The 57046-nt window shown below is 48.6% G+C and carries 61 protein-coding genes and 1 tRNA gene (2 of these 62 cut by a window edge); 21 read left to right on the top strand and 41 right to left on the bottom strand.

All coding sequences use genetic code 11. The features are described 5' to 3' along the window. Together AN963_RS03730 and AN963_RS03725 are read right to left on the bottom strand one after the other, a co-directional pair. Window positions 1-394: the 5' portion of a gamma-glutamyl-gamma-aminobutyrate hydrolase family protein gene (locus AN963_RS03730; RefSeq protein ID WP_055743207.1), read on the bottom strand. It extends 341 nt beyond the left edge of the window; the window shows 394 of its 735 coding nt (coding positions 1-394); it begins with the start codon at window positions 392-394; its stop codon lies beyond the left edge, outside the window. Between the two features lie 18 nt (window positions 395-412). Next, a complete protein-coding gene (locus AN963_RS03725) occupies window positions 413-2038 on the bottom strand; it encodes a peptide ABC transporter substrate-binding protein (RefSeq protein WP_055743206.1) in 1626 nt (541 codons plus the stop codon). Window positions 2039-2144: 106 nt separating this feature from the next. On the opposite strand from AN963_RS03725, the gene AN963_RS03720 reads away from it, so the two are divergent. Next, complete coding sequence (locus tag AN963_RS03720; protein WP_055743205.1) at window positions 2145-2954, top strand: serine hydrolase; 810 nt, start codon at window positions 2145-2147, stop codon at window positions 2952-2954. A gap of 123 nt (window positions 2955-3077) precedes the next feature. Here the strand turns inward: AN963_RS03720 and AN963_RS03715 are convergent, their stop codons facing one another. Next, entirely contained in the window at window positions 3078-4370 is a 1293-nt protein-coding gene (locus AN963_RS03715) for a phytoene desaturase family protein (RefSeq protein ID WP_055743204.1), read from the bottom strand. Window positions 4371-4555: 185 nt separating this feature from the next. On the opposite strand from AN963_RS03715, the gene AN963_RS03710 reads away from it, so the two are divergent. Beyond that, window positions 4556-5257 (top strand): M15 family metallopeptidase, encoded by a 702-nt coding sequence (locus AN963_RS03710; protein ID WP_169791903.1) that lies wholly within the window; start codon window positions 4556-4558, stop codon window positions 5255-5257. A gap of 46 nt (window positions 5258-5303) precedes the next feature. On the opposite strand, the gene AN963_RS03705 is transcribed toward AN963_RS03710, so the two are convergent. From AN963_RS03705 to AN963_RS03695, 3 genes are all read right to left on the bottom strand, one after another. Then, window positions 5304-6440, bottom strand: a complete 1137-nt coding sequence (locus AN963_RS03705; protein WP_055743203.1) for a virulence factor — start codon at window positions 6438-6440, stop codon at window positions 5304-5306. Between the two features lie 105 nt (window positions 6441-6545). Then, a complete protein-coding gene (locus tag AN963_RS03700; protein ID WP_055743202.1) occupies window positions 6546-7406 on the bottom strand; it encodes a GNAT family N-acetyltransferase in 861 nt (286 codons plus the stop codon). Window positions 7407-7420: 14 nt separating this feature from the next. After that, window positions 7421-8179 (bottom strand): DUF4931 domain-containing protein, encoded by a 759-nt coding sequence (locus AN963_RS03695; RefSeq protein WP_055743201.1) that lies wholly within the window; start codon window positions 8177-8179, stop codon window positions 7421-7423. 162 nt (window positions 8180-8341) lie between these two features. Between AN963_RS03695 and AN963_RS03690 the strand changes: the two genes are divergently transcribed. The 3 genes from AN963_RS03690 to AN963_RS03680 all read left to right on the top strand — a co-directional run bounded on the left by AN963_RS03690 (window position 8342) and on the right by AN963_RS03680 (window position 9867). Continuing rightward, entirely contained in the window at window positions 8342-9043 is a 702-nt protein-coding gene (locus AN963_RS03690) for a pirin family protein (RefSeq protein WP_055743200.1), read from the top strand. A gap of 132 nt (window positions 9044-9175) precedes the next feature. Beyond that, window positions 9176-9421, top strand: a complete 246-nt coding sequence (locus AN963_RS03685; RefSeq protein WP_055744434.1) for a hypothetical protein — start codon at window positions 9176-9178, stop codon at window positions 9419-9421. Between the two features lie 83 nt (window positions 9422-9504). After that, the gene (locus tag AN963_RS03680; RefSeq protein WP_055743199.1) at window positions 9505-9867 is read left to right on the top strand and encodes a L,D-transpeptidase; all 363 of its coding nucleotides are present in this window, start codon (window positions 9505-9507) and stop codon (window positions 9865-9867) included. Between the two features lie 90 nt (window positions 9868-9957). Here the strand turns inward: AN963_RS03680 and AN963_RS03675 are convergent, their stop codons facing one another. Continuing rightward, window positions 9958-10185 carry a hypothetical protein gene (locus tag AN963_RS03675; RefSeq protein WP_055743198.1) on the bottom strand — a complete coding sequence of 76 codons (228 nt, stop codon included), beginning with the start codon at window positions 10183-10185 and terminating at the stop codon, window positions 9958-9960. Between the two features lie 349 nt (window positions 10186-10534). Next, window positions 10535-12448, bottom strand: coding sequence for an ABC-F family ATP-binding cassette domain-containing protein (locus tag AN963_RS03670; RefSeq protein WP_055743197.1), 1914 nt, complete (start codon window positions 12446-12448; stop codon window positions 10535-10537). A 93-nt stretch (window positions 12449-12541) separates the two neighbouring features. Between AN963_RS03670 and AN963_RS03665 the strand changes: the two genes are divergently transcribed. Beyond that, on the top strand, window positions 12542-14149 hold the full coding sequence (locus AN963_RS03665; RefSeq protein ID WP_055743196.1) for a hypothetical protein: 1608 nt from the start codon (window positions 12542-12544) through the stop codon (window positions 14147-14149). 56 nt (window positions 14150-14205) lie between these two features. On the opposite strand, the gene AN963_RS03660 is transcribed toward AN963_RS03665, so the two are convergent. Both AN963_RS03660 and AN963_RS03655 read right to left on the bottom strand, forming a co-directional pair. Next, window positions 14206-14280: transfer RNA gene (locus AN963_RS03660), tRNA-Thr, on the bottom strand. A gap of 56 nt (window positions 14281-14336) precedes the next feature. Next, complete coding sequence (locus AN963_RS03655; RefSeq protein WP_055743195.1) at window positions 14337-15068, bottom strand: NAD-dependent deacylase; 732 nt, start codon at window positions 15066-15068, stop codon at window positions 14337-14339. A gap of 86 nt (window positions 15069-15154) precedes the next feature. Between AN963_RS03655 and AN963_RS03650 the strand changes: the two genes are divergently transcribed. From AN963_RS03650 to AN963_RS03625, 6 genes are all read left to right on the top strand, one after another. Next, window positions 15155-15943 (top strand): metallophosphoesterase family protein, encoded by a 789-nt coding sequence (locus tag AN963_RS03650; RefSeq protein ID WP_055743194.1) that lies wholly within the window; start codon window positions 15155-15157, stop codon window positions 15941-15943. Window positions 15944-16104: 161 nt separating this feature from the next. Continuing rightward, window positions 16105-16533: a disulfide oxidoreductase gene (locus tag AN963_RS03645; protein ID WP_055743193.1), complete on the top strand. Its 429-nt coding sequence runs from the start codon at window positions 16105-16107 to the stop codon at window positions 16531-16533. Between the two features lie 3 nt (window positions 16534-16536). Then, on the top strand, window positions 16537-17007 hold the full coding sequence (locus tag AN963_RS03640) for a thioredoxin family protein (protein WP_055743192.1): 471 nt from the start codon (window positions 16537-16539) through the stop codon (window positions 17005-17007). 175 nt (window positions 17008-17182) lie between these two features. Continuing rightward, complete coding sequence (gene ctaG, locus AN963_RS03635) at window positions 17183-18052, top strand: cytochrome c oxidase assembly factor CtaG (protein WP_055743191.1); 870 nt, start codon at window positions 17183-17185, stop codon at window positions 18050-18052. 25 nt (window positions 18053-18077) lie between these two features. Beyond that, the gene (locus AN963_RS03630) at window positions 18078-18692 is read left to right on the top strand and encodes an SCO family protein (RefSeq protein ID WP_055743190.1); all 615 of its coding nucleotides are present in this window, start codon (window positions 18078-18080) and stop codon (window positions 18690-18692) included. A gap of 2 nt (window positions 18693-18694) precedes the next feature. After that, a complete protein-coding gene (locus AN963_RS03625) occupies window positions 18695-19492 on the top strand; it encodes a FixH family protein (protein ID WP_055743189.1) in 798 nt (265 codons plus the stop codon). Window positions 19493-20084: 592 nt separating this feature from the next. On the opposite strand, the gene AN963_RS03620 is transcribed toward AN963_RS03625, so the two are convergent. Continuing rightward, window positions 20085-21068, bottom strand: coding sequence for a C40 family peptidase (locus AN963_RS03620; RefSeq protein ID WP_055743188.1), 984 nt, complete (start codon window positions 21066-21068; stop codon window positions 20085-20087). Window positions 21069-21292: 224 nt separating this feature from the next. Then, the gene (locus AN963_RS03615; protein WP_083496778.1) at window positions 21293-22474 is read right to left on the bottom strand and encodes a UDP-N-acetylmuramoyl-tripeptide--D-alanyl-D-alanine ligase; all 1182 of its coding nucleotides are present in this window, start codon (window positions 22472-22474) and stop codon (window positions 21293-21295) included. Window positions 22475-22632: 158 nt separating this feature from the next. Here AN963_RS03615 and AN963_RS03610 point away from each other — a divergent pair, with 158 nt between their 5' ends. Then, window positions 22633-23688: a CapA family protein gene (locus AN963_RS03610; RefSeq protein WP_055743187.1), complete on the top strand. Its 1056-nt coding sequence runs from the start codon at window positions 22633-22635 to the stop codon at window positions 23686-23688. Window positions 23689-23883: 195 nt separating this feature from the next. Here the strand turns inward: AN963_RS03610 and ybaK are convergent, their stop codons facing one another. Together ybaK and AN963_RS03600 are read right to left on the bottom strand one after the other, a co-directional pair. After that, window positions 23884-24360, bottom strand: coding sequence for a Cys-tRNA(Pro) deacylase (gene ybaK, locus AN963_RS03605; protein ID WP_055744432.1), 477 nt, complete (start codon window positions 24358-24360; stop codon window positions 23884-23886). Window positions 24361-24639: 279 nt separating this feature from the next. Further along, window positions 24640-25647, bottom strand: coding sequence for an NADP-dependent oxidoreductase (locus AN963_RS03600; RefSeq protein ID WP_055744431.1), 1008 nt, complete (start codon window positions 25645-25647; stop codon window positions 24640-24642). A gap of 208 nt (window positions 25648-25855) precedes the next feature. Here AN963_RS03600 and AN963_RS03595 point away from each other — a divergent pair, with 208 nt between their 5' ends. Then, window positions 25856-26821 (top strand): GNAT family N-acetyltransferase, encoded by a 966-nt coding sequence (locus AN963_RS03595; protein WP_055743186.1) that lies wholly within the window; start codon window positions 25856-25858, stop codon window positions 26819-26821. A gap of 97 nt (window positions 26822-26918) precedes the next feature. Here AN963_RS03595 and AN963_RS03590 read toward each other — a convergent pair whose 3' ends face one another. Next, window positions 26919-27419, bottom strand: a complete 501-nt coding sequence (locus AN963_RS03590; RefSeq protein WP_055743185.1) for a CarD family transcriptional regulator — start codon at window positions 27417-27419, stop codon at window positions 26919-26921. A 224-nt stretch (window positions 27420-27643) separates the two neighbouring features. Further along, window positions 27644-28408 (bottom strand): SDR family oxidoreductase, encoded by a 765-nt coding sequence (locus tag AN963_RS03585; protein ID WP_055743184.1) that lies wholly within the window; start codon window positions 28406-28408, stop codon window positions 27644-27646. 167 nt (window positions 28409-28575) lie between these two features. On the opposite strand from AN963_RS03585, the gene AN963_RS03580 reads away from it, so the two are divergent. Further along, window positions 28576-29253, top strand: a complete 678-nt coding sequence (locus AN963_RS03580; RefSeq protein ID WP_055743183.1) for an MBL fold metallo-hydrolase — start codon at window positions 28576-28578, stop codon at window positions 29251-29253. A gap of 65 nt (window positions 29254-29318) precedes the next feature. Here the strand turns inward: AN963_RS03580 and AN963_RS03575 are convergent, their stop codons facing one another. From AN963_RS03575 to sigK, 4 genes are all read right to left on the bottom strand, one after another. After that, entirely contained in the window at window positions 29319-29777 is a 459-nt protein-coding gene (locus AN963_RS03575; protein WP_055743182.1) for a DMT family transporter, read from the bottom strand. 29 nt (window positions 29778-29806) lie between these two features. Next, window positions 29807-30517, bottom strand: a complete 711-nt coding sequence (locus tag AN963_RS03570) for a Crp/Fnr family transcriptional regulator (RefSeq protein ID WP_055743181.1) — start codon at window positions 30515-30517, stop codon at window positions 29807-29809. Between the two features lie 50 nt (window positions 30518-30567). Further along, window positions 30568-30993 carry a DMT family transporter gene (locus tag AN963_RS03565; RefSeq protein ID WP_055743180.1) on the bottom strand — a complete coding sequence of 142 codons (426 nt, stop codon included), beginning with the start codon at window positions 30991-30993 and terminating at the stop codon, window positions 30568-30570. Window positions 30994-31147: 154 nt separating this feature from the next. Next, window positions 31148-31858: an RNA polymerase sporulation sigma factor SigK gene (gene sigK / locus AN963_RS03560; RefSeq protein WP_055743179.1), complete on the bottom strand. Its 711-nt coding sequence runs from the start codon at window positions 31856-31858 to the stop codon at window positions 31148-31150. Between the two features lie 248 nt (window positions 31859-32106). On the opposite strand from sigK, the gene AN963_RS03555 reads away from it, so the two are divergent. From AN963_RS03555 to AN963_RS03545, 3 genes are all read left to right on the top strand, one after another. Continuing rightward, window positions 32107-33273, top strand: a complete 1167-nt coding sequence (locus tag AN963_RS03555; RefSeq protein ID WP_055743178.1) for a hypothetical protein — start codon at window positions 32107-32109, stop codon at window positions 33271-33273. A 12-nt stretch (window positions 33274-33285) separates the two neighbouring features. Beyond that, the gene (locus tag AN963_RS03550) at window positions 33286-34029 is read left to right on the top strand and encodes a PRC-barrel domain-containing protein (protein ID WP_055743177.1); all 744 of its coding nucleotides are present in this window, start codon (window positions 33286-33288) and stop codon (window positions 34027-34029) included. 124 nt (window positions 34030-34153) lie between these two features. After that, window positions 34154-34372, top strand: coding sequence for a hypothetical protein (locus AN963_RS03545; RefSeq protein WP_055743176.1), 219 nt, complete (start codon window positions 34154-34156; stop codon window positions 34370-34372). A gap of 52 nt (window positions 34373-34424) precedes the next feature. On the opposite strand, the gene AN963_RS03540 is transcribed toward AN963_RS03545, so the two are convergent. Both AN963_RS03540 and AN963_RS03535 read right to left on the bottom strand, forming a co-directional pair. Continuing rightward, a complete protein-coding gene (locus AN963_RS03540; protein WP_055743175.1) occupies window positions 34425-34991 on the bottom strand; it encodes a GNAT family N-acetyltransferase in 567 nt (188 codons plus the stop codon). A 158-nt stretch (window positions 34992-35149) separates the two neighbouring features. After that, window positions 35150-36214 (bottom strand): HD-GYP domain-containing protein, encoded by a 1065-nt coding sequence (locus AN963_RS03535; RefSeq protein WP_055743174.1) that lies wholly within the window; start codon window positions 36212-36214, stop codon window positions 35150-35152. 169 nt (window positions 36215-36383) lie between these two features. On the opposite strand from AN963_RS03535, the gene AN963_RS30050 reads away from it, so the two are divergent. Beyond that, window positions 36384-36875 carry a Mov34/MPN/PAD-1 family protein gene (locus AN963_RS30050; protein ID WP_083496777.1) on the top strand — a complete coding sequence of 164 codons (492 nt, stop codon included), beginning with the start codon at window positions 36384-36386 and terminating at the stop codon, window positions 36873-36875. Here AN963_RS30050 and AN963_RS03530 read toward each other — a convergent pair. The 9 genes from AN963_RS03530 to AN963_RS03485 all read right to left on the bottom strand — a co-directional run bounded on the left by AN963_RS03530 (window position 36787) and on the right by AN963_RS03485 (window position 46526). Continuing rightward, on the bottom strand, window positions 36787-38616 hold the full coding sequence (locus AN963_RS03530) for a peptidoglycan D,D-transpeptidase FtsI family protein (protein WP_055743173.1): 1830 nt from the start codon (window positions 38614-38616) through the stop codon (window positions 36787-36789). The genes AN963_RS30050 and AN963_RS03530 overlap by 89 nt on opposite strands. 108 nt (window positions 38617-38724) lie before the next feature. Next, window positions 38725-39366, bottom strand: a complete 642-nt coding sequence (udk, locus tag AN963_RS03525; protein ID WP_055743172.1) for a uridine kinase — start codon at window positions 39364-39366, stop codon at window positions 38725-38727. A gap of 37 nt (window positions 39367-39403) precedes the next feature. Then, window positions 39404-40069 (bottom strand): O-methyltransferase, encoded by a 666-nt coding sequence (locus tag AN963_RS03520; protein ID WP_055743171.1) that lies wholly within the window; start codon window positions 40067-40069, stop codon window positions 39404-39406. A gap of 71 nt (window positions 40070-40140) precedes the next feature. Next, the gene (gene mltG, locus AN963_RS03515) at window positions 40141-41241 is read right to left on the bottom strand and encodes an endolytic transglycosylase MltG (RefSeq protein ID WP_055743170.1); all 1101 of its coding nucleotides are present in this window, start codon (window positions 41239-41241) and stop codon (window positions 40141-40143) included. Window positions 41242-41397: 156 nt separating this feature from the next. Next, window positions 41398-41688 (bottom strand): DUF1292 domain-containing protein, encoded by a 291-nt coding sequence (locus AN963_RS03510; RefSeq protein ID WP_055743169.1) that lies wholly within the window; start codon window positions 41686-41688, stop codon window positions 41398-41400. Window positions 41689-41693: 5 nt separating this feature from the next. Next, a complete protein-coding gene (gene ruvX, locus AN963_RS03505; RefSeq protein WP_055743168.1) occupies window positions 41694-42110 on the bottom strand; it encodes a Holliday junction resolvase RuvX in 417 nt (138 codons plus the stop codon). 10 nt (window positions 42111-42120) lie between these two features. Continuing rightward, window positions 42121-42381, bottom strand: coding sequence for an IreB family regulatory phosphoprotein (locus AN963_RS03500; protein WP_007727936.1), 261 nt, complete (start codon window positions 42379-42381; stop codon window positions 42121-42123). A gap of 113 nt (window positions 42382-42494) precedes the next feature. Next, a complete protein-coding gene (alaS, locus tag AN963_RS03495; protein WP_055743167.1) occupies window positions 42495-45143 on the bottom strand; it encodes an alanine--tRNA ligase in 2649 nt (882 codons plus the stop codon). Window positions 45144-45461: 318 nt separating this feature from the next. After that, window positions 45462-46526 carry an AI-2E family transporter gene (locus AN963_RS03485; RefSeq protein WP_055743165.1) on the bottom strand — a complete coding sequence of 355 codons (1065 nt, stop codon included), beginning with the start codon at window positions 46524-46526 and terminating at the stop codon, window positions 45462-45464. Window positions 46527-46893: 367 nt separating this feature from the next. On the opposite strand from AN963_RS03485, the gene AN963_RS03480 reads away from it, so the two are divergent. Next, window positions 46894-47580, top strand: a complete 687-nt coding sequence (locus AN963_RS03480; protein ID WP_055743164.1) for a TerC family protein — start codon at window positions 46894-46896, stop codon at window positions 47578-47580. Between the two features lie 133 nt (window positions 47581-47713). On the opposite strand, the gene AN963_RS03475 is transcribed toward AN963_RS03480, so the two are convergent. The 9 genes from AN963_RS03475 to cymR form a co-directional block, all read right to left on the bottom strand. Beyond that, window positions 47714-47908, bottom strand: coding sequence for a hypothetical protein (locus AN963_RS03475; RefSeq protein ID WP_236707866.1), 195 nt, complete (start codon window positions 47906-47908; stop codon window positions 47714-47716). 28 nt (window positions 47909-47936) lie between these two features. After that, window positions 47937-48143, bottom strand: a complete 207-nt coding sequence (locus tag AN963_RS03470) for a hypothetical protein (protein WP_055743162.1) — start codon at window positions 48141-48143, stop codon at window positions 47937-47939. Window positions 48144-48178: 35 nt separating this feature from the next. Beyond that, window positions 48179-48658, bottom strand: a complete 480-nt coding sequence (locus tag AN963_RS03465; RefSeq protein WP_055743161.1) for a PRC-barrel domain-containing protein — start codon at window positions 48656-48658, stop codon at window positions 48179-48181. A 74-nt stretch (window positions 48659-48732) separates the two neighbouring features. After that, a complete protein-coding gene (gene recD2, locus AN963_RS03460) occupies window positions 48733-50994 on the bottom strand; it encodes an SF1B family DNA helicase RecD2 (protein WP_055743160.1) in 2262 nt (753 codons plus the stop codon). A gap of 98 nt (window positions 50995-51092) precedes the next feature. After that, a complete protein-coding gene (locus tag AN963_RS03455) occupies window positions 51093-52757 on the bottom strand; it encodes a methyl-accepting chemotaxis protein (protein WP_055743159.1) in 1665 nt (554 codons plus the stop codon). A gap of 157 nt (window positions 52758-52914) precedes the next feature. Next, entirely contained in the window at window positions 52915-53295 is a 381-nt protein-coding gene (locus AN963_RS03450) for a DUF4183 domain-containing protein (protein ID WP_055743158.1), read from the bottom strand. Window positions 53296-53412: 117 nt separating this feature from the next. Beyond that, a complete protein-coding gene (locus AN963_RS03445; RefSeq protein ID WP_055743157.1) occupies window positions 53413-53778 on the bottom strand; it encodes a DUF4183 domain-containing protein in 366 nt (121 codons plus the stop codon). Between the two features lie 157 nt (window positions 53779-53935). Beyond that, window positions 53936-55084 carry a cysteine desulfurase family protein gene (locus tag AN963_RS03440; RefSeq protein ID WP_055743156.1) on the bottom strand — a complete coding sequence of 383 codons (1149 nt, stop codon included), beginning with the start codon at window positions 55082-55084 and terminating at the stop codon, window positions 53936-53938. 40 nt (window positions 55085-55124) lie between these two features. Beyond that, window positions 55125-55544: a cysteine metabolism transcriptional regulator CymR gene (gene cymR, locus AN963_RS03435; RefSeq protein ID WP_055743155.1), complete on the bottom strand. Its 420-nt coding sequence runs from the start codon at window positions 55542-55544 to the stop codon at window positions 55125-55127. 97 nt (window positions 55545-55641) lie between these two features. On the opposite strand from cymR, the gene AN963_RS31415 reads away from it, so the two are divergent. Further along, window positions 55642-55815, top strand: a complete 174-nt coding sequence (locus AN963_RS31415) for a hypothetical protein (protein WP_169791902.1) — start codon at window positions 55642-55644, stop codon at window positions 55813-55815. Window positions 55816-55829: 14 nt separating this feature from the next. Here the strand turns inward: AN963_RS31415 and AN963_RS03430 are convergent, their stop codons facing one another. Next, on the bottom strand, window positions 55830-57046 hold the 3' portion of the coding sequence (locus AN963_RS03430) for an AAA family ATPase (protein ID WP_055743154.1). 145 nt of this gene lie beyond the right edge of the window; 1217 of the gene's 1362 nt are visible here — the last part of the coding sequence; its start codon lies beyond the right edge, outside the window; its stop codon occupies window positions 55830-55832.

Genomic DNA, 57046 nt, shown 5'->3' with positions numbered 1-57046 from the left:
GAATATCCTGAATCAGCGTACCTCCGCAAGCTACATTCAGAATTTGCATCCCCCGGCAAATGCCGAGAATGGGCTTTTTCAACTCGAGCGCCAGCTTGATGACCTCAAGCTCTGCCACATCCCGCTCATACTCTATATTCCCCAGCCCTTGCAAAGGCTCCTCCCCGTATAAATGCGGTGCAGGGTCATCGCCACCCGTCAAAATCAAACCGTCGAGCGACTCGATCATGGCTCGAAATGGTGCATCCGGGTTCGTCAGCAACGGCAGGATGAGTGGGATGCCGCCGCAGCGAGCGATCCCTTCTACATAGCCTGATCCAACGTAAAAGTACTGGTCGAGATTGTTATCCGGGAAATACATCTTCGTACACGCCACACCGATTATCGGACGCACACACGTCACTCCCTATTTTTATTTCTTTTCATTGGATGCGTATTTGAAGTCAATGAATCCGAGCGCGTCGACTACAACATCTTTTACGCTGTCTTGCTTCACCCATGCATAGGTGTAGTAGTAGATTGGCAAAGCAGGCATCTCATCCATAACGATGGCGTCCGCTTTTGTGAGGATCTCATTGCGCTTCGCTACGTCGCCTTCTTTAGCAGATTGGGCCAAGAGGTCGAGGAACTCTTTGTTTTCCCATTTTGAGGTGTTCAGACCGCCTTTGAACACTTCCAGGAAGTTGATCGGATCGTTGAAGTCACCGATCCAGCTACCGCGACCAATCATGAAGTTGCCTTCTTTCATTTGTTCACGGTGTACTTTATTTTCTTTATTCACCAGTTTGACTTCGATGCCGAAAGCTTTTCTCCATTGATCCTGGATGACCGTCGCGATACGTTGGTTCGCTTCAGTCGTATTGTAGGCAATGGTGAGCTCAGGCAGCTTGGTCAAGCCTTCTTCCTTCATACCTTCTGCGAGCAATTTCTTCGCCGCTTCTACATCACCATCTTTGATGTAGCCATTCGGGTTCAGCGTCATCGTCGGAGGCAAAATTCCCAACGCTGCCGTACTCTTGAACGGAACGACACTCTCGGTAATTTCCTTACGATTGACCGCAGTGGCGAAAGCCTGGCGAATTTTCTTGTTGTCGAAAGGTTTTTGTGTCGTGTTAAAAATGTACCAGTAGGTTCCTGCTGTCGCCTGCGAGTGCATTTTTCCCGAATCTTTCAAGGCATCGAGTGCGTCGAGCGGTAGATCACCCAATGGGGAGCCCGCCCAGTCCAAATCCCCGTTATCGAACATCGCCAATTCGGTGTTGGCATCTTCAATCATATTCACGGTGAGTTTGGACAGCTTAACGGAATCTTTGTCCCAATACGTGTCGTTTTTCGCAAATTCGATCTTGGACTTGTGCTCCCAAGTCTTCAGAACGAATGGACCGTTTCCTACATAGGTCTCAGGCTTGGATGCCCAATCCTTGCTCGCTTCCACTGCTTTTTGATTCACTGGGAAGTACGTGACAGAAGCGACTAGCTCTGGGAAAAATGGTGCTGGGTTTTCCAGTGTTACGACCAGTGTTTTGTCATCCGTCGCCTTGACGCCGACATCTTCTGCTTTTGCTTTCTTCGAGTTGTACGCTTCCCCGTTTTTCAGGTAGTACATTTGATACGCGTAGGAAGATGCTGTTTCCGGGTTCAGCACTCGTTTCCAAGCGTATTCAAAGTCATGCGCAGTGACCGCGTCTCCATTCGACCACTTCGCATCACGCAGATGGAAGGTATACGTGAGTCCATCTGGTGCTACTTCGTACTTCTCTGCGACCGCCTCTTTCAGCTCGCCCTTTTCATTCAGGCGCAATAGGCCATCAAATGCTGCACGGGCAACAGACATCGAAGGGATATCTTCTGCCAGTCCAGGGTCGATCGTGTTAGGCTCACCTGTGCTCAGGTTGACCTGCATCGTTTGCGGGGTGGCTTGTCCGGACGCTGCTGAAGGCGTCTCCCCCGGCGTACTTCCTTGAGGTGTGCCACAGCCGGCAAAAGCCAAGCTCGTCAGTAGCACCGCACAAAATGATAGTCTTTTAAATCTTTTCATGAAAAAAACCCCCGTCTCTGGAATATTCCTTCTTGATTGTTAGGAGCATGACTAAATAATATTATCTTGAGAAAATTTTGTCTACACGAAAAAGGAGATGGAGCAAATGCTCTCTAATCTATCCACCCAAATCTCGCAGCTCGTCGAAAATGCAGGCGGCGAATGGGGCATCTATCTGGAAGATTTACACACAGGTGAAAAACTGACGTTTCAAGAGCATCAACGCTTTTATGCAGCGAGCGTTATCAAAGTACCGATCATGACCGCCGTGTTCGCTGAAGCTTACGCGGGCAACATCGCATTGGAGCAGACAATCAAGCTGCGTCGCGAAGACTTGGTGGGCGGTGCTGGCGTACTGCAGCACATGACTCCGGGTACAGAATTGACGGTTCAGGATCTGGTCACACTGATGATCATCCAAAGCGATAACACAGCTACCAACATCATGATCGATCTGGTCGGTACAGAGAGCATTCGCAACGCCATGAAGAAAACGGAAATGGTCAACAGCCAGTTCTACAACAAGCTGATGGTCGTGCCTGCTGAGCTGGAAGGCTACAACGAGATCACTGCCGCAGATATGGGGGCGCATTTCCGCTATTTGGCTACTGGGAAGGTCCTCTCGTATGACAGCTGTCTGAAAATGATGGCGATCTTAAAGCAACAGCAGCACAGAGACCGCATTCCTAAGCATTTCCCAGATCCGGACGGCGATTTCATCGGTATGGTTCCCAAATGGGAATTCGCCAATAAAACAGGCTCTGTGACAAAGATTACCCATGATACAGGCATTCTTTTCATGGGCTCCCACGCCGTCACGATCTGCCTGCTCAACAAAGGGCTTGAGCAGAAGCCAGCTGCCGATGTGATGGCCGAAATCGGACGCCTCGTTTACGATTTGTATCAGCAAGCATAGTCTTTTTTGGACCCGCCATCGCTCTTTGGCGGGTCTTGTTTTTCGAGTCGTTTTCGATGGGCGAAAAAGCGGGCGCCCCTCTCTGAGATCCGATTGAGAGAAACACCCGCTTTCCTTATTGGATTATTTTTCCAAAATCAACTTAGAAACATTCCATGCACTCGAGAAAGAGAGCTCAGACAATTGTCCCTGACCCTCACACCAGTCACCTGCAAAGAACAGGTTGCGGTAATCTGGCAAGCTCGTGGGCATTGGCTTTTGGTTCATGGTCCACTTGATCTCCTGCACGATTGCACGAGTGGAGACACGTGGAACAACCAACTGCTCACGCCAGCCGGCAAAGTGTTTGTCGTACACAGCTTCGATCTCCAGCTTACGTTGTTCGGCCATTTCTTTGTTCCCCACTTCCGACTGACGCATGTAAGCAGTCGCCTGCAGCAGCTGTCCGCCTTCTGGAACACAAGTCTGGTCATAGTAGGAGATGTCCGTGATAAAGATGTTGTTTTGCTTGTCGTAAATATAAGAATATGGAACATCGATCCGTTCTTTCAGACCGATATCATACACGACTACGACAGTAGGCTCATACTCGGCGTGTTGGGCAATCGCATGCTCCAGGCGCGTTTCTGCAAACACCTTGACCATCTCTTTCGGCGGAATACAGCTGATGAATTCGTCTGCCGTAAACTCGCCCTCCGGCGTTACCACTCCCACTACGTGATCCTCTTCTACGTGGAACTTCTCTACCTTTGTTTTCGTCAAAATAACGCCATTGTTCGCCTCGATGACGCGGACAAATTCGTTGATCAGAGCTTGCCAGCCTCCGCCGATATACGCTACTGGCTTGTTCGTCTTAAACAGACGGCTGTAGTACGAAAAGAATACGTCTGAAGGGATTTTTTCCGGTTCACGTGTGAAGAAGTTGGAGGATGCCAGTGTCAGCATCATTTCTTGGACTTCCTCGTTCACATTTTTCTTTTCCATCCATTTTTGAATGGACATATGTGGATGCCCGGTTTCCATTCTCAGCATCGTTTTCAAGATTTCAAACGTAAACAATACTTTGTCCAAGCCTTTCAACAGCTTTGTCTGAAACAGCCCTTGTACGTTGGCTGGAACCGCTGTCAGATCGTTCCCGATATCGTACTTAGCTTTGGTCGGATTAAAGTCTTGCCAATCAATGTGAAGGTCCAATTCTTTTTCAAACGTTCTCAAAACGGAGCTGTCCCGGGCATAGATCGCATGGGCACCAAAGTTGAAGTTGAATCCTTTGATCTTCAACGTTACGGCACGACCACCTAATTGTCCGCGCTCCAATACTGCTACTTTTTTGCCTTTCGACGAAAGATAGGCGGCACTGGAGAGACCAGCAAGTCCTCCGCCTACAATAACAACGTCATAGTGATTGGTTGTCATACACAATCTCCCCTACGCTACTCTCAATGTTGTAACCTGGTTCAAACCCTCTCCTAGAATAAGGGATGTATCACATGGAAGTCAACTATTATTGAACTGTGTCTATTTTTATACTGGTCGATACCAATAATTTCCTTATGCATCACATGCTATAATGGGGTCAAATCTGTAGAAGGGTGTTTTCGATGATGACTATCGCTTCTCCCATTCCCGCCCAGCCCACTCTGCCAGCGTCGTTACCCGGTATTCGGGAGACCAACGAGCCGCTCATCCCTCTCAAGCAGTATGCCCCTGTGATTCACGTATATCCAGCTTATTATCATGAAGGCTTACCTGGTTCGATGTCTGATTGTCTCGTACGACAATCCGTCGTTGAGCGATTATTACGTGCGGCCAGCGTATTACCTGTGGACCATCGTCTGGTTGTTTTGGATGGTTGGCGGCCATTAGAAGTGCAGCAATCCTTGTATGATCGTTTAAAAAACCAGCTTCTCGAACAAGGCTGGACGGAGAGTGATGCTTTCTATGAGGAGCTGCATCGCTATGTCGCCCGTCCCACCAATAATCCAGCACGGCCGCCCCGCCATTTGACCGGTGGCGCTGTCGACCTTACGATTACAGGACCTGACGGGTGGCTCGACATGGGTACACTTTTTGATGATTTCAGCGAACGTGCCAGTACCCGTTTTTTTGAGTTATATGAGCCTGCAGAGAATTATGAGCTGCGAATCCGAGACAATAGGCGAATGCTCTATCATGCCATGATTCATGCCGGGTTTACGAACTATTCGGATGAATGGTGGCATTTTGATTTTGGAAACCAGGCCTGGGCTGTCGTGACGGGAGCACCTATCGCTGATTACGGTGGCATTTTACACGGGACGTGAGGACGCAAAAAAGCAGGGGTTACATTCCCCTGCCAATCCTGTTCTTCTAGTTCTGTTCGTTTCTTCGTGTCATTTGCTGCCAGACTGTCCCACTGGCAGCTTCTCCGCTCTCGATTCGCTCCACAGCCATCTGCACCTGCAGACTTACTTCGAATTCCAGATCATGCTGGGCTGCACGCAGAGCAGGGAGCGCGGTCTCATCCCCGACTTCAAATAGGAAGCGTGCCGCACGCCAGCGCACCAGCTTGTTGCGATCATGCAGCGCCTCACACATGGATGCCGTCGCCCGAGGGTCGCCCAGATCGGATAGGGTGTCTCCAGCCGTACGTCTGACGGAAACGGAGTCGTCCTTTAGTGCTTGGAAAAGCAGCGGGAAGACTGCGTCTCCTCCTACCATCCCCAAATAGACAACCGCCAGTCTGCGGATTGACGATTTTGAATCACCGAGCGCTTTTTCCAACACTGGAAGATCTTCCTCTGTAGGCTCCATACGATCCAATGCAGCATACCGATTTTGCCAGTCTGGATCATCCAGCATGTCCAGGGTAACGATTTTCTTTTCGCGGACAACCGGAGCAGGAGCTTCACCTTCGCCGAGCTGCAAGGCACGCTCGACCAGTTCTTCCACACGCTCATCTGGATAGGAAGCCACGATTTCCTGTGCGACTTCTTCCCCGATCTCTCTCAGGTCACCATAGCGTACTCCATGCTCCAACCACTTGCGCTCCATGATCAGATTCGGTGATGCTGAGCCTGCTCGCATCGCTGCCTGCCCGAATCTCTCTGGCAGGGCTGCCCGGATTTGCTCCGTCCCCATCGTGACTTTCACCTGCATGGGTACTTCCCGAAACATTTGAATGAATACTTGCGCCTCGCCAAATGCCGCTCCTTCCGTCGCAGCCAAGATCGGTACAGCCGTCCCCTCACCTGCCTGGAGAATCTCACGGGACTGAGTCAAGATGCGTTGCCAATCTGCATTTGATTTGCGCTCCAGAGCTAAGAAATCGGCGGTATGAAAGATCGAGGTGACGCCTTCAATTGCCAGTAGCTTCCCCATGATTTCTGGGAATTTCGCTACATTCTCTTTTGTATAGACATGTTGGACACCATCTGGTAGACGCTCGTCAACGTTGAGTTTCATCACGTTTGGACTCGGCGTAGGTTCGATGGACAACAGTTTCATGATTCGTCACTCCTTTTTCCGCACTCCTGTGTAGATCTTCTTTATCGTAGCACGGATTCGAACCTCATATCCAATCTGACGTGCACCTGTGAACAGTTTGCAAGCTTACAGTGGCAGCTTGTAATAATCGTTTGCCGACTTGACGACAAAGCCACACGATTCATATAGACCCAATGCGCTACTATTTTCGCTTGCGACCTCTAGCGACATTTCCTCGTAGCCTTTTTCCCTGATAAAGTGAATGGCTCGCGCCAACGCTCGGCGGCCGTATCCTTTCCCTTGATGATCAGGATGAACGCAGAATCCAAAAATGAACCCTTTCCCTTCCGAGATGTTGGTACTGAGCTTTCCGACTGGTTGATCGTCTACCAATATCAAATAAGTCGTCGAGCTAGACTCCACTTCAATTCTTTTGCTCATCTCACGTGCTCGGTCTTCCTCCATCTGAAAGCCATGGACATTCAACCAAATCAAGGTCTCTGAATCTTCCTTACCAGCAATGCGCATCTCGATATAAGCAGGTGCAGTGGTAGTCTTTTGCCCATCGAAATCCATCCAATACTCTGAAAAATCGTACGTTGCCCCGAATTTCTCCATACACGCTTTACCTGACAGCGACTCCCTTTGGACGATGAACAACTGATTCGGTATGCTTCTCTTCTCGCATTCTTCGGCGGCACGAGTCTGCAAGGCACGGAAAATTCCTTTTCGACGATAGTCCGGATGCACCATACTACTTACTTCTGCTTCTTGGCCATGAAACACGAAGAGCCCCAAAAAGCCAACCAGTTGCCCATCCTCATAGCACAGAAAATCTTCGGTATGCTCGCCGGAACGATTGCCCAGCATATCCGGATTTACTTTGAGATCGATTCCATCATGATCGTTGCACACATTCACCAATTGTTTCACTTCAGCCAGCTCTTCTACTGACAGCTTGCTCGTTCCAAGTAACTCATATCCCATTCCTTCAAATCCCCCTAGAAATAATGTCGTTTCATTTCAGCAACCATTTCCTCCAAATTGTTCGCGACCTGCGGAATCGAGTATCCTATGTAAAGGGGTGAAGTGACAAAGCGTGGAACCACTTTTGCGACGAGCTTTTCTCCCCACCGGTAAAAGAAGAAATTGTAGCTCAGGCAACGGCGATTGACATGGTGGAGAATCCAGTGCGCCAAGATTTGCAGGTACTCCGCCATCCTTGGCAACCCTTCCCAATCGGATAGAATCACATTGTACTCAAAGAAGCCTGCGCGTGGATGCGTCGACAGTGTGCACTCCACTCCCCGTCCACGGTCGATGAGAATTCCAGCAAAATCACTTTCCTTTACTTGACTGCGATAATCGTATTCATTCAAGCCAACAATTTGCATATGCGGATGGCGGATGCTCCCGCCTGAATACGGGCCGTGATTCTTAAAAAAGAGCACGGATTGAAACTCTCCACTCTTTTCCAGCTCCATCCATTTTTCTACACCAAATGCGAGCAGATCGTGCACATGTTCCTTCGAATAGAGGGACCAATCCCCTTCACAATCATCCGACTCAATCAAAACGGTCTGATAGGTATCTTGCAAAACCGGATATTTGTTCATCAGCCAGATCATGGACCCACGCTGCTCCAGCACATTGGTGAGGCTGTTCGTGTCGCAAAAAGGACAAGCGGTTTCTCGGTTAATTACGCTCTCCGGTTTTTTTCTGCCAATGTGCATGTTAAAGTGCAAATGAGTCTGCGTCATCCAAGTGTCCCTCCTAATTGCCACCTCCTTCCACTTTACACGGAAATCAGGTGAAAATCATTTCGTTTTTTCTCTTCACTATTTTTATGTAATTATCTTCACAAAAGTAAGTATAAACGTTACGATATGCTTATTGAAACAAGTTTCACGAGGAGGTCTCTCATGATTGACGTACGAAAAGCAGGATCGCGTTATACTGCTGATCACGGCTGGTTAAAAAGCAACTTCAGTTTTTCCTTTGCTGATTATTATGATCCCGACAATATGGGATTTGGACCCTTGCGTGTATTCAATGACGACAGGGTAGCGCCCCAAACCGGTTTTGGCTCTCACCCGCACCGGGAAATGGAGATCGTCTCTATCGTCCTCCAAGGACAGCTCGGCCATCGAGACAGCACGGGACGTCAAGAGGTCGTTCGCCCTGGTGAGGTACAACGAATGAGTGCGGGCACAGGCGTCGTCCACTCAGAGATGAATCCGTCTGCTACAGAAGAAGTAAAGTTTTTGCAGCTCTGGTTTGAACCGGCGCAATATGGATTGACACCTTCCTACGAGCAAAAAGCGTACGAACCTGCGAAACTGCTCAACCAGCTTCTTCCTGTCGTATCGACGGAAGGTGGCGAAGAGATTGCCAAAATCCATCAAGACCTGACGCTGTACCTCTCTCGCCTGGAGGCTGGACAGACGATTTCTTTTGAACAAAATACCCAGAGACGCACGTACCTTTTCGTCATGGAAGGTGAACTACTACTCAATTCGGACACTTCCCTCGCAACACGGGATTCCGCACGAATCACTTCGACGACTAGCCTGGAGATCAACGCGAAGAGCAACGCCTATTTCATGCTAATTGATTTACCATAAGCTCCCGTTCCGCGAACATTTTTTCTGATAGAGACGTAGCCTATTTTTATTTCAATGGGCTGCGTTTTCTTTTTTTATCTCAAAGGGATCGCATACAATGGTAGTAGTGAAGCTGGAAAGGTGTTGGATGAAATGGAAAGATCTTTTTATTATCCGGTCAGCTGGAGCGAAGCCCACAAATATAAATTACTGCTCGACCAGGAAGGTGTCCCGTACGAAATTCAATCCCCGTTAGATTTACCTATTTTGGAAAAAGGCCATCTGGCGATCGTCTTTCCCTCGATCCCCCTTCGCATGTACGCATGGGTGAGAACCTTGTTTTATCGGGACGGCCTGCGCTATCCAGACAAGTACTCAGTCGATTTCGGAGCACGCTAAATCCTTCGCACAGGTACGGCTTTTGGCCACTCACATAGGATAGGGTAGAACCATATCCCGATCATCCTTGGGAGGTGACGATAATGCCGGCATATAACATTCGCATATCGATCGCAAACCTGCGTCTGGATCTGTTTGATGGTCCTCAGTTGGTCCGTTCCTTTCCAGTCGCATTGGGTAAAATAGCAACGTCAACTCCACACGGCGACTTTACCATTGTAAATAAAGTACCTTATCCCGATTCCTACCCCGGCGGTCCCTTGAGTGTTTTCGGTACCTATTGGCTCGGATTAAGCAAGCCTCACTATGGCATACACGGCACCAACAATCCTTCCTCCATCGGCAAGTACGTATCCCACGGCTGCATCCGCATGTTCAATCAAGATGTGAATACGTTGGCCAGCCTTGTCCCTATCGGCACACCTGTCAGAATAAGAGCACAGTAGGCGAACCCCCGGTTTAGCTGGCACCTTCATTCTAAACTCACACCCGAATGAACAGCAAAAGACCCGCCTACTACCCGAGGCGGGCCTTTTTCACATGAGTCGCGAGTTCTTTTCATCCGTTGTTTCTGCTTCTTCTTCACTAGAATCAAAATACACTAGATATCTTCTGGCTTGCTTGTACATGATAGACAACGTCAGTTCCCTTATCTTGTTCATTACTACATCTCTTTGATCTGGTTGAAGCTCTACGGCGAGCTTCTCTTCTTGCTGGGCTAAATAAGCCATTACCCATTCAGGGTCCAACTTGTAGGCAGGCAAACGACAGCGACTCCTCTACTAAGTAATCTACTTAAGTCTACAGAAGCCGGCAGTCATTTCACAGCCACAATTACTGGCTACATACACAGAGATTGGCACAACAGTAGGGACTTATTGGGGCTCCCAACACACAAATTCACTAGGGTGGCTGCGAATGTACATGCGAGCATCGTCAGACGCTGATTACGAGAACTCCTGACGAGTGTACGCGATCCAACCAGCTCTGTTTGCATCCCATCAAACCGCTCTTGATTCATCTCTATTACCATCAGATCACGCTCCCCTGAAAGAAGTATACATGAAAAACCCCCAAACGAGATTCTCTCACTCATTCGGGGGTGGAAAAAACTCACTTTCCTTGTTCCAGTTCTTCGATCATCGCGGAGAGCTCTGCCCAGCGCTCAATTGCAGCTTCCAGTGCAGATGCTACTTGTTGTTCTTCGGCGTACAGCTTCTCCACTTTTCCGTAGTCGCTTCCTGAAGCTGCGATCTCTTCCTTCAGCTTGACGCTGCGATCTTCTAGTGATGCGATCTTTCCTTCGATCTCATCCCATTCCTTTTGATCTTTGTAGGAGAGCTTTTTCGTGCGGTTGTTCCCGCGGTTGGCACTACTGCTCTCACTCTTGTCGTTTGTCTCCGAGACTGCCTGTGTGGGAACTGCCTTTTCTTCTCGTTGCTCATCCAAATACTCAGAGTAATTGCCCGTAAAGTGGCGAATTTTCCCCTGGCCTTCAAAGGCAAACAAGTGGTCAACTGTTCGATCCAGGAAGTAGCGGTCATGGGAAACCGTAATGACTGCCCCTGGGAATTGCTCCAGATAGTCTTCCAGAATACTGAGCGTCTGTATATCCAGATCATTTGTCGGCTCATCCAGAAACAGCACATTCGGCTCGCCCATCAACGTACGAAGCAAATAAAGTCGGCGGCGCTCTCCACCGGAAAGTCTGGATATCGGGGTATACTGCATGTGCGGTGAAAAGAGAAATCGCTCCAGCATTTGCGAAGCTGTAATCGCTTCTCCGTCGTTGGTATGAATGACTTCTGCCGCTTCTTTTACATACTCAATCACGCGCAGCTTTTCATTCATTTCTACGCTGTCTTGCGTGTAGTAGGCGATCTTGACGGTCTGCCCCACATCGATCGTTCCCTCATCCGGCTCCAATCTTCCTGCCAGCATATTGAGAAGAGTGGATTTTCCGCTGCCGTTTGGACCGATAATACCGACACGGTCTCCTGGCAGAACAATATAGCTGAAGTCTTGAATGAGCTTGCGGTCGCCATAAGCCTTGCTGATGTTTTCCAGTTCGATGACCTTTTTGCCTAATCGACTAGCCCCCAACGCCATATCCATTTTGGCTGCCGGGCCTTCCACGACACGATCGCGCAACTCCTCTGCCCGCCCTACACGCGCTTTTTGCTTGGTCGTCCGAGCCTTCGCTCCACGCCGCAGCCAAGCTAACTCCCTGCGCAACAGGTTTTGACGTTTGCTCTCTGCCGCCGCTTCGTTTTCTTCCCGCTCTGCTTTTTTCTCCAAAAACGTCGCGTAGTTGCCTTCGTAGCTGTAGAGCTTGCCCCCGTCCAATTCAAACGTCCGGTTTGTCACACGGTCCAGGAAATAACGGTCATGCGTCACGAGCAGTAATGCCCCTTTATATCGGGACAAATACTCCTCCAGCCACTCTACCGTTTCATTGTCAATGTGGTTTGTCGGCTCATCCAAAATCAACAGATCTGCCGGTTGAATCAGAGCACGCGCCATAGCGACCCGTTTTCTTTGCCCTCCAGACAGTTCCCTTACCTTTTGGGTAAAATCGTTCAAGCCCAGCTGCGTCAAAATCATTTTTGCCTGCGTATTGCTCTCCCAAGCATCTGCTGCGTCCATCTTGGTCTGCAACGAAAAGACGCGCGATTGCTTTTTCTCGTCGTCTGGAGAAGTCTGCAGATCAGCTAATGCTTCTTCGTATTCACGCAAAAGCTGGATCAAGGGGGAGTCTCCGTAAAATACTTGGTCCAAAATGGAGGAATCCTCATCGAAGCTCGGATTTTGTGGCAAATACTCGACGTGGAACCGATTGGCGTGCACAAGCTTTCCGCTATCTGATGTGTCGAGCCCCGCGATGATTTTCAACAGGGAGGACTTCCCGGTGCCATTTACACCGATCAAACCAATCCGCTGTTGTTCGGCGATATGAAAAGAAATGTTATCGAACAGTACTTTCTCTCCATAGCTCTTGGAGAGGTTCTCAACAGATAATATTTGCATGGTAGTCACCTGTACTTTTCTATTTGCCTGGATGCAAATGAATGCTATATCCGATGGTAACATGTTTTTCGAGGAAGCTCTAGGGAGGAACACATGAAATTGTGTGCACGAGATATTTCGTCGGACAGATTATTTGGAAACAAATGGATCATTCTTAATTTTATGGTAAAATCAGGATATCGCGTCGTGTCCTATTTTTCGATTTTCCGTAAAGGAAAGCTATATGTGAAACCATTACGCACTGTCATAGGCGTCGTGCTCTGCACTTGCTTATTTGCTACCCTCCCTGTGGCTTCACTGCCCAAAGCTACTGCCCTCACTACCAACAGCTATGAGGAAGCGATCAAGACTGCCCCACCCGGTGTCAAGCGTACCGTAAAGCTGACAGCTGAATACTTTGGAATGACTGACTTTACCGTGAATCTGCAGGACTCCCGGCAGGTCACACTGAACAATAACTCTTTCGACTCCAGCCAGACAAATCGAGTTCCCTCATCCGTCAGTCTGTTCTTTTCAGAAAAGGATACTAAACTGACTCAGTTGACAACTACTTGGGGGAAAGGACAAAAAAGCAAATCTGCCGATCTCGAACATGCTGTAAGCTCAGACGCAGACTTCGTCGAATCAGTCATTGGAGAAAATTTCACCGTTGCCAACCATGCCACTGCTATTTTCGAATCGATGGCAGAAGTGTCCGTCTATCCGATTGTGAAAGATATTCCTGTCCAAAAGTCTGTCGGCCGTATCCTCGTCGATTCTGCTGGCAACATTTCTTCCTATCATCGACTGAATTCAACCATTGACGAGCGTTCTCTTCCTTCAAAAGCAGACATTCTTTCGTCGGAGCAGGATAAGCAGGCCTTTGCCAAACAGATCAAGCTGGAACTCGCTTACGACGATGAGCAGGGATTGTATCATTATGTTGCGCTACCATATGCCTCTATCGATGCAAAAACAGGTGAAGCAATCGTATCTGACATTCCATTTGTAGACTCCAGCTTCACCGTCGGATCTGCCACGAAAGAACAGACTATTTCGTCCGATACCGTAAAAATCATGGCCCAGTCCTTTTTTGGCTTGAATCCAGATGGGTTGACAGCATCCAACAGGCGAGAAAGCCATCCGAATGAGACGCCACTTTCCATACATACTGTAAGCGCGGGCAAACAGACGTTAGTCGTTCGATTCAATGAAAAAACCGGAGAGATGCTCACCGTCGAATCGGAAAACTTGAGTAGCGAACGCGATTCCACTCTTGCAACACCAGCAGACGCAAAGAAAAAGGCACTCCGCTTCATAGAGCAATATATCCCTCTGAAGAAAGGCGATTACTTCCTTCGAGAGACTTACGTCGAACCTGGCCAAATGAAACAGAGTTCCAACAAATACACTATGGAGCTCTACCCAAGCATAAATGGCGTGCGAACAACCAAACCGATCGTTGCTCTCTCATTAGACCTGAATGGCAATGTCATGACTTCCGTTACTACTAGGGCGCATACTACCTCGACCGCAGCTACTCCAAACGTTCTTTCTGCTGATGAAGCAAAAAAACAATGGCTGAAAGCACTTAAGCTGGAGCTAAACTACGTATTCAAGGATCCTCAATCTGAAGAGCCGATATTGGCCTACGTTGCGTCTATTACCGCCCATGCTCGCTATGTAAATGCCATTTCAGGGATCGTCTCTGCCTATCAATAAGGAGATGCAAAAGAAAAAACCAGGGGTATTGGTCCCCTGGTTTTGTTTGTTCACGATGGTGCTAGCGAAGGGATTTGAACCCCCGACCTGCTGATTACGAATCAGCTGCACTACCCCTGTGCTACGCTAGCATGGCGATTACAAAAAATATTTTAGTAAACTCATCGCCAAATTTCAAGGGGCACCGTCACAGGTTTAGAATTTTATCCGTTTCCTGGAGCAAAGATCCGATCAGCATGTCTTGAATAACCATATCTGCCCATCCATCCAATGGGGTAGGCTCACGATTTACGATCACCAGTTTCGCTCCATTTTCCTTTGCCTGTTGCGGAAAAAAGTTGGCAGGACTAACCACCAGGGAAGATCCGAAAACGATAAACAAATCAGCCTCGTTCGTCCATTCCTCCGCCTGCTCCAGTGCTGTCTGAGGTAGAGACTCGCCGAACAAAACAACAGAAGGGCGCATAAACCCTCCACATTGGCAGTGAGTCCCCTCGGCTGCCAAATACGTTTCACTAGGGCGCTCATTTTGACAGAGCGAGCATCGGACCGTGGCAAGGGTACCATGTAGTTCTGCTACGGATTCGCTCCCTGCTCGTTGATGGAATCCATCTACGTTTTGAGTAATGATCCCACGAATCAATCCACGTGTTTCCCAGCCCGCCAACAGCTCGTGTCCTGCATGCGGCAAACAGGAAAGCAAGCCTTCGATACGCATCCGATAAAACTCGATAAACGCCTGCCTGTTGTGATGCATCGAATGGGTGCTAGCCAGCTTGGTCGGATCTTGCCCGCTCCACAATCCGCGCTGCGAACGAAAATCTGGCAATCCGCTCTCTGTTGACATCCCTGCCCCCGTAAAGACTACACAAGTGGACGCTGCTTTGATCCACTCTGCCAACTCAGCCGACTGATCCATGCTCTTCCCACCTTCACCCGTTTCCATGTTTCTCATATTGTAGTAGATAGAGATGTATTTTGTACACTGAGGAGGGTGGCTTGTCGATGACGACGTATTTCGTTTCCGATATCCACGGCCAGTACGAAGCGTTTCAAAAAACGCTTCAGGATGCTTCCTTTTCACCCAATCAGGGAGATAAATTGTACGTAATCGGAGATATGATCGATCGTGGCCCACAGTCGAAAGAAGTGCTGCTAGGGTTGCTCGAACTTCGCCAACCCTATCCGCAGCAGGTCTTCCTCATCAAAGGCAATCACGAGCAAATGTTTGAAGATTGGCTCACTGGGCGAGGAAACGCCGAGAATTATCTCCGCTTTAATGGTGGCGACGCAACGCTTCGTTCTCTGTTGGGCAATCACCCCCTGCGTCGAGCTTTTGTCGGAGGACTTCCTACCCCCGGAATCCAAGAAGAAGCGCGACAAATCATTCTAACCAAGTACCCGTTTTTGCTACCTGCCCTGAATTCACTTCCCCTGTATATCGAACTTCCTACAGACGAACGCACGGGTGCTCCCGCCGTTCTATTGGTTCATGCAGGCGTCAGACCCGGCATTCCGCTGGCAGAACAGAATCCAGAAGATCTCTTGTGGATCAGGGAGCCCTTTTACGATTATTATCAGGGAGAAATGCCAATCGTGTTCGGTCATACACCCGTTCCCAAACTGCCTGGTTATCGTGGGACAGGACCGTGGAGACGGGATAACATCATCGGGATCGACGGAGGCGCTGCCTACCGCCGCGGAGTGATGCTCGTGAAGTGGCCTTCCTTGCAATCCATCTTTGTACCGATTCAAGATGTTCACCCCTATCCAATCGTGCAAGTCAACGGGTAAATCGGCAGTTTGACCAAATGATATATTGTCTCCTGTCCGTTTTTACACTACAATGGGTAGTGGAATCGGGCGACCCTTTGCTGGACAAGCCCGTACTCTCACCCTGTTTTTATAATCAACTTCCCAATCGCACTATGCTAAGATGAGGACGAGGTGTTTTTATGAAGCGTGCACAAGCCATGGAACAAGCCATGTTTGCTTCCTGGGGAATCGCCCTGATTGCCACAGCAGGCAGTCTGTTTTTTTCAGAAGTGCTGAAATACATACCGTGTGACCTGTGCTGGTATCAACGGATTCTGATGTACCCACTGGTCATTTTACTGGGAGTAGCCTCCGCGAAAAAAGATTACAAGATGTCCTTGTACACCTTGATTCTTTCTGTGATTGGCGGCTTGATCTCCCTCTACCACTATTTGATTCAGAAGGTACCCGCCTTGCATGAGCTCGGCAATGCGTGCGGCATCGTACCTTGCAATTCTGACTACATCAACTGGTTAGGCTTTATCACCATTCCGTTTCTCGCTTTGATCGCGTTTGCGTTGATCATTGTGCTGCAAATTATTGTTTTGAAAAATGGAAAGGAGCAATAATCCATGAAAAAAATTATTTTTTTCTCTATCCTTGTGGCGGCCCTGTTGATCGGCGCTATCGTCTACTCAGACATTTCCAACCGCCAGCAAGCCGCAGGAAACCCTTATGGAAAGACCACTCTCAACCCTGCTACTCTCGCGCAACTGAGCGACCCGCTGTATGACAACCTGATCATGCCTGACGAACTAAAATCGCGTCTGACCAACAAGGAAGACATGTTTGTCTATTACTACAGCCCGTTGTGCGAACACTGCCAAGCCACCACTCCGGTCTTGGTACCCATCGTAAAAGACATGAAGATCGACATGAAAAAACACAACCTCTTGGAATTCAATGCCAGCTGGGATGACTTCCAAATCGAGTACACCCCAACCTTGATCCACTATAAAGGTGGACAAGAAGTAGCTCGTCTGGTCGGAGGACACGAAGCCAACGAGTGGAAGAAGTGGCTCGAAGAACAGACAAAATCATAATGCTGTCTCCAGCCTCCCGCTATCCAGTCGGGAGGCTGTTCTTGTATGAACGGTGACATTTATGTGAACACTCCGGTTATCTTTGGAAGAAATAGCCCGAATGAGTCATTAGGCTTTTCCTTACCTTTGCCTATAATGATGAATGGGGAAGATCTTGGATATCGGAGGTTTGTTCATGATGATTACCTATTTGACAACAACCTTTGGCTTTCGGGCGACATGGAACCCGGAGCTGATCGTCCTTACTGCTTTGCTGGGGATTGCTTACTTTTCATTCATTGGCCCTCTTCGCCATACCTTTGCCCATGCTACACCAGTACCTTTGGGCAAAAAATGCCTGTTTGCAGCTGGCCTGTTGCTTTTTTACTTTGGAATGGGAAGTCCGCTAAACGTCGCCGGACACTTTCTTTTTAGTGCCCATATGCTCCAGCAATCCATGCTGTATCTGGTCATGCCCCTACTCATGCTGGCCGGAACACCCGCGTGGCTGTTGCGTCCATTGATAGAACGAAAATGGTCCAGGAAGCTCTTGAGCGTATTCAGTCATCCCATCCCTGCGGTTCTCTTGTTTAACGCCTTGTTTTCGTTTTATCACATGCCTGTTATTCTAGACATGGCCATGAATCAGTTGGCCATGCACAATCTGATCCACCTGCTTTTGCTCTTGAGTGCCTTGCTGATGTGGATGCCCGTTATTGCACCATTGCCCGAGATTCATCGTTTGACCGAGCTGCAAAAGCTGGCGTATATCTTTGCGAATGGGGTCCTGATAACCCCAGCCTGCGCCTTGATCATTTTCTCTGCAACCCCTTTGTACGATACCTATGTGAGTGGCCCAACCATGCTCTGTGCCCCATTTTTCTCCGCTCCCATCGACAAATCGATGTTTGCCGTTCCGTTGCAAGCTCTTGACGATCAGCGGTTAGGTGGTATTATCATGAAGCTGATGCAGGAATTGACTTACGGTTCGGTACTAGCTTATGTGTTTGCCTCGTGGTATCGGAAAGAAAAGGATCAGCCTGACGATCAACTCCTTCCTCATTAAACAAGCAATAAGGAGGCTTGCAATCATGCCCGTAACACCTGTCGCCGCGATTCGGCTAAGACGGTTGCTATTGTTTTTACCAGTCCTCGTACTCGTGGCACTGGTTGCCTCCTGGTTTTGGGGCGGTTCGAAAAACGTCACGGCCACATTGCCTTCCATATCATTAGAAACGCTGGATGGAGATGCTTATTCTCTCTCTCCCAAACCAGGAAGCCTCCGCTTAGTCGAGCTGATTTACACGCGCTGTCCGGATGTATGTCCGACGACGACCGTGAAAATGGTGCAGTTACAGAAACGGCTGAAAGAGGTCCATTTGATGGGCAACGGTATCGAGTTTTTGACCGTGAGTATCGATCCACAAAACGATACGCCTGACGTATTGCGAAAGTACGCCAATCAGCTAGGGATCGATGCGCATGGTTGGTCCATTCTGCGCGGAGATGATCGTTCCATCCAAACCGTAACCAGCTCGCTAGGCTTCATTGCCAGCAAGACAGAAGATGGATTTATCACTCATACCACCAGCACTTATTTAGTCAATGAAAGCAACGAAGTAATTCGCAAATTTGGCATGGGAGATGATTTTGATCCCGAGCAAATTTATCAGCAGCTGATGAACTTGAAAAAGGAAGGAATGTAAAGATGAAACGGTATTATTTCTCCCTACTCTGTATGCTCGCATTGATGGTGTCCGCCTGTGGCAAGGACGACCAGGAAACAGCACTCCCCTCTTCCGAACCGATCGATGCAGCCTTCTCTATGCAACCAGCAGAACCGGCGAAAGGTGAAACCATCACGTTTTCGGTCAAGGTCACACAGAATGGCACTTCCATCGATGATGCCAAAGAAGTCAAATTTGAATGGTGGAAAGATGGCCAGGAACAGCACGTGACGATTCCCGCCACGCTCCAGGCGGACGGTGTCTACACTGCACAGCAAACGATTGATGAACCTGGCTCTTACTTTGTTTACTATCACGTGACGGCACGCGATTTTCATAACATGCAGAAAGTAGCCTTTTCTGTAGGAGATAGTAAGCATGCAAGCGGAACAGATAATGGCCATTCAGGACATGCCCAGCCTACTGCGACTCCATCTAAGCATGAGCATGGGAATGGCAGTGACACAGCCAGTCCAGAGCACCCAGCAAGTGGTGTCGACTTTCACTTCATGCCACCTGAGACGATGAAAGCGGCAGAATCCGCTTCCTTCACTGTTCATTTAATGAAAGAGAATCAAAGTTTTGCCCAAGCGGCCGTGAAATTTGAAATTTGGCAGGGAAATGAGGAGAAGCACAACTTCATCGATGCAACCGAGACGCAGCCAGGCCAGTACAGCGCAAATGCTGTTCTCCCTACAGCCGGCAGCTATACCGTCAACGTGCACGTGGAAAAAGGCGAAGTCCATGACCACAAGAGCTTTCCCCTATCCGTCCAATAAGTGTTGAGGAAACGAAAAGGCGCATCCCCACAAGTTCTTGGGAGATACGCCTTTTTCCGTTAGCATGTAAAATAAGCAATCCTGTCTATATCTGTGCCGTAATATTCCCAGTGGTTACGTCTCCAACGATAGCCTGCAACGGAATTACGGCTGACGTGAATAGGATAAAACCAGAACGAGTTCCCATTTCTCAGCCACACATAGGTATAGCGATATAAGCACGGATAGAAGCTGCCGGCGTCAATGCGGCGTGTGCCACCGTATCCACGCGATCCTGGTGAACTCGGCGTCCTGCTTGGCGGCGGTCCCGAGGGCGGTGGTGGAAAACCTCCAGGTGCCCCTGGTGACCCTGGATAATCTCCGGGGGGCGGCGGGGGCGGATAACGATGTGACATGACGTTTCACCTCCTACAAGTCTCCCTATAGGAAATGCAGCAAACGCGGATATGGCATGTGCGTTTGCCATCGGTCATTCACCTATTTTTTCCGCTCCTGTCTTCTATGCCTTTATCCCGCTAGCTTGCAACCGCGCCAAATAGAAAAAGGACAACGCTCTGGCGTCATCCTTTCCTTGGTAACGGCTACTTGTCTATTAGTAAGGGCGTCCACCCATGATAAAACGGTATTCCCAATGTGTACCTGTGAAATCCGTTATTTTGACGCCACCCGACTCTTTGGAGAATGTTTGAAGCAGTTTGTTATCCCCCATGTAGATGCCAACGTGGGTGATGCTTTGCTTCGGCACGTTAATATTTTTATAATCTGACTCTTTCCAGCCTTTGTAGCTCATAAAGAAGACCAAATCGCCTTTTTTCAGCTTACTGATGTCAGTAGTGTAAGTCCCGTGACTCTTTACATAGTTAGCCTGGGATCTTGCTCCTCCATTGCCCATGTTAATGTTGGCACCATCTTTGTAAGCCCACATAGTGAATTCAGAGCAGTCCATCGTCTTTTTGTTCGATCGAGTCGATCCGTATTCGTACGGTGTCCCCAAGTATTTCTTCCCTGCTTCAATGACTTTATCCCCGATTTTCGATGTCTCAGGAGTCGTAGTTCCAGGATCCGGGGTAGGGCTAGTGCCAGAATCTGCTGGGAGTACACGACGTACCCCTACCAATTTTGTCGAGTAGTCACTTACTTTTTTGAGAACAACAGCATCTTCGCCTTCGGAAGAATAAATATATTGGTTATTTCCAATGTAGATGCCCATAAAGCTCGGCGCCCCTTTGCCAGTTGAAGAAAAGAACAGCAGGTCGCCCTCTTGCATATTGGATTCCGTGACCTTCTCCCCAGCCTTGTAGAGCTCTGCTATCGTGTCATCTACTTTGATTCCTACTTGTTTGAATATGTACGTCGCCAAGCCAGCAGATCCAAAAGAACTAGGCCCTGTTGCGCCATATTTGTAGTCCTTTCCGATCAAGGTATTGGCAATTTTGACTACCTCTACTGATTTAGCAGAAGATTGCGAATCCACAGTCTGCGCTGCTGCAGCATGTCCACCTTCTGTGAGCATGAGCAAGGATGTACTCAGCATGACGGCGACAGTCGATCTTTGTAACCAATCTCGTTTCGTCATTCGTTCTCCTCCTGGCTGTGTCTACCCCAACGGATTGGGTACGGAACCAGTTTACTGAAAAAATGGTAGTCCTAATAGGCTGAAAATCTTTCCAATCGAGGATTTGATTACATAGACGGATGACCAAAGAACTACCTTCATTCTAAGTCGTTACCCTTTTCAGTATCGTAAAAAAAGCCCTTGTCCTTCAAACAGACAAGCGCTTCTTTATCGAAACGAATGGGTTATTTTTTGTGCTGTCGGACTTTCGCTGTTTCCTTACTCAAAAAGAGGACGGTTTCACCCATCTTCAAACGGTGAGAGCCTTTTACGAGAAAGGTGGTATCCGGCCCGATCCGTTTGGACAGCAAACGATGCAGCCTCTCCTTCGTCTGGCAGTGAACCACCCGATTCGCAGGAAATCCGGATCGTATGGCTGCGCGTGCGATATGACGAGCGCTCGTCCCCAGCGTATACAGATAATCCACATTCTTTTGGCTCAAATATTGTCCGACATCTTCATGCCCTTTCACGTCGTAATTACCCATCTCCAGCATCGTTGCCAAAACAGCTACCTTCTTCCCACTTCCAACCTGACAGAGCACATCAATCGCAGCTTTGGCAGCATCCGGATTGGAGCTGTAGGTATCGTCGAAGATTTGCACATTATTTGCGAACCGATAGTGAGTGAGCCTTTTTCGCTGAGGACGGAATGTGAGCAAACCTTCTCGAATTGTCCCTGCCGAAAACCCCAACGAATGACTCACAGCGATGGCAAACAAGGCATTGTAAATATTGTGCTCCCCTAGTGTCGGCAGGTAAAAATCCTCTTGTGTCCCGTCTACCAAACAGGAGAACCGAATTCCCTGATCATCGATTTGGATATTCGTTGCGCGATAATCCGCCTCTTGCTCGATCCCCACGGTAGTGAAAGTACCCACAAAATCCCCTACATACGGTTGCTTGGTCATCTCACGCGAATAAGGGCAATCCTGGTTCAGAAATACCCTCCCAGTCGCGTTCATGTAACGAATAAGCTCTGATTTTGCCATGGCAATTCCGCTTATCTTCCCGCCAAATTTGCCGATATGTGCTGTACCAATATTCGTAATGACGCCAATGGATGGTTGAATCATTTCACAATGCCTCTTGATGTGACCACTGCCCAAGATCCCATATTCGAGTACAACGGCTTTATGCTCGTCTGTAATACGCCTGGCGTGCGCGCGGGTATTTCCTAAAAAGTTTTTGTTATACATCGATTTATAGATGTTCCATCGCCTACTCAGAATGGAGGAAATCATTTCTTTCGTCGTCGTCTTACCCGCACTTCCCGTCACAGATATCACGGGCTTTTGGAGAATGAGTGTCTTCCTAGGTGGTACTTTCGCTTTTGTCTTGGCGTTCCTTTTACCAGTACCTTTCAATCGTAATTTCCCCCTCTACTCTGTCCTCACCATCGACTTGAATATTGTATGAGAAAGAGAGACAGCCTGTATGGACCTTTATCTATGAAAACGTTCCGCTCTCATCCAAAACAAGCAAAGCGTTCCCTGAATAGAGTAGAAAAAGAGGGGGGAAGCCTATGAATCACAGAGCTACGATTGCCGCGGTAGGCGATATTCTGATGTGGAGGGAACAGGTCGATTCTGCGAAAATACCCGGAACGGAACACTATTCCTTTGCAGACATGTTCGCTCCTGTCGCTTCTTTCTTACAGGGTGCAGATTTGACAATCGGCAATTTGGAAACGACCTTTTCCGGTAGGACACAACCCTATCAAATTGGGTCGGCTCGCACAGGCTTTCCCCGGTTTAATTGTCCAGATGAGCTGGCGAGTGATTTGCGACAGGCAGGATTTGACGTACTGACGACTGTCAATAATCACTGTCTAGATGGAGGACCCTCTGGTCTGCTCCGTACACTCGATCTACTCGATCAACACCAGATCGCTCATACGGGGACATACCGTAATCAACAAGAAGCATCGTCCTTTCTCATCCGGGAGGTAAAAGGTATACGAATTGGCATACTGGCGTACACCTATGGAACCAATAAGCAGCAAGTTCCTCAAGACTCACCATGGCTCGTCAATCTGCTCGATCAAGCTGTAATCGAACAGGAAATCTTCCGGTTGCGCCCACAAGTCGACTTACTGATCGTCTGCCTTCATTTTGGCGTAGAGTTTCGCTTTGCTCCCACGCAAAAACAACGCATTCTCGCTCAGAGCCTTTTGGACCGTGGGGCGGATGTCATACTCGGCGCACACCCTCATGTGCTGCAGCCTGTGGTTACGCCGATCATTGCAACAACCGATGGCAGGAAGAAACGCACACTCGTCGCTTATTCGTTAGGAAATTTCACATCAGAGAAAATGCTGACGTTTGATCAGTCGCAATGTGGTGCCATTCTGCAGTTTACTGTGGAAAAGGACGAAAAGGGTGAGACGACGATCATCGGCATTAATGTCGTCCCTACTTATTCTCAACGCTTTTTCTCTGGTGGGCGACCCAAATTTCGTGTCATCCCAATGAGAGCCTACTTGAGAAGACCAGACAAGCACCTGACACTTCGTGGTCGAAGGAGATTAAAGCAGCTGTGGAACCGCGCGACTCAGATCATCGGAAGCCGTTTTTTGTAAGAAGCCATTTTGTATAAGAACAGGGGGCGTGTATTTGCACGCTCCTTTTCTTTTCTTTCCTACATACCACTACCTGCCATAAACACCTCTTATCCATCCTCGTACCCGGTGTAGAACGATTCTTATGTGTACTTCGTATGTAAAGCAGGCAACCATCCCATCACAAGCGTCCAGTCGGCCAACCTCAACCATCACTTAAGTTGCTACGTCAGCGAACGAAGCCTTTGTCGCCTTTGCCAAATTTCCGATGGGGAGTTCGATTTGCACACCGATTTTCCCACCACTCACGATGATCACTTCTAATGATTGGGCACTCTCATCGATAACTGTCGGGTACATCTTTTTCATCCCAATCGGCGAGCAGCCTCCACGAATATACCCTGACACGGCCGTGATGTCTTTGACTGGAATCATCTCTACTTTCTTCTCATTCACTGCTTTCGCTGCCTTCTTCAAGTCTAGCTCTGATTCGACGGGAATCACAAAAACGTAGTACACCTTGCTAGCCCCTTGGGAAATCAACGTCTTGTAGACAACGCCTTTTTCTCTTCCGATTTTTTGTGCGACGGATACTCCATCGATTTTGCCGTCATCCGTCGTATATGTCAGCATCGTGTAATCCATTTTTTCTTTGTCCAGTATGCGCATTGCGTTCGTTTTTCCTTGCTTCATGGTTATCTCCTCTACTCGTCCATTTTTCCATTTCATGATTCCCCTCATTATAAGGAAAATGGCCTGATTGCAAAAGAACGTTCTCTCCTAGATACGGCTGATACTGATCCGGCTGTAAAAAAACTCCTGGAGCAGCGCACTTGGGTCATTCTTGTACGATGCTGTGAGCTGAAGTGTCAGCTTTGCCATTTCTGTAGGAGTCAGCTCTAAATCACAAGAAAAAAGGTACACATTCTACACGCGAATGCATACCTCTCACGAATCGTTTGTACTCGCTGTTTACTTGACTCGGACCAGTTGTTTTCCCAGATTTTCTCCGGTAAATAGCCCAAGAAATGCATCCACCGTGTTTTCAAATCCTTCAGCAATCTGCTCACGATACTTCAGTCGCCCTTCTTTTACCCACTCAGCTAATTGAATCGCTCCCTCCTCAAATCGCTGAAGGTAATCACTGACGATAAACCCTTTCATCAACGAGCTCGTTATCAATAACTGTGATTGCATGCGCGGACCAAAGTCTGGCTTCGTCATGTTGTACAGAGCGATCTGCCCACAAATGGGAATCCGAGCATGCTTGTTCAACAGTAACATGACATCGTCAGAAATTTCCCCACCTACATTATCGAAATACACATCCACGCCATTCGGGCATTCTTTTGCTAATACAGCCCTTCGATCAGTTGCTTTGTAGTTAATGGCTGCATCAAACCCCAACTCATCGATCAAATAACGAATTTTAGCATCTGAACCCGCAATTCCAACCACTCGGCAGCCTTTGATTTTGGCAATCTGGCCTACTACCGTTCCTACTGCTCCTGCTGCACCCGAGACCACGACGGTTTCCTCTGCTTTTGGCTGACCGATATCGAGCAGTCCGAAATAGGCTGTGAGTCCTGTCATTCCCAAAATTCCAAGCGCAGTCGTGATAGGTGCGAGCTGTTCGTCTACTTTCTTCAATTGATTTGCCTTTGCCACGGCATGTGTCTGCCATCCGAGATTGCCAACAACGATATCTCCCACCTGGAATTCATCCGCTTGTGACAGGATCACCTCACCGACAGCTCCACCCAAGATGACCTTTCCCAGTTCATACGGTGGCACGTAAGACTTGCGATCGTTCATTCTTCCTCTCATATAAGGATCGACAGACAGGTACGAGGTACGGATGAGCACTTCCCCTTCTCCCGGTTGAGGCAATGGACCTTCCTCAAACTGAAAATCCTCGATAGTAGGCATACCAACGGGACGTTTTGCCAAAATAATACGCTTGCTAGTCTCCTGCGTCATAAGCATTTCTCCCTTCGTTTCCAAGACATTTTCACTTCCCATATTCTTCCCTTATTGTAATTGGAAAGAACGAGATTGACTGGAAGTATTTTTCTCTGTAAAATGACATCGTAACCACCAAAATAAAATTGATGGGTTACATATAAACTGAAAGGGGTGACTCTCATGCTGTTTATTCCAAGCATCACACAAAAGGAGAGATTGAAGGATGATTACATTTCGCCCCATTTTTGTGCATGAGCTCCATGCGTTTGCAGCAGTCTCCACCCCCACCCATCGACATCAGTCAATCATTGATTATGTCCAAGAAATGTTCACAAAAGGTGCCATGCGTCCAGAATGGTGCTTTATTTTGGAGAGAGAAGGGGTGGGGATCGGACGTGTCGCTTTTTGGACATTGCCAGGAAAAGACAGCCCTTCTGATATCGTTCTGCTGGATCTTCCTTGGGAAGATGAGAACGGCTCGGAACTCGCTGAGCTTCTGTGGCAGCATCTGCTTGTGACTTGCCGACAGATGGGTGTCCAACAGCTCGGTTATGTTTTGGACTCTCCCGCGATGGCGCCGCATTGGCAGGACCATGCAGAACAGCGACAAAAGATTTTGGGCAATCTCGGATTTCACCTACAAAGGGAAACATCGCGGTTTGAGTGGAAGAATAATCCTGGCATCACTTCTGCTCCAAACGTTTTGCCTCATATGGATGAGCGTGTTATTTATCGTAGCTTGTCTGAAGTAGGTGAAATTGCTTTTATTGACGCAATCATGCGTGGCTCTGCGTCTACACTGGACCGTCAGATTGCGCAGGAACGTGCAGAGTATGGCCCCCTCTCGCAAGCACAAGAGATCTACCAAGATTTGCAAGGTATGTCTTATGAACCTGACTGGTGGGAGCTCGCCTATACACCAGATGATCAACTGATCGGATTCATCATCCCTACAAGAAGTCCCACTTTTGCGACGATTGGCTACATTGGTGTGCTTCCCGAATTCAGAGGGCGCGGGTATGTCGATTTACTGTTGAACCGGGGATTGTTCTCACTCGTTCAAGCTGGCGAAAGTTGTATTCGCACAGACACCGATTTACAAAATCAACCGATGGCGAACGCCTTTTTGCGAGCAGGCTTCCACCTTTTTGCCCAGCGCAGCGAATATCGTTTCCGTAGCTTTGGCTAAAAAGCAAAAAAGGGTGGGATTGTTTATGCAATCACACCCTGCCCTTATTCATGAAGTTATAAAGTTCATCTGTATACTTGCTGTCTGCCTATGTCTATTACGGAGCCACATTGACAGCTTCTTCGGAGATAATCCGTCTCAATAGCTCAGTCGCTTCTTCACGATCCAGTTCTCGCACGAGTTCGATCTCGCTAATCAAGTTTAACATTGCGTTGTCCAACATGATTCGATCGCTCGTACCCAGCACCTTGTTTCTGCTAATGAATTGTAAATCGCGAATCACTTCTGCCCCTTCGTAAATATCGCCACTTTTCAACTTCTCTGTGTTCATTTTTAAGCGTTGCGCTGAGTTCACCGACAGGTCTGGTTCCCTCTCATGGAAAGCAGCAAATACTTGTTCCAATGTCTGTCCATCTACAATACTGCGAATTCCCAGAGCGGACATTTTTTCAACAGGAACCATGATGTCGAGCTCTTTCAACAACATGTGCAACACAAAATAGAGATGCTTTTCCCCGAGAAACTCTTTCTCCTCCATGGCTTCAATGATGCCTGCACCATGCATAGGATAAAAAATCTTGTCTCCAACTTGAAACATACGTCCACCTCCTTTACTTCCAACTCATTCATTATAACACACTTTCAAGAATAAAAATATTTATATTATCATAAGATTTTATTTCAAGTCAATATTTTTCTTTGAATAATTTTACTAAAAGTGTATTGTTTCCCCTACTTAGAAAACTAGCCAGTTCCCTAAAGAAAAAGCCAGCTACAAAACACGGTAAAACGTGCTGTAGACTGACTTTTTGTACATGTGACTTACAGATGGGACCCTCCACTTGCATCAATCAATTGCCCTGTTATCCACCGACTATCGGACGAGGCTAGAAAAGCTGCGATATCCGCTACGTCACCCGGTTGCCCCCACCTTCCAAATGTGGAGAGGCTCGCAGCGAAATGACGCCCATCAGGATCTTGCAACGTTGCTGTGTTCATGTCTGTATCGATGATTCCCGGCAAAATCGCATTTACAGTGATGTTACGCGGTCCGAGATGTTTCGCTAAATTAGATGTTACGGTGTTGATCGCGCCCTTTGAGATGCTGTAACCGAACAGATTGGGAAACGCAATCCTCGTGACAGCTGAGGATATATTGATGATCCTCCCTTCCTCTCTCATTCGTGGCAACGCTTGCTGAATGAGAAAAACCGGAGCCTTTACATGAAGGTTCATCACTTCATCAAAGGACTCTTCCGTCGTCTCCTCGATCGTAGCATACTGGCCAATTCCTGCATTGTTCACCAATATATCAAACTGCTTTCCTCCCGTGAGTTCTTGAAGCAATCGATCCATCTCCTCAAATAAACCGTGGATACCTTGTACGGATAGCAAATCCGAACCAATCTCAAATGCGGACCCGCCAGTGCTCTTTATTTCCCGTACAACCGTTTCCGCTGCATCTCGATTTTTACCATAATGAACCGCCACCAATGCCCCTTCCTTTGCCAGACGCAATGCAATCTCGCGACCAATTCCTCTGCTTGCTCCTGTCACGAGTGCAACCTTTCCTGCCAACGTAGCCATATACTCATCTCCTCATTTTTTCATTCCTTACACATTCCTTTTTATCACAGAGTGAATTTTGAAATGTTGCTCTCCCATTCACTGGAAACTGTCGAGGAGAAAAGGATTTTGTTGTTCACATGGTGAAGTAATGGTCGGCAATTAATGAAATGGTGGAGGCGACAGCGATGTACGCAAGTGAAGGAATCAAAGTCATCAAACTTGAGATGAAGGTGGAGGGTGGACTGTTCGTTGTCCATACAGGATTGCTGTGGGATGAAAACGAGGCCATTCTCGTGGATACGGGTATTCCCGGACAACTCGATGTAATCAAGAGTGTGGTCGAACAAGAATCTATTCCATTTCAAAAGTTGAAAAAAATCATCATTACACATCAAGATCGAGATCATATTGGCAGTCTGCCTGAGATTGTCGAAGCCTTTGATGGAGCTATCCAAGTGTGTGCTCACGAGGTTGCTATTCCCTACCTTGCTGGAGAAACTCCTCTGATTAAGAGCGGTGCTCTCGTTCCTCCTGTCAAAGTCGATCAAATCCTCCAAGATGGAGATATCCTCCCCTACTGTGGTGGGATCCAAGTAATTTATACGCCAGGTCATTCTCCTGATCACATTTCGCTGTACCACATCCCTAGTAAAACATTAATCTCGGGTGATGCACTCACAGCTCAAGAAGGTGTACTCATGCCGTTCAATCCCGACTTTACCCCTGACAAAGCGACAGCCTTACAATCGTTAGCCAAACTGGTGGACCTGGAAATCGAGACCGTAATCGCGTATCACGGGGGAGTCTGCACAGGCGGCATCAAGGAGCGTTTATTGGAAATCATTGAAAGCACTCCCGTTTAAGCACGACGAAGAAACCAGTCTCACACCCCTTTTGTGTGAAGACTGGTTTCTTCGCTCTTATCGTTTTAGGCCATTCTCTGGGTCTCCCGTGCCCCTCCTAGTTTAAAGACAAGAATACCGCCGACGATCACGAGTACACCGAGCAATTGATGCAAGGTAAAAGGAACCTTGTTTAGCCCTAACCACCCCAGAGAGTCCCACAAGAGGGCAAATCCGAGCTGGGATGTCAACACGATCGAGATCGCAAATGTAGGACCTAGACGTCGGATCGCCTGCACCATACAAGTCACTACGCCCACCCCGATCAATCCGCTAAACCAGAACCATGGCTGCATATGTGGCAAGACAAACAGTCCCTTCCCTTCAAAGAACAACCCCATCGTCATGGAAGCCAGGAATCCCATCCCTAACACGAATGCAGTCGTCGCCCACGAACCCACACGTTCATTCACCTTACTATTGAATATATTTTGCAAACTGATAAACGAACCCGCGAGCAATGCCAATCCCATGCCGATTACCATCGTTGTTCCTCACTCCTATTCTCCTGTCTTTAGTCTGGCTGTGATTCATAAATATTGTGATGTGCCATCGCACGCAATCCTTCAGCGTTTTTCACCAAGATGAATCCTTTGCTGCGCTCGACCAATCCGTCAGTACAAAACTGCTGAAGGACTCGATTCAGATGTCGATAGCTGGTTCCAAGCAAATTAGCAGCGTCCATCATGCTCGTTGCGTTCAATTGTCCGTTTAGCTCAGCATCCGTATCGTCAAAAGAAACCGCGAGCAAATAACTTGCTAATCGCACTTCCACCGGGTACATCAGATTAAAGCTCATGGTCGTCGATTTCACGTAAAATTTTCGCGTGATGTGGTCCAGGAGAAATTGCAGCAACTGTGGATCACCTTTGCCGTATTTGTGTAACCAGCGATGTGCAACACCTAGCATCAGGACAGGAGATACAGCCTCTACCGTGTTGACAATGTCGGTTCCCCGGACGTATTCAATGTCCCCGATTAGTTCGAGCGGTGTTTTGAAGGAAAGAATCAATGTTTTTCCTTCCACCGAAGTGGTGTACACTTTCAGCTTCCCCTTTAACAGCACATACAAATTTTGCGGAACTTCCCCTTGGGAACAGACGAGCTCTCCTTGCTCAAAGCTATAGAGCGACAAATGTGGTTTCAGTTGATCATTAAAGACCGATTCCATTTGGTGAGCTTGTAAATAATGATGCAGCTGATCCCGATCTAAGATTTCTTTCATCATGCGTTCACCTCTACCTCTAGCCTCTGTGCCGTCCGATCTCAGTCGTATTATAGCTTTAGTATCACCACACCGGCGATCATCATTGCGATGCCAATAAACTGCGGCAGGCGCATCTTCTGCTTATTTACTCCAAGCCAGCCTCTACTGTCAATCACAAAGGTCAGACAAAGCTGGGAAATGAGCAGGGCTGATACGGTAAGCGTAACTCCCATCTGTTGAATTGCCGTGATATTACTGAATATAATGATGGCCGCGAATGCCCCCCCAATCAAATACAACGGCTTTACTTGTCGGAAGCCTCGCCATTTTGCATCACGGACAAGCAGCAGAATCAACAACGCCGCCACGAATCCGGTGAACTGAGTAATCGTTGCTGTTTGCCATGTACCTATGCTAGCACTGATCCGTGCGTTTGCTACTCCCTGTAGGGTAAGAAACGCCCCTCCTGCTAACGCAAAAAGACTCCCTTTCATATTGTTGTTCCCTCCACTTGCTTTTTCCTTTATTAAAGGACAGAAACGATTTTGGAGGAAGGACATATGTCCTCAACAAGCAAAAAACCGCAAGACTGGCACACTACCTCGTGCCGATCTCGCAGTTCCTGGCTAACATGTTCAGCTTTCCACGCTAACGATTCTGTGTCTGCTTCGTTCGGTAAAACTCATTAAACAGCTTCATCAGAGCTCGCTTCTCAATCCGAGATACATACGAACGCGAGATGCCCAGCTCACGAGCAATTTCCCTCTGCGTCTTTTCTTTATCCTGATCCAAGCCAAACCTGCCGATAATCACTTCTTTTTCCCGATCATCGAGAATGTGGATGTGCTGATAAATCTTGTTGGACTCCAGCTTGAGCTGCACCGCATCCACTACTTCATCTGTTTCTGTACCGAGAACGTCAATCAGCGTGATTTCGTTCCCTTCTTTGTCAGTTCCAATCGGGTCGTGCAACGAAACGTCCTTCTTGGTCTTTTTCAAACTGCGAAGATGCATGAGGATTTCATTTTCAATACAACGCGCTGCGTAGGTAGCCAGCTTGGTGCCTTTTTCCACCTGGTAACTCTCGATCGCTTTGATCAATCCGATCGTTCCGATGGAGATGAGGTCTTCACTGTCTTCACCGGTGTTTTCGAATTTCTTGACAATGTGGGCGACCAGTCGCAGATTATGCTCGATCAGCTTGTTGCGAGCGTACGGATCGCCTTTTGCCATCAGACGTAAGTACTTTTCTTCTTCCGTGTCAGGGAGTGGTTGAGGAAATGCGTTGTTCTTGACATAAGCCACGAACATCAGGAGCTCTTTGAATACTAACGAAAGTGCCGCAATAATGCTGGACATGGCTGCCACCTCCACGTCTGGGATAGCTTACTCCTATGCTTATGTGGGCGGTAGCCTATATGTGCATGTACGCCAAAAAGGACAGTGCAATCCTTACCTTTCCCATAACGTTTACACAATTGATTGCCGATAATATATATAAAGACCTGCGAAAACCTACCACGAAAGGATGGGACGCCTATAGAATCTTTCATCATTGCAGTCCATTTCGTCTGACTATCCCATCAAACTAGTGCAGGGTGATTCTTATGAATGCTTCCGAAATAATCGGACTGGCGGCACTTTTGCTCGTCCTGATTTTCTTTTACACCCGTATTCATTTTCCTAAACTGCGGAGCATGTTCACTCTGATCCTTGCCTTTGCCAGTGCTGGCTTGGTTGGGTATTCCAGTGCCTCCAGTATTGGGATCGGATGGACAGTCAGCCTCGCATTATTGATTTTTTTGGGTGTCGCGATCTCAGTTATCTTCCTACAAAAACGAGAGGATCGACAAATCGAACAGCATTTTGAGCTGGCGCTAAAGTCGGAACAGCCCCAGATTGTAACGCCAACTCAAAAATCTGCCGCTGCTCCTCTCCCGTCACCTGTCCTGGAAGTAGCCGTGGCGCCCATCGGCTCCGCACCTGTTGAAACACTCCCTATCGAGCTTCAGCAGGATACATATGATGTGACGGATGTTTCTGTTACTGACAGTGATAAGCTAGAAGTTTCTCGCCCTGCCGAACAGCCGGATATTCAGATGCACGCGTTGTTAGAAGAGGTAGAGGTGGTCAACGAAGCCTCCGAAATTCTCAAGGGTACAGAAGAAGCTGCGCCTGTCCAAAACGAGCCCATCTTGGAGCCTTCAGTGGAAGCTTATGTAGAGGAAGTGCATGGAGAATACATTCAGGCTGAGGAAGTTCAGGCAGAAGAAGCTCATGTAGAGGCAGTTCAAGCAGTGCACGTTCATCCAGAGGCACAGACACCCAAAGTAGACAACACGATCTTACCGGAAGAACGCAATCGCATCCAAACCCTTTCCGCAAATGCAGAACAGGCACTGCAGCAAGGCGACTATCTGCGTGCGTATCAATCACTCCGGGAGGCTCTGACCTATAATCCCCCGGCGATGGCAACCTACATATTGAGCCGTCAGCTGGTTCAAGTCTTAAACGAAATGGGTTTGTATGAAGAAAGCATCTCCGTATTGGAGAAATGCTTGAACGAGACCCCTTCTCTGTCTTCTAAAAAACGAGAAGAATTTACCAGACAAATTTCCTACCTGGAAGAACTGATCCAGCAGCTGCAGATCGAAAATAAACGGAACCTGTCCTGGTCGCTCGTTCCTCCTTCCATCCATCAAAAAGTAATTGCACATATTCGCTCGTTGTTTGCGAGCAACAATGAACATTCTACAGCCATCCCATTTCATTAGAGGAGCAACGATATGAAACAGAGTAAAGAAGTATTAGGCAAACCAATCATCAGCATTTTTGCAGGAAAAGAAATCGGCAAGGTCAAAAACTTCGTCATCAACCCGGACCTGCGGAGCATTGAATTTATTATCGTCCAAAACGATCAATGGGATTTTGGGATCAAAGCTGTGCCGTTCAAACTCGTAGAGGGGCTAGGTGACTACGCTGTCACCATTGATTCGGAAAGTGCAGTCATTGATCTGGCGGACATCCCGATTGCTAATGAGCTGTTGAGCAAAAATATCCAAATCAAAGGAACACGCATCATCTCTCGAAAAGGTCATCATCTGGGACAAATCTCCGAGTACTACTTTGATCCCGAGACAGGAAAAATTTTGGGTTGTATTCTGGATAAGCCTGACGCTCCATCCGTTTTGCCAGAAGCAGCCGTCATTACATTTGGCAAGGAAATCACCGTCATTTCCGATGAAGGCGACCAGCCACTTGTTTCCGACGAAGCTTTCCGCAATGAAAAGATAGAGACTGAACCAGCAGCAATAGAAGAAACCACGATCGCACAAGAACCGGTGTCTTCTGCAGTTGACGAGTTAGACCTGGAAGAATTAATCGGAAAAACTTTGTCTGCAAATTTGTATGACCCTTCCGGAGAACTCATTGCCGCAGAAGGCTCTGTCATTACCGCAGAGATCGTCAATCAAACAAAAGCAATGGGAAGCAACAAAGCATTAGAGCTGGCTTTGAAAGCGGCAGAGTAGATCCTTCCACCATTACCCGTATATCCCTAAGACCTCGTTCGCCCATTCAGGCAATTGGCCAGCGAGGTCTTTTTTTGATTGTAGTTATTGGTAAAATAATGGAAATTCATTTAGGAGGTCCTCGATGCTTGATTTTGGAGCAGTCTCAATCGAATGGGGTACACTCGCGGTTCAATTACTATTCTTTCTCTTGTTTTTTGGCTTTCTAATTGCCGTCATTCTTCTGATTGTGGAGTGTACCAAAAGAATGGGGAGTCGAAATAAATGGAATCAACAATCGATCAAAGCTCTGGAAAAGCGTGTAGCGGCTCTGGAAGAAGAGAGGGATCGTCCAAAACAGTAAAAAAACCGCTCCCTGGGGACGAAGAGAAATCCCTTTAGGAAACGGTTTTTTATTAAACCATTACAGCTAAATTTTTGACCATATGGCTGAACAGGTGCCCACTCAACATGATCGTTCCGTCCTGTTGATAGCCGATGGATTCATACAGCTTGCGAGCCCGGTGGTTTTCTTCATCCACCAGCAAGGCGATTTTGTCATGCCCTCTTCGCTCACTTTCTTTTTCAAAAGCTCGCAAAAGCTCTTTGCCAATCCCTTTTCCTCTGTAATCCCCTCGAACGACGACAGTATCCAGATAAAACTCGTCGTCTCGTGCCTCTTTGACAATATGGGGAGTTTTTCCGGTTTCTCGTTCTACATGTTCTACTAAAGGGCTATCCAGCTTGTCTGTCTGGCTCCCATGGTAAAACAGTGCCAAACCAATTGGCTTGTCCTTATCCATAGCGATAACAGCATTCTCGTAGCTGAGCCTGTTGCCCGTTTGAGCAAAAAATTCGCTCATGACACGAATGGCCACATCTGCCTCTGCTGTCCCGGTAAGTGTGTGCGCAACGTCTCCAATCGCTTCATAGATGAGCGGCGCTGCAAAGTCTGCATCCGTAGGGGTTGCCTTGCGTATCATGTAAATGTCCTCCTTGTGTCCACGGGTGGCGTCCTCTTAGCGTTCTCATCTACATTGTGTCACAATCCTCTGCATGGGTCGAGACGTACGCGACATCGTTCACAGAACATCAATAATGAAACCGCTCTCAATTGGAGCGGTTCGTTTTAATCCTTCTTTTATCCAATCATTTTCTCGATCGTCAGTTTACGCTCATAGCGCAGGTCAACAAATTCTCCACTCCGTCGCACCAATGGACGCATCGGCTCATCCTGATGAATCAAAATGACCTCCACCTCTTCACCATTGCTCAAACGAGCACGTGCCCCTACGTAGAGCAAGGCAATATAGCGAACGAACTGGGAGACGATCTCGATGTTCAGCTTGCCGTTGCAAGCTTCCTTCCAGAGGAGCTGTGCTGCCTCAAAAGGAGATGTCCTTTCTTTATAGACACGGTCGGAGCAGATCGCATCAAACATGTCCGCGATCGCCAGCACCTGACATTCGATAGGAATATCGTTCCCATTGCGGCGCTCCGGATATCCCGTTCCGTCCAGTCTCTCATGATGGAGCAGCGCACATAAAGCAAGCAGTTCTGAGCCGCCTACCATCTCTTTAATCATTTCGTAGCCGTATATCGTATGCTTCTGCACCTGTGTAAATTCTTCCTCAGTCAGCTTTCCTGGCTTGAGAAGAATTTCCTTGGGTACCTTCATTTTGCCCAAATCATGAAGAAAGCCAGCCGTACCCATAAAGGTGATGCGATCTTCACTCCATTTCATCAAGCGAGCTATCAGGGAACAGAGAATGCCCACATTCAATGAATGCCGATAGGTGTAGCTGTCTGCCCCTTCCAGTACGTATAGAGAACGAAACAATCCCAATTGCTTCATGGATTGCTCCGCCACCTCACAAAAAATGTCCGAGAATTGCTCCAAGTGTGGCGTCCCATTTTGGCTGACCTGATCGAATAACGAGCGGGTCTTGTCCAGCGCTTGTACATAAGCAGCTATCGTCTCTTCATCTGCATCCAGCTCCAGGAGTTGGGTCGTAATCTGCTCGCCTGTCCCCTCTGAGAGAAGCTGCTGCACTTCCACTTCCCAAATTCGCTGTTTTTGCAGCAGTTGTACATGTGCAGACGTAATGATCGTATCTTGAGGAAGAAGCAAGATACCATTATCCGTATAAAGATCTACGGCTAGCATTCTTCCCACTAAGGAATTGTCTACTGGTGCCAAAGACATAGGATCAACCTTTCACACTCTTTTTCTAAATTATAGAAAGGAAGGATGTCAGTTACAATCTATTTTTTGAGATAATTCTAAACTTTATACCCAGGGGGGACGTTCTGCCATCCTGTTACATATGATAAAAGGCGTAGCGATAGGTGATTCAAGGAGGGACATCCGTCTCATGACGATTCTGTACATCACTCCGAAAGCTTGGAAACAGATCGAGTCAGCTGTAAGAAAAGACCCCTCGGTCGAAACCGGAGGGGTGATGATGGGCTATCCCATGGATAATAATCGATGGGTCGTTACTTATGCGAGTGAGCCTGGTCCAAAGGCCATCCAGCATCCCAAGTCCGTCTATTTTGACGACGGACATTTAGGCAAGCTCGTTCGCAAATTGAGCAAGACTCGTCAATGGCAATACCTCGGTGATTGGCATAGTCATACGATCAAACGGCTTTCACCCAGTAAAGGTGACAAGAAAACCATTTTGGAAAAAGCCACGCAATCCATATACACTTCCCCTTCACCGCTCATGCTGATTGTCGGCTTGGGGAAGCAGAATCAGGTGCAGGCTAGAGGCTTTATTCTGGGGAATTCCCTGCGTGAGGTTGGGAAGATTGAGTTGTTTGATCGGCAAGTTCATCAACCGCGCGGCGAAACATCTCTGTAGCCTGATTTTTTCCCCAACTCTGCTGATTTTCTGCGACGACGCAAATGGCATACCGAGGTTGATCAAAAGGTGCATAACCAATGAACCAAAGGTGGTTCAACGATTGATTATCTCCCCCAGTTTGTGCGGTCCCTGTCTTGCCAGCCACCTCCCACGGAGCGCCACTCAGGGCTAGACCCGTACCATCTGTCACCACTTTCCTCATCATTTTTCGCAGTTTATTTGCTGTGACGTAATCAATCCCTTGAACAGGAAGAGTCTGCATGGGGAATTGATAGAATGCTTGACCATTGCGATAATTAATTTCATGGACCAGACGGACTTGTAGCGGCTGGCCTCCTCGTAAGATAGATACGACCATATTCGCCGCTTGCAAGGGGGTCACCCGTACATCCCGCTGACCGATCGCCGTCTGAATCAGGACGCCTTCGTCTTGGCGGGATACCCCTTGGGAGAATATCGCCCCTCGCTCTTCCCCATCTACCTGCTTAAAGCCATCGAGCTTAAATAAATGAGAGGTAACATGCCCCACCTGTTCGGACAAGCCCAAGCGCCGCGCATATTCTTCCAGCTTTTCACCGCCCACTCGATTGGCGATCTGTGCAAATGCGATATTACAGGATTGGGCATACGCTTCCTCCATCGTCACACTGCCATGTCCTTCCTTTTTCCAACAAGAAAAATGATACTTGCCATATTCACCTGTGCAGGTAAAACGATCTGTGGGTAAAACGACTCCTTCTGCCAGAGCCGCTGCGGCAACGACGGTCTTAAAAATAGAACCCGGTGGTAGCTGTTTCGCTGCTCTGTTTTTCCAATAGTCTGTAGTCAGGTCCACCTTGGTCTGATCGTAAATGGGTCGACTTACCATCGAGCGCACATCTCCCGTTTGTGCGTCCAATACGACGATGCTCCCTTGCTTTAATCCTACCTCATCTGCTATTCGTTCCATGCTTCGCTGTATGGACACATCCAGTGTCGTGGTGAGCGAGAGCGGATAGTACTCGTTATCCTGCTTCGAGTAACGGATATCGAGGCCACGCAGCGGTTTTCCTTGTCCGTCCACATAGTAGGACAGGATCGACGGTTCCACGCCTTGCAGGAATCGATCAAAGCTGCGCTCCAGCCCAGAAGCACCAATCATACTGTCCGCATTCATCTTTCCACTTTCCCACTCATCCGGATAAAGAGATTGCACCAAATCAGGATTCTGATTGATAAAGCCGATGACATGCTTGGCTACCTCTTCCTGGCGATACCTCTCGGTTACTGCCAGAGCTACGATACCAGGAATCGCGAGTGCATTTATTTGTTCTGCCTGGCGCTCCGTGAGCACGACAAGCCGTCCGTCATCCTTACGCAAGAATAGTGGGGCTTTTGCTTTTTCCATGATCTCTGCCAGACGTTCCTTTGGTTGGGAAACGACCTCTGCTACGCGAGCCATTCCATCTGTTCCCTCCAGACTTCCGCGTGCCAATGGAAAGAGAATGAGCGCTCGATGCTCTTCACCTGTAAAGGCGTATCCGTTGCGATCCCGTATATCACCACGCCCGCTATGGAGCATGATACTTTGCTGTCGTTGTTTAACGGCGTTCTTTACCAAATCAATGCCGCGCTTGGTAAAGCGATGAGGCGCTCCCAACTGGATCCACCACAGCCGTGCAATCAATCCGATCCAGACCAGCGTCATTCCGAGCAAGACCAGAAAGTGTCGCCGCTTCAATCGTCGTTCCAGTTGCATGGAATTTCCCTCCCTGGCTTTTTTAGCCAGTATTGCCCGAATCAGAGGGAGGAAAACGAGCCAAACAAAAAAACACGCCGACAAACGCGGCGTGCAGAGTTAAATTGATTACGTATTGGCCAATTGTTGCTTTTCGAGCAAGATGTTGCTGATCTTCGTAGACAGCAGATCGAGAGCAACCAAATTGTAGCCACCTTCTGGAATGATGACGTCCGCGTAGCGCTTGGTCGGTTCGATAAATTGAAGGTGCATCGGCCGCACGACATTTAGATACTGACTGACTACGGAATCTAGGGAACGACCTCGTTCTTCGATATCGCGAGCGATCCGTCGTACGATCCGTACATCAGCATCCGTATCGACGAATACTTTAATATCCATCAGATCGCGGATACGCTCGTCTTCCAAGATCAGCATCCCTTCCAGAATAATGACATCCTTGGGATCGATCCGGATTGTTTCCTTTTTTCTCGTATGCAGCTTGAAATCGTAGATCGGCTTTTCAATAGCCTTTCCTTGTAGCAAATCCTGCAAGTGGGACAGCATCAGATCATTATCAAATGCCAGAGGATGATCGTAGTTAGTACAGTAACGATCTTCCATACTCAGATGGTCCTGATTCTTGTAATAGGAATCCTGCTCAATCATTGTCACACTATCATTTTGAAACTGGCGAAACAATTCTCTGGCGACGGTCGTCTTTCCAGATCCACTGCCTCCAGCTACCCCAATCAATACGGGGTTGCGCATGCCTCATAACCCCTTCCCTATTTGGCATCCAGGCAATCTATACCTCGGATTCGAGCGTTGTGTCTGATTTCTTCTTTTTCAGGCTGACAGCGAGGCCGTCACCTACCGGAATCATGGTAGTTTCCAGTTCCGGGTGCTCCATTAAGAGAGTGTTGTAGGCGTGCAGCTTTTCTATCATCGGACGCTGACGTTTTGTAGCCTCGTCCGGTGTCGCAACCAGCCCGCGGAACAACACATTATCGCTTATCACTAATCCACCTTCACGTAGCAGAGGAAGATATAGATCGAGAAAAGCCCGATACTGGCCCTTGGCCGCATCAATAAACAAACAGTCAAATTGATAAGAATCTGGCAGTCCCAATGTAGCATCCCGCAACAGGATTTCGACACGTTCTGAAACCCCTGCTTCTGTGATATTGGTACGTGCGCGTCCGAGTCGATCCTCGTCAATGTCCATCGTGACGATACGCGCTTCTGGAGCCGCCTCTGCCAACCAGATGGTAGAGTAGCCGATCGCCGTTCCTACCTCGAGTATGGCTGTCGGACGATGCAACAACAAGAGCATCCGCATGACTTGCGCAGAGGGAAGCTGAACGATCGGAATATTTTCCGCTGCCGCCTCCTGCTCCAGGCGTGTAAGTAGCGGAGAACGCTCGGGAACCAGTCCCGACACGTAGTCATCTATGGCCGGATTGGTAATCATCTTTTCACTCCTCTATCTTGCAACCGGATTATTATAGCATACCTCTTACACAAAAACAGAGGAAACCTTGGTCAGTTTCCTCTGCTTTTCTCGTTATTCGCGTTGTGCTCCTCCAGTGTACGAGAGAAGTAGTGCTCGAATGTCCCGTCTTTTTTCGTTACATAGAAAAAGAAGTCATGCTTGGCTGGTTTTACCACCGCTTCGAGGGATGCTCTGCCCGGATTGGCGATCGGTCCTGGTGGAAGTCCCGGATTCGTGTACGTGTTATACGGACTCTTTACCTTTAGATCTTCAAACGTCAAGCGGTCCCGCTGCTTGCCCAGTACAAATTGCACGGTGGCATCCGCCTGCAACGGCCATTTATCTCGGATTCGATTGTAATAGACTCCCGCCACCAATGGTCTTTCCTTGTCGACTGTCACTTCTCGTTCTACGATCGACGCGAGATTGACAGCCTCGTCCATTGTCAATTTTCTTTGTTTCAGCTCGTTCGTCCACTCAGGCTGCCATTCCTTCTGAAACTGAGCCAGCATCTTCGACACGACGTCATGAGCCGTTGCTTCTTTCTTCACTTCATACGTTTCGGGGAACAAATATCCTTCCAGTCGGTGCATGCGCTCTTTGCTGGCAGGAATCTGTGCGACAAACGGGTATTCTGGAAATGCACCTTGATCGACTTCCTTCAAGAAAGCGGCTTTCTCAACAATGCCTTCCTTGTCCAAATGGTCGGCGATTTGCTCGATGTTCCAGCCCTCAGGTATGGTAAATCGCTTTGCACTGACAATCGTTTTTCCTTCCGTCATATCCAGCAGCAAAGCATCGATCGCTTGTCCGGTTGTAAACTGGTATTCCCCTGCTTTAAGGTCGGGGGCAACACCTTTATACTTCACATAATAGCTGAACATGTCTGCATTTCGGATCAATCCTGCATCTTCCAGCAAGCGTCCGATTTCCCGTACGGATGAACCTGACGGGATGATTACGTTTTTGGCGGCTTGTGCACCTTCGACCGGCTGCAATTGCTGATAGACATACAGGGCCGTTCCCCCAACAGCCACTACCATCAGCAAAAAGAGAGCGACAATCCAGCGGAAAAGGCCTCCGCCTCGTCTGCGTCGCATGACAACAGGTCGATCCGCCTGACGATCAGGCTTCACTGACATGGGTTTCAAGTTCGAAATCCTCCCTTTAGGGTCTCTTCTCTCGATCCTAATCATTATACAGGAGGGTTGTCTACCTTGTCACTGTGTAGGATATTTTAGGAAAAAAGCACGAATCATGTTGAACAAAAAAAGAGGAACCCTTAATAGGGTCCCCTCTCCATCCTTTTAAATACCGTCTTTCTCCAAATCAGCAATCAGCGTCTCGAATGTGGCTTCCACTTGCTCCCACTCTTCGTCGTCCTCGATTGGTTGCAGCATGTCCGTGCCATCGTAACGCAGGAAGTGAACCTCATACTCTTCTTCTTCTTCCTGGTCAACGGGTACCAATACCAGATAGCTGCGGTCTTCAATGTCAAAAATGTACATGATCCGGAAGTCACGCGGCTCCTCGGTACCTTCTTCTGTCAGGGCAATCACATCGCCCACTTCGAACTCCTCAATCATCTCTTCACTCATCGTGGTCACCTCGATTTCGCGTCCATATATCCTTGCAGGATTAATGTGGCCGCCATTTTGTCTATTACTGTCTTGCGTTTTTGACGACTGACGTCAGCGGAGATCAACATACGCTCCGCTGCCATCGTCGTCAGCCGTTCGTCCCACATGTGGACAGGAAGAGACGTTCGTTCCTCTAAAAGCTTGCCGAATGCCTGGCACATTTCCGCCCTCGGGCCGATTGTACCATTCATGTTTTTCGGCAGACCTACAACAATTGCGCCGACCTGATATTGTGCAATCAACTCGTGCAGGCGAGCAAAATCCTTTTCCTTGGATTGTCGCTTGATCGTTTCTACCCCTTGGGCAGTCCAACCGAGCTCGTCGCTAACCGCTACACCAATTGTTTTATCGCCAACATCCAATCCCAATAATCTTGTCATGTCTACAGGCTTACTTGCGCTCTGACAAGTAAACGGTCACCAACTCTTCTATGATTTTGTCCCGTTCCAATTTGCCAATCAGGCTGCGCGCGTTGTTGTGGCGTGGGATAAACGCCGGGTCGCCAGAAAGCAAGTAACCGACGATCTGGGTGATCGGGTTGTATCCTTTCTCCTGCAGGGCTTTGTACACCTCTGTCAATGTCTCTTGCACATCCGCCGCATTCGCTTCCTTTGGCACCGTGAACTTCATGGTATTATCCAACGAACTCACAATCAACACCTCGATTTCGTTTGAGACTTCTGACCCTACTTGCTACCAATTGTATTCGACTTCTCTCGACCCTACTCCTTGTCGATTTCGCAAATTTATCGTCCGGCAGTGTGTTATTTCGCCACCGCTTGACTTTTCACGAACTCAGCAACTGCATCGAGTGCTTCCTGCAGCTTGGATGGATCTTTCCCACCTGCTTGCGCCATGTCTGGACGACCGCCACCGCCTCCACCACAACGTGTTGCAACCTCTTTAATGATCTTACCCGCATGGACGCCTTGATCCATCAGGTCTTTCGTCACCCCTGCTACGAGGTTTACCTTGTCACCATCTACTGCACCGAGAACAATGACAGCTGAGCCGAGTTTGTTTTTCAGCTCGTCTACCATGCCACGCAAATTATCCATATCGACTGCCGAGACGCGAGCAGCCAGTACATTCATACCATCTACCTGTTGCAATTGATCAGTCAGGGAAGCCGCCTCGATGTTACCCAGTTTGGCACGCAGTGATTCGTTTTCGCGCTGAGCTTCTTTCAATTGCTGTTGCAGGCCTTCCACACGTGCTGGAGCTTCCGCAATCACAGGTGCTTTTAAAGCGTGTGCGACTTCTTTTAGCGTAGCAAATTGCTGGTTCAGGAACTGATAAGCACCGCGACCTGTAACAGCCTCGATGCGGCGCGTGCCCGCACCAATTCCACTCTCGCTCACGAGCTTAAACAGCCCGATTTCCGCTGTGTTGCTCACGTGGCAACCACCGCACAGTTCCAAGCTGTAATCGCCTACTTTTACGACTCGCACGACATCTCCGTATTTTTCGCCGAACAACGCCATTGCACCCATCGCTTTTGCTTCTGCCAATGCTTTGTTCGAAATCTCAACAGTGAGGTTTTCCCACACTTTTTCATTGACGATCGCTTCGATGCGCTCCAGCTCTTCTACCGTGATCGCACTGATGTGCGTGAAGTCAAAACGCAGTCTTTCAGGAGCTACCAGCGATCCCGCCTGGTTGACGTGGGTACCCAGTACATCCTTCAATGCCTGATGCAGCAAGTGTGTCGCGGTATGGTTTTTGGTGATGGCCAGTCGCGCTTCACGGTTCACCTCTGCACGGACTTCATCGCCTTTGCGCAGAGTACCTGCTTCTACTGTAACAGAGTGAACATTTTGGCCTTTAGGACCTTTTTGTACGTCTGATACACGTGCTTTGACAGAATCAGAAATCAGATAGCCTTCGTCATTGATCTGTCCGCCGCTCTCTGCATAGAATGGCGTCTGGCTCAGAACGACTTGCACAGTCTGACCTTCTTCTGCTTCGTCAGTCAGTTGGTTCTCGAAAATGATCGCTTCTACTTTACCTGTAGCTACCAATTCAGTATAACCAACAAATTGACTCGTAACCGTCAGCTCGGACAAAGGACCGCCCTGGATCTGCATGCTGTCCACATCTTGACGAGCTGCGCGGGCACGCTCACGCTGTTCTTCCATCGCTTTTTCAAAGCCATCACGATCAGCAGTCAGGCCTTGCTCATCTGCAAAGTCTTCCGTCAGGTCAACAGGGAATCCGTACGTATCGTACATTTTGAACACATCTTGACCGGACAATTGTGTTTTGCCTTCTGCTTTCGCGTTTTTCACCATTTCGGAGAGGATTGCCAGTCCATCGTTCAAAGTCTCGTGGAAACGCTCTTCTTCCGCACGAATGACTTTTTCGATGAATTCGCGTTTTTGTACCACTTCTGGGTAAAACTCGCCCATCATGGTACCGACTGTTTCGGTCAGGCTGTACAGGAATGGTTTTTCCACGCCCAGCTTTTTACCCATGCGTACGGCACGGCGCAGCAAGCGACGAATGACATAACCACGGCCTTCATTGGAAGGCAATGCGCCGTCACCGATTGCGAATGCGACTGTACGAGCGTGGTCAGCGATCACTTTCAGAGCAACGTCCATTTCCGGGCTTGTTTTGTATTGCACACCGGAGATCTTGCTGGTTTCTTCAATCAACGGGAACAACAGGTCTGTTTCGAAATTGTTGTCCACCTCTTGAATGATGGAAGCCATGCGCTCGAGACCCATACCGGTATCGATGTTTTTCTTAGGAAGTGGCGTGTAAGTGCCGTCTGGGTTGTGGTTGAACTGGGAGAACACCAGGTTCCACACTTCCAGATAGCGTTCGTTCTCGCCACCTGGGTACAGCTCAGGATCGCTTGGATCATTCCCGAACGCTTCGCCACGATCGTAGAAAATCTCCGTGTTCGGACCACTTGGCCCTTCACCAATATCCCAGAAGTTGCCTTCCAGCTTCACGATGCGCTCTGCAGGAACACCGATCTTTTTGTTCCAGTATTCAAATGCTTCATCGTCTTCCGGGTGAATGGTGACAGAAAGCAGCTCTGGATCAAAGCCGATCCATTTTGGACTGGTCAAAAACTCCCATGCCCACTCGATTGCTTCTTCTTTAAAGTAGTCACCGATAGAGAAGTTCCCCAGCATCTCGAAAAACGTCTGGTGGCGAGCCGTGTGTCCTACGTTTTCGATATCGTTGGTACGAATGGATTTTTGCGAGTTGGTGATACGTGGATTATCTGGAATGATGCGGCCGTCAAAGTACTTTTTGAGGGTCGCTACACCGCTGTTGATCCACAGCAAGGAAGGATCGTCGATTGGAACCAAGGGAGCGCTAGGCTCAATGCGATGTCCTTTTTCTACAAAGAAGTCCAGGAACATGCGGCGGATTTGATTGCCTGTCAGTTTCTTCATTTACATTCTCCTCTAAAGAAAAAATAAAAAAAGCCCCCATCCCCTCAGGGACGAGAACTGTTTTTTCTCGCGGTACCACCCTGCTTACAGGCTTGTGCTGCATCTCATCCAGCCAATGCCTGTCGCTTTGCGGCCTTTAACGGTGCCAAGCCGCCGGTTTTTGCCCGGTCTTAGGAGTAGCCTTCTGTCGCACTTCTTCTGGGCGCTCTCTCAACCATGGAGCGTCCTCTCTGTAGAAGGTCTGCAACATACTCGTTCCCTCATTGATCATATCCAGTATTGCTTTGTTCGTATTATAAATTTTTTTGGCGATCACTGTCAACTTTCATGCATCATCAAAGCTACTCGGCTGATAATGACTTTACATACGGCCAGAACAGGGACCGCAACAATCAGGCCGATGATCCCCCCAATGGCTTCCCCTGCCAGCAATGCCATGATGATTAGTAGTGGATGAAGGTGCAGGGAACGGCCGACGATGTTCGGAGAAAGAATGTTCCCCTCTACCACCTGGATGACGATATTGACCGCGAGCACAAACAGAAGCATTTTAGTTGAGATGGTCAATGCAACGACGACTGCCGGTGCCGCTCCGATCAGTGGGCCGATATAGGGAATAATGTTCGTCAAACAGACAAAGGTCGCGAGGACAAATGGATATGGCATCCCGACCAACCAGTAGCCCAGATAGGCAAATACACCAACGATCAGAGCGACCATCATCTGTCCGTGTATGTAGTTTCCTAGCGATTCGTTAATATCCCGTAAGACAGAGAGTACTTGTTTGCGGTAGGCTCGGGGAACGATCGACATCCCCGCTTCATGCAGCTCCTTCATGTCTTTCAACAAATAAAAAGCGATGAATGGGACAACGGCATAGGCGAGAACTTTCCCGACTGAATTGCGCGCGTTGTTCACTAGTTGTGTGACGGTGTGGGACATGCGCTCGTGCGACTGGACAATCACACGATCTACGCCATGTGAGATGCTATCTGGCAGAAAGTATTTATGGGCTTCCCATTCGCTCATCCACTTGTAGTACCATTCCGACAGGCGGGGCAAATCATCAGACAGCTCCACCAGCTGCTTCGTAAAAATCGGAATGGCATTGACGACTGCAATCGCAATAATGAGGACAAACGAGCCGTAAATGAGCAAAACGGCCATGAGCCGCGGAACTCTGCGCCTTTCCAATACCTGTACAATTGGATGAAGCAGGTAGGCAATAATGAGGCCGACCACAACAGGTACCAGGACTTCTTCCAATAAGTGAAGCAATTGAGTCAAGACAGGTCGGAGCAGCCATAGTAGATTGCCAATGATCAACAGAGTCGTGAGCCAAATGGCCGCGGCGAACAAGCGACTGCGCCGAAGTTCATCCACGCTGACAGACCTCCCTTCGTCTTCCATATCTACTAGAGTGTCTCAGCCACACAAAAAACATGTACCCTATTGACACATCGGAATCCTCGAAGTAGTATGATAATACAAGTGGATATCTCCAAAGGGGAGTAGCTTTTTCGCAACATAGTCGTCATTACGGGAGAAATCCCCGGCTATGTTGGCAACATGTTCCTAATGTTGTAAGCAAGACCTTTGCCTAACAGGTAAAGGTCTTTTTCTGTTTTTTCACGACCTTTGCCTGTCCAGGGAAAGGTCGTTTTCTTTTTCCCCCTTTTAAACAAACTATAAGAGGTATCAAGAAAACGGCCGGAGGATTTTTACTTTCCAAGGACGAGGAGGAAGAGAAATGGAACTATTGTTTACCCCTGAGTTTTGGTCCGCACTACTCTCTATTGTAGTTATTGACCTAGTGTTGGCCGGTGACAACGCGATTGTCATCGGGATGGCCGCTCGAAATCTCCCTGCTACTCAGCAAAAGAAAGCGATCATTTGGGGTACAGTCGGCGCAATCGTCATACGTGCTCTGGCGACCTTGGCGGTAGTCTGGTTGCTGAAAATCCCTGGTTTGCTGCTCGTCGGTGGATTGATCCTTGTCTGGATCTCGCTGAAGCTGCTGGTACAGGAAGACAATCATGAGAACATGAAAGCGAGCGGAAGCCTCGGAGCAGCGATCTGGACGATCATCGTTGCGGACACGGTAATGGGTCTGGATAACGTAATCGCCGTCGCTGGTGCAGCACATGGTGACTTCTTGTTAGTCATCATTGGATTGGTCATCAGTGTTCCGATCATGGTATGGGGAAGCACGATGATTCTGAAGGTCATGGAGCGGTATCCGCTTGTCATCTACATCGGATCCGCAGTTCTGGCGTATACCGCTTCTAGCATGGTGACTTCAGAAAAATTCTTGGCACCGTTCTTTGCAGCATACCCTTGGGTAAAATGGTTGTTCATTGTCGCAGTTGTGGTCGGCGTACTGCTGACTGGTCGTATGAAAAGTCAGAAGCAAAAACGACTGGCAGAACAATCGTAAGCTTTGTAAGCTAACCCTTTGCTATAGAGAAAATACAAAACACCTCTTACAGAAACTGTAGGAGGTGTTTTTTCATATAAAAAAGCTGACCCCCGAAATAACAGGCGTCAGCTTTTCAATCAAATTCTCCAAATTAACGAGCGACGGCACGCATTAGCTTGCGCCCTGTTTTCACCATACGCTGCATGTTGCGCATGGAGAAGGGCAATCGATTCAGGTTGAACGAAAATCGACTGCGACGACGTGGAGCCATCAAATATCCGATGACGGCCACGATTCCGCTTGTGGCTAGGATGCGCAACAGGCTTCTTACTATCAAGCGTGCCACCTCCAGTTGTTTTGGTCGCTCAAAAGAGCTACATATTCAATTGAGCGGTAACCGTTTGATCCTCGATAAACAGATCATTGAGCGAATGCAACGACCCATCTTCCTCTACTTGGTAGACAGAGGCGATCTGCTCGTTGGTCACGCTCATCTCTATAAAGCAATTCCAGCAGTAGTATTGATTGGTACCAATCTTCCCTACGTCTTTGGAACTGCAATTCGGGCAAATGACACGCATCACGCTTTTCCTCCCTTTCACGCCTGGCTACGAACCTAGTCCGGCACGATCAGGTTTTCTTCCCCGACGATGACAGAAGGCGGAGCGGACAGGCGTTTTCGCCCTTCTGTAACATCCGCAATCCAGCCATTGGACAGTTCGTACCCTACTAGTTTCTCCCAGTTCGCAGAAAAGTAAACGTCTTCCAATCTGCCCAGGAGTTCTCCGGAAGCGGTAATGACCGCTTTTCCTTTTAGTTTTGTCTTTCCCGTCACGAAGCCGACAGGTTCCAGACCGGCGAGATGAGGCAAGGGTGTGATTGCGTCTTTACCCGATACGGTAAGGCAGGACTCCCCTACCGCGTGAATCCGTTCGGTAGGAATGTAGGTACCTTGATGGAACCAGCCCTGTTCGCTCAGCAAGATTCCTTGTACATGCCAAGTGGAGTCACAAAGAATGTCACGGACGGTACCGATCGTCTCACCTGTTTGCAGGCAAACGACAGGCAAGCCGACTACATCCAGTGCCTTGCGCATGTGGGACATCCCCCTTCCGCCCTTTTAGTATCTGGCGAAAGGATGAGTGTCATCCGACGCAAAAGGTTCCAAACTCACTCGAGCTTTAGCCGCTCTTCGAGATAGCTGTACCGTACTCCCTCTTCATCTGTCTCCACAGCTGCACGAAACGCATCCGGCTCACCGCACATGATGAGGAAAGATTTACTCCGCGTTATCCCCGTGTAAACGAGCTTGCGCCTGAGCATTCGGTAATAGCTTTTTACAAACGGCATGACCACGATCGGAAATTCGCTTCCTTGTGACTTATGGACGGAGCAACAATACGCCAGCGTCAGCTGATGATAAGCCGAACGTTTGTACGTTACTTCCCGGCCGTCAAAGGATACGACCAGCATCTCTTCGTTCTCTGCGTTTTCGTTCGGGAAAAAAATCGCAACAATCTCACCCATATCACCGTTGAACACCTGTTCTTCGGCATTGTTCACTAACTGCAGGACTTTGTCACCCGTGCGGAAAGCCGTTTCTCCGAACGTCACTTGCCGTTTCTGGGCAGTCTTTGGATTAAACAGCTCCTGCAGTTCTTCATTTAACCGGTTTACACCAGCGTTACCTTTATAGATAGGGGCCAGAACTTGTACATCTTTTGCCGTATATCCTTTTTTTACGGCCCCAAAGCAAATTTGTTTCACTGCTTCCGGTACATCTTGTGGCGAACTTGTGAAAAATCGCCGATCCGGGGTTGTATGGAGCAAATCTGACGGTACATTTCCTTTTCGCACGTCATGGGCCAGACGGATAATCGTTGACTCTTCGGCTTGTCGGTAAATCTCTGTCAGCTGTGCTAACGGCAGCAACCCTGAGCGAATCATGTCCTGCAGCACATTGCCTGGACCGACAGAAGGCAACTGATCCGGATCTCCCACCATGATGATTTGCATCTCATCTGGTATTGCTCGAAACAACTGATTCGCCAGCCAAATATCGACCATCGACATCTCATCGATAATCAATAAGCGTCCCCGAATCGGATGTTCTGCGTCGTGCTCAAAGCTTTCCCCTTTGTAGCCGAGCAGGCGATGGATCGTCATGGCTGGTAGTCCCGTCGTCTCAGTCATCCGTTTCGCAGCACGCCCTGTCGGTGCGACAAGTACAATGGGAAACGGATTGTCTTCGCTGTACTTTCTCAAGTCCAAGGACAAGCCATGCAGCTGCGAAAATACGCGACATATCCCTCTGATGACTGTCGTCTTCCCTGTACCTGGACCACCTGTCAACAGCATCAACCCGGAGGTAATCGCTTGTTCGATCGCATCACGCTGCGTCTGTGCATATGTGATGGCCAGCTCATCCTCGACGGCTCCAATCGCGCGATAATACTCGGAGGTAGGAAACGACGCGAATTGATCTCTGTTCGAAAAATGGCGGAGTCTTTTCGCGAGACCGAGCTCCGCGAAAAATAGGGAGGGCAAGTAAACCCGATCGTCTTCCCATGCGATTTTGCTTGCAACGAACAGTGCTTCTACAGACTGCGTAATCTCATCCGCTGCGAAGGCATGACCGCCACACTCATCCAACAGTCTCATCGTTTTTTCACAGAGCTCGTCTATAGGCAGATACACATGTCCTTCTGAATACGAAGCCTCCTGCAAAGTGAACAAGGCTGCAGCCTTTACCCGCTCCTCGGACGATGCAGCAATTCCAGTTGAACGTGCGATATCATCCGCCCGTTTGAAACCGAACCCCTGTACATCCTCGATGAGACGGTATGGCTCTTCCTTGAGGATGGTCAAGGTCTCCAGTTTGTACGTCTGGTAAATACGCAAAGCCATGTTGACACCAATACCAAAATCGTACAGAAAGACCATCGCACTCTCCAGGGAGCGATGCTCGATGACGGAATCGTAGATGATCTTGGCGCGTGACTCAGAGATTCCTTGCACTTCTGCCAGGCGCTCCGGATAATCTGCAATGATCGTCAGAGCATCTACTCCCAGCTGCTCCACAATGCGCTTCGCCATCTTCTTCCCAATACCTTGAAAGAGTCCACTCGCTAAATATCGCTCGACACCTGCAATGGTCTTGGGTGTTTCCCGTTCGTAACGTCTGGCCACATACTGTTGACCAAAGCGGGCATGCGTCTTCCAATCTCCGTAAAACGTATATAGCTCATCTGGATGAGGACGTGGAAAATTACCGACAATCACCACTTCTGATTCCTTGAAGGATTCGGTTGTCTCTTCTATCTTTAGACGGATGACTCCGTACCACGTTTCCTCGTTGTAAAAAATTTCTTGTGTAACAAACCCACGAATGTATGTTTCGGCAAACAGGGAAATTGTTTGCTGATCCTCCATCCTACTCCCTCCTTACCCAGCTCATTTCCTATTCAAATACCCTATGGGAAGGAAAAAATCCACTTTCAAACAAAGTGGATTTTGCCAGTAAACTCTTGTTAGATTGTAAATCGTTTTACCTGTTCTGACAACCGTTCTGCCATCTGCGCCAATGTCTCAGCCGCGGCTGTCATCTCTTCGGTTGTTGCAGTCTGTTCTTCAGAAGCAGCCGCTACTTCCTGCGTGTCATGTGCCGCTGTTTCAGCCAAATGAGCAATGCGATCGGAATTCCCTACTAATTTCTCCGTATCGTGGTGGATGGCCTGTGCCGCTTCATTCATCCGGTTCACCTGATTGCTCACATCTTGTACAGCGATTACTATTTGCTGGAAGCTTTCTCCTGCGGAGGCTACACCACCTCGTCCTTCCTGGACTGCCTCCGTAGTCGATCCCATCGCGGTGACTGCTTCCTGAATCTCATTATGTGTGGTATGAATCAAGCTGGCGATTTCCTCCGCAGCCTGTCCTGATTGCTCTGCCAGCTTACGTACTTCCTGGGCAACCACTGCAAAGCTACGTCCTTGCTCTCCAGCCCGTGCTGCTTCGATCGCTGCATTGAGTGCCAGCAGGTTCGTTTGATCTGAGATTTGGCGAATGATCGTAATGATCCCCATAATTTTTTCTGATTGGATCCCCAACTCACGAACGACTTGTTCTGTTTGGCGTACATGGCTCGTAATCTGGTCCATTTCCTGAACCAACAAGCTCAGCTTATTCTCGCCATCTTTGGCCAATTGAAATGCTTGGTTCGCATCGCTATTGACATGATCTGTCGACTTAGCGATTTCTTGAATATCATTACCGATGCGATGAAGGAAATGCGTCGTTTCAAAAACGGTCTGTTTCTGCTGGTCAGAACCATTGGCAATTTCCGAAGAAGCGGCAGAGATCTGTTCGGAAGCACGAGCACTTTCGGAAGCACTCGCCGTCAATTCCTCAGAAGAGGCGGCCACTTGCTGAGACACATGTTGTACCTCTTGTAGCATGTTACGGAAGCCTCCCATCATTTCATTGTACATCGCTGACAAAGCCCCGACTTCATCCCGAGAACGAACCTGTACAACCCCCGTCAAATTCCCTGCTTCCGCTTCCTTCATAACCGCTACCAGTTCTTTTAGTGGTCGCACTAGTTTGTTGACGATGAAAATTCCTGCAACCAGTGCGACGATGGCACTGGCTAGATTGAGAAGAAACATGAGCGAGCGACTGTCTTCGATTGTTTTCAGCAGATCATCCTGGAAACTTCCAATCACCAGAATCCAACCGTTTGGAAGCTCCTGAAAGACCGTCAGCTTGGTCAAGCCCTGGAAATCGTATTCCAGCCAGCCCTTCTTCTTTGCCAATATTTCTTGCATGAATCCTTCCTGTGCGAGCGATGTGTTCTGCACGGCCGGATCCGGATGAAAAATGGCATTTCCTTCTGCATCGATAATATAGGCATATCCGTTCATACCATTTGGCTTGTAATAGCGCTCGGATACTTCCCCAATGATTTCACTAATTTTCTGTTTGTTTCCTTCGAACACATTGGCATCCTGTGTATAGGGAGCCAACTCTCTTGTCTTCATATCCGTTATGTATTGTAAATCGGTCACAGTGAGCTCATAGACGGCTGTACGAGCGTTTTCAAACTGCAGGTAGCCGACAGTCATCAACGGGACCATCGTAATAATCAGGATCGTGAGTACGAGTTTGAAGCGAATTGAGATACCCTTGACGAACATAAATCCCTCTCCTTTATGTGACTGAAGCAGTAGTTCCATTGTCTCACTTCTGCTGCATACAAGTGTATCACTTTCCAGAATCAACCACAATTAGGATGAACCAACTGTCGGAAAAGTGTAAAAAACCAGCGAACATTGTTCTCGCTGGTTTTGTTTCTTATCCAGTAATCGTTGTGGTAGACGTGGGAGCGTAGCTGATGATTTCCAACACGACTACGGTGCCGAGTGCAATGGTTTCTCCTGCTCCTACAGTGATTGCCAGACTACCTACACCAGTACCCCCTGGCGTGTAGACGGAAAGTCCGCTCATTTGCAGCACACCGTTAATGTATACATTGTAGTAGCTGTTGTTTGCAGCCAAAGTCGGCAAGGTCGTCGCTGCCGTGCCATCATCTTGCAGAAAATCAGCTGCATCGATGCTCAAGGTTGCCGGGCCTGTCACCAACGATGGTAATTGACGAAACAGTCGTGTCGCAGTCGGTACAACGTTCGTTACCGTCGATGCTCCTACGACAATTTTCATGATCTCAAGTGCCATCTATATCTCTCCTCCTTTCAGCATACTTACTGTATCTTATGAGGACGTGCTGAAAGCGTGTTGGACAAGTGACGCTTTTCCTAATCCAATTTCTTTGCGAGGAAACTTTGTCCACTCTCATTCCAAAGGCAATAAGATTTTCACGAATTGCAGCATGATCAAGACACCCGCCTGGGGAACGTCTGTTGATTTCAGGAGAAGTGTCCCCCTTCTCACTTCATAAAGGATCGGGGGTTGCAGCATTCCGTTAACAAATAGATTCATGTAGGAGACTTGGTCCGGGTCCATGATTACAGAAGAATCATATTCAAGCAATCGGTCTTGGTCTGTAAATAGGCGAGCTGCCCCGTTGGCGATCGCAGAGTAGTAATACATTTCTGTCTGTAGCAGTTGATTTTGATTGACCTTTCCAGGGAAAATATCCGGACATCCTAACGGGGCAAAAAGCAGCGGCCTCACTGATGTGACCTTTCTAGTCTGCATATCCTCCCCCTCGTTTCTGTCATATGCTCTTAGAATATGTTGCCTCCACCAGAATGGAATTGGCTTTTCGCCTAGCTCTCGACGCAAAAAACCGCTTGGGACTATCGTTCTCCCAAGCGGTTTACTTTTCATCAGTCATGTGTTCACGTAGAGTAATTTAAGCACGTTTCACCAACCGCTTCACGATGCTTGCCACTGCTTCTGCAGCCTGTTTTGCTTCCTCTACCGTATTGGTTATGCCAAAGCTGAATCTAATAGCCGAATGCGTAATGCTATCATCCAGGTTCATGGCATGGAGAACGTGGGATAACTCAAGCGAACCAGACGTACAAGCGGAGCCACTTGCCGCTGCTATTTTCACCAAGTCCAGATTCATCAGCATGGTTTCGGTATGAACCCCAATAAAGCTGACATTGAAGACGTGCGGCATCACTTTTTCTGGATGACCATTGATATGGTAGGCAATGCCTGCTTCTTTCCACACTGCCTCCATCTCTTCTTTCATCCGTCTGTACTTGGAGACACGCTCGTCCATTTCCTCGGCGGTCACTCTCGTCGCTTCGGCAAAGCCGACGATCCCGGCTAAATTTTCCGTACCTGCACGTCGTTTCCGTTCCTGAGAACCCCCGAAGAGGATCGGCGAGATCGGAACCTTCCGTGCCAAATACAAAGCGCCTACTCCTTTTGGACCGTTGATCTTGTGAGCGGAAACAGAAAGCATGTCCACTGGCAGCTGGCGGGCTCGTATGGGGAGCACACCAAACGCCTGCACGGCGTCTGTGTGGAAAATGATCCCTTTCTCACGTAAATACGTACCGATTTCTTCAATCGGCTGAATCGTGCCTACCTCGTTGTTGCCGTACATGATGGAAACGAGAACCGTGTCTGGTCGAATCGCCTCTTTTAAATCAGCCAAACGAACGGATCCTGTCTCATCTACAGGAAGGTACGTCACTTCAAAGCCCGCTTGCTCCAAATATTCGCAAGCGTGCAGAACCGCATGATGCTCCACCTGTGAGGTAATGACATGGCGACCATGCTCTCGTTGTGCCATGGCACCACCGATAATCGCCAAATTGTCTGCTTCCGTCCCGCTTCCAGTAAAGATGAGCGATTGCGGATCCGCATCCATGAAAGCGGCAATCTGGTCCCTTGCTTGCTCCAATGCCTGCCGCGCCTCTCGTCCAAACCCATGAACACTGGAGGGATTGCCAAACACTTGCGTCAAGTATGGGGTCATCGCTTGCACGACTCGCGGATGTACTGGAGTCGTGGCAGCGTGATCAAAATACATCATGTCAGACACGGGTGTCACCTTCTACGTCGCTTGATCATTTGACAGCAAGTCAAATGTAAAACATATAGTTGTCGGAACGGCCATCGTCCTCAAAGCTGATCAAATCTTGCAGCGATGTGGAGTCCAGAACAGAAGAAATGCTATCACGGATTCGCAACCACAGGTAGCGTTTTGCCGGATCTTCTTCTTCGGCGAATTCTACAGGACTGATTGGTCCCTCCAACACGCGAATGACATCCCCAGCTGAAATTTCCTCAGGTTGTTTCGCGAGAACGTATCCACCATAGGCACCGCGAATACTCTTTACCAAACCAGCATTGCGCAAAGGTGCAATCAGCTGCTCCAAATAATGCTCAGACAAATCATGACGCTGGGCGATGCTCCGCAGTGAAGTCGGTCCTTCTCCGTTACGGTTGGCCAACTCCATCATAATGGTCAGCCCGTAGCGTCCTTTCGTTGAAATTTTCACGTAGCAACTCTCCTCTATCTTATCGGTTTCCCCATTTCTTACAGCCTACATGACTTCGCTGTGACAGGACACACTAGCATCCAGGGGGTGAAGTATTATGGCGACAAACAAACGTTCAGAGCAGGGGCGAAACCACCCGTCTAATACCTTGTACGACCAGCCGGCAGGAACCATCGCCCACAAAGCCCGTTACGGTGCCAGTGAGCAGAGCAAGCAGCCGAATGAAAATGGCGATCTACCCAACAAGCCAGGCGGAGATGTCCGGACCTGACCAGTGACTCCCCCTTATTCGGGGGAGTTTTTTTGCGGTGGCAATCCTCGCTCATCCAGTTTTTTTCGCTCTTCCTGAAATCTGCCAATATGTCTTTCGTAGCCATGATCCTTTGGCTGGTAAAAGGAATAGTTTACGCCGTCAGGCAAATATTGCTGAGGTACATACCCATATGGGTAATCATGTGGGTATTTATATCCTTTTCCATGTCCGAGCTTGGCAGCTCCCTTGTAGGCTGCGTCACGCAGGTGGATGGGAACCGGTTTGTGCCCGTCGTTTCGAATCCGATCCAATGCAGCGTTAATTCCGTTGTAAGCTGCATTACTTTTCGGTGCTGTCGCGAGGTAGGTCGTGGCTTGAGCCAGAGGAATACGTCCCTCCGGCATTCCGACCAGTTCCACAGCTTGAAAACAGGCTGTAGCGACAGCGATCGCTTGCGGGTCTGCATTGCCGATATCTTCTGAAGCAGAGATGACCAGCCTGCGAGAAATAAAACGCGGGTCTTCTCCTGCATCAATCATACGCGCTAACCAATAGAGAGCTGCGTCCGGGTCCGAACCCCGAATGGATTTGATGAAAGCCGATATCGTGTCGTAATGGTTGTCCCCGCTTTTATCATAGCGAACCGCCCTGCGCTGAATGGACTCCACCGCAACATCCAACGTAATCAGCACACGTCCGTCTTTATCTGACGGAGTCGTGGTGACAGCCAGCTCCAATGCATTCAACAACCGTCGAGCGTCACCTTCTGCGTAGTGGATCAAATGCTCAGCAGCCTCGGGAGTCAAGGAAACGGAAAGCTCTCCCAATCCGTTCTCCACATCCGTCAGTGCACGATCCATCACCTGCTGCAGTTCTTCATGTGTCAAGGACTGCAACGAGAATATTTGAGAGCGAGACAGAAGCGCCGGATTCACCTCAAAAAAAGGATTCTCAGTCGTTGCCCCGATCAGTATGATCGTTCCCTCTTCCACATATGGCAGCAATGCGTCCTGCTGGGATTTGTTGAAGCGATGGATCTCGTCGACAAACAACGTCGTCCGCTGATTGTCCATCACGAGCCGTTCCTTGGCTGCCTCCACCACTTTCCGGATATCAGCCACGCCAGCCGTGACTGCATTTAACTCGGAAAAATAGGACCGAGTCGACCCAGCAATGACCTTTGCCAAAGTGGTCTTCCCAGTTCCCGGGGGGCCGTAAAAAATCAGCGACGAGACCTGATCTGCTTCGA

Origin of the sequence: Brevibacillus choshinensis, from assembly GCF_001420695.1 — a bacterium.
Taxonomy (GTDB): Bacteria; Bacillota; Bacilli; order Brevibacillales; family Brevibacillaceae; genus Brevibacillus; species Brevibacillus choshinensis.
This window is presented reverse-complemented; position numbering and strand designations above follow the sequence as displayed.

Bases quoted from the DNA above. Each gene is read 5' to 3' on its own strand.
- AN963_RS03690 (WP_055743200.1), top strand. From the start codon at position 8,342: ATGATTGACGTACGAAAAGCAGGATCGCGTTATACTGCTGATCACGGC.
- AN963_RS03595 (WP_055743186.1), top strand. From the start codon at position 25,856: ATGATTACATTTCGCCCCATTTTTGTGCATGAGCTCCATGCGTTTGCA.
- AN963_RS03610 (WP_055743187.1), top strand. From the start codon at position 22,633: ATGAATCACAGAGCTACGATTGCCGCGGTAGGCGATATTCTGATGTGG.
- AN963_RS03705 (WP_055743203.1), bottom strand. From the start codon at position 6,440: ATGAAACTGTTGTCCATCGAACCTACGCCGAGTCCAAACGTGATGAAA.
- AN963_RS03590 (WP_055743185.1), bottom strand. From the start codon at position 27,419: ATGTTTCAAGTTGGAGACAAGATTTTTTATCCTATGCATGGTGCAGGC.
- ctaG (WP_055743191.1), top strand. From the start codon at position 17,183: ATGATGATTACCTATTTGACAACAACCTTTGGCTTTCGGGCGACATGG.
- AN963_RS03445 (WP_055743157.1), bottom strand. From the start codon at position 53,778: ATGCAGACTAGAAAGGTCACATCAGTGAGGCCGCTGCTTTTTGCCCCG.
- ybaK (WP_055744432.1), bottom strand. From the start codon at position 24,360: ATGAAGCAAGGAAAAACGAACGCAATGCGCATACTGGACAAAGAAAAA.
- AN963_RS03510 (WP_055743169.1), bottom strand. From the start codon at position 41,688: ATGAGTGAAGAGATGATTGAGGAGTTCGAAGTGGGCGATGTGATTGCC.
- AN963_RS03585 (WP_055743184.1), bottom strand. From the start codon at position 28,408: ATGGCTACGTTGGCAGGAAAGGTTGCACTCGTGACAGGAGCAAGCAGA.
- udk (WP_055743172.1), bottom strand. From the start codon at position 39,366: ATGCGCAACCCCGTATTGATTGGGGTAGCTGGAGGCAGTGGATCTGGA.
- AN963_RS03685 (WP_055744434.1), top strand. From the start codon at position 9,176: ATGGAAAGATCTTTTTATTATCCGGTCAGCTGGAGCGAAGCCCACAAA.
- AN963_RS03550 (WP_055743177.1), top strand. From the start codon at position 33,286: ATGAAACAGAGTAAAGAAGTATTAGGCAAACCAATCATCAGCATTTTT.
- AN963_RS03470 (WP_055743162.1), bottom strand. From the start codon at position 48,143: ATGCGTGTCATTTGCCCGAATTGCAGTTCCAAAGACGTAGGGAAGATT.
- AN963_RS03720 (WP_055743205.1), top strand. From the start codon at position 2,145: ATGCTCTCTAATCTATCCACCCAAATCTCGCAGCTCGTCGAAAATGCA.
- AN963_RS03630 (WP_055743190.1), top strand. From the start codon at position 18,078: ATGCCCGTAACACCTGTCGCCGCGATTCGGCTAAGACGGTTGCTATTG.
- sigK (WP_055743179.1), bottom strand. From the start codon at position 31,858: ATGTCCAGCATTATTGCGGCACTTTCGTTAGTATTCAAAGAGCTCCTG.
- AN963_RS03535 (WP_055743174.1), bottom strand. From the start codon at position 36,214: ATGTCTTTGGCACCAGTAGACAATTCCTTAGTGGGAAGAATGCTAGCC.
- AN963_RS31415 (WP_169791902.1), top strand. From the start codon at position 55,642: ATGGCGACAAACAAACGTTCAGAGCAGGGGCGAAACCACCCGTCTAAT.
- AN963_RS03695 (WP_055743201.1), bottom strand. From the start codon at position 8,179: ATGACGCAGACTCATTTGCACTTTAACATGCACATTGGCAGAAAAAAA.
- AN963_RS03715 (WP_055743204.1), bottom strand. From the start codon at position 4,370: ATGACAACCAATCACTATGACGTTGTTATTGTAGGCGGAGGACTTGCT.
- AN963_RS03725 (WP_055743206.1), bottom strand. From the start codon at position 2,038: ATGAAAAGATTTAAAAGACTATCATTTTGTGCGGTGCTACTGACGAGC.
- AN963_RS03650 (WP_055743194.1), top strand. From the start codon at position 15,155: ATGACGACGTATTTCGTTTCCGATATCCACGGCCAGTACGAAGCGTTT.
- AN963_RS03680 (WP_055743199.1), top strand. From the start codon at position 9,505: ATGCCGGCATATAACATTCGCATATCGATCGCAAACCTGCGTCTGGAT.
- AN963_RS03540 (WP_055743175.1), bottom strand. From the start codon at position 34,991: ATGATACGCAAGGCAACCCCTACGGATGCAGACTTTGCAGCGCCGCTC.
- AN963_RS03645 (WP_055743193.1), top strand. From the start codon at position 16,105: ATGAAGCGTGCACAAGCCATGGAACAAGCCATGTTTGCTTCCTGGGGA.
- AN963_RS30050 (WP_083496777.1), top strand. From the start codon at position 36,384: ATGACGATTCTGTACATCACTCCGAAAGCTTGGAAACAGATCGAGTCA.
- AN963_RS03710 (WP_169791903.1), top strand. From the start codon at position 4,556: ATGATGACTATCGCTTCTCCCATTCCCGCCCAGCCCACTCTGCCAGCG.
- AN963_RS03575 (WP_055743182.1), bottom strand. From the start codon at position 29,777: ATGGTAATCGGCATGGGATTGGCATTGCTCGCGGGTTCGTTTATCAGT.
- AN963_RS03555 (WP_055743178.1), top strand. From the start codon at position 32,107: ATGAATGCTTCCGAAATAATCGGACTGGCGGCACTTTTGCTCGTCCTG.
- AN963_RS03665 (WP_055743196.1), top strand. From the start codon at position 12,542: ATGAAATTGTGTGCACGAGATATTTCGTCGGACAGATTATTTGGAAAC.
- ruvX (WP_055743168.1), bottom strand. From the start codon at position 42,110: ATGACAAGATTATTGGGATTGGATGTTGGCGATAAAACAATTGGTGTA.
- AN963_RS03640 (WP_055743192.1), top strand. From the start codon at position 16,537: ATGAAAAAAATTATTTTTTTCTCTATCCTTGTGGCGGCCCTGTTGATC.
- recD2 (WP_055743160.1), bottom strand. From the start codon at position 50,994: ATGGAGGATCAGCAAACAATTTCCCTGTTTGCCGAAACATACATTCGT.
- AN963_RS03700 (WP_055743202.1), bottom strand. From the start codon at position 7,406: ATGGGATATGAGTTACTTGGAACGAGCAAGCTGTCAGTAGAAGAGCTG.
- AN963_RS03450 (WP_055743158.1), bottom strand. From the start codon at position 53,295: ATGGCACTTGAGATCATGAAAATTGTCGTAGGAGCATCGACGGTAACG.
- AN963_RS03520 (WP_055743171.1), bottom strand. From the start codon at position 40,069: ATGATTACCAATCCGGCCATAGATGACTACGTGTCGGGACTGGTTCCC.
- AN963_RS03455 (WP_055743159.1), bottom strand. From the start codon at position 52,757: ATGTTCGTCAAGGGTATCTCAATTCGCTTCAAACTCGTACTCACGATC.
- AN963_RS03625 (WP_055743189.1), top strand. From the start codon at position 18,695: ATGAAACGGTATTATTTCTCCCTACTCTGTATGCTCGCATTGATGGTG.
- alaS (WP_055743167.1), bottom strand. From the start codon at position 45,143: ATGAAGAAACTGACAGGCAATCAAATCCGCCGCATGTTCCTGGACTTC.
- AN963_RS03530 (WP_055743173.1), bottom strand. From the start codon at position 38,616: ATGCAACTGGAACGACGATTGAAGCGGCGACACTTTCTGGTCTTGCTC.
- AN963_RS03480 (WP_055743164.1), top strand. From the start codon at position 46,894: ATGGAACTATTGTTTACCCCTGAGTTTTGGTCCGCACTACTCTCTATT.
- AN963_RS03545 (WP_055743176.1), top strand. From the start codon at position 34,154: ATGCTTGATTTTGGAGCAGTCTCAATCGAATGGGGTACACTCGCGGTT.
- AN963_RS03600 (WP_055744431.1), bottom strand. From the start codon at position 25,647: ATGACGCAGGAGACTAGCAAGCGTATTATTTTGGCAAAACGTCCCGTT.
- AN963_RS03655 (WP_055743195.1), bottom strand. From the start codon at position 15,068: ATGGATCAGTCGGCTGAGTTGGCAGAGTGGATCAAAGCAGCGTCCACT.
- AN963_RS03570 (WP_055743181.1), bottom strand. From the start codon at position 30,517: ATGAAAGAAATCTTAGATCGGGATCAGCTGCATCATTATTTACAAGCT.
- AN963_RS03670 (WP_055743197.1), bottom strand. From the start codon at position 12,448: ATGCAAATATTATCTGTTGAGAACCTCTCCAAGAGCTATGGAGAGAAA.
- AN963_RS03620 (WP_055743188.1), bottom strand. From the start codon at position 21,068: ATGACGAAACGAGATTGGTTACAAAGATCGACTGTCGCCGTCATGCTG.
- AN963_RS03580 (WP_055743183.1), top strand. From the start codon at position 28,576: ATGTACGCAAGTGAAGGAATCAAAGTCATCAAACTTGAGATGAAGGTG.
- AN963_RS03565 (WP_055743180.1), bottom strand. From the start codon at position 30,993: ATGAAAGGGAGTCTTTTTGCGTTAGCAGGAGGGGCGTTTCTTACCCTA.
- AN963_RS03465 (WP_055743161.1), bottom strand. From the start codon at position 48,658: ATGCGCAAGGCACTGGATGTAGTCGGCTTGCCTGTCGTTTGCCTGCAA.